We start from the raw sequence: 54,353 nt of genomic DNA, 5'->3' as shown, positions 1-54,353 counted from the left end.
TCTTGCCACGCTGCATGGGACATCCTCCTTGATGGATGGTGTGGTCGCGGGCCAGCGGGGGCCCTGCCACGGCTATCTGGTGTTGGTGAGAGGGCTTCGCCACCCTCACACTCCCCCGTGGGGGAGTCGTTCTAGTCGACGACCGTCAGGCCCATCGACCGGGCGGTGCCGGCGATGATGCGGTCGGCCATGTCGAGGTCCACGGCGTTGAGGTCGGGGAGCTTGCGCTCGCTGATCTCGCGGACCTGCGCCTTGGTGACGGTGCCCACCTTGACGCGGTGCGGCTCGCCCGAGCCCTTGTCGACGCCGGCGGCCTTCAGCAGCAGCTTCGCCGCGGGCGGAGTCTTCAGCACGAAGCTGAACGACCGGTCCTCGAACACGCTGATCTCAGCGGGGACGATCTCGCCCCGGGAGGCCTCGGTCGCGGCGTTGTACGCCTTGCAGAACTCCATGATGTTCACGCCGTGCTGACCCAGCGCGGGGCCGACCGGCGGAGCCGGGGTGGCCTGACCGGCGGTCAGTTCCAGCTTGAACGTCGTGACGAGCTTCTTCTTGGGAGGCATTGCTCTTCTTCCTAACCGGGCCACTCCGACAGCGCTCGCTGCCATGACCCGCGACGGGTTGTTACTTGGATGACCCCCGGCCGAAGCCGGGGGACGACTGTGAAGACCGGCTCGCGGCCGGTCTGCTAGATCTTGCTGACCTGGTTGAAGTTCAGCTCGACCGGGGTTTCCCGCCCGAAGATCGACACCAGCACCTTCAGCTTCTGCTGATCGATGTTGATCTCGTTGATCGTGGCGGGCAGCGACGCGAAGGCGCCGTCGGTGACCGTGACGGAGTCGCCGACCTCGAAGTCGAGGACCTTGATCTCGGTCGCGCGCGAGCCGCCGCCCTCGGACTTGCCCTCGTCGACGGTCGGCGCGAGCCACTTGAGCACCTCTTCGAGGGTCAGCGGGGTCGGCCGGTCGACGCGGTCCGTGGCGCCGACGAACCCGGTGACACCGGGCGTGTTGCGCACACAGGAGTACGACTCGGGAGTGAGGTCCATGCGGACGAGGATGTAGCCGGGGAAGACCTTGGCCTGCACGTGGGAGCGCTTGCCGTTCTTGATCTCCACGACCTGCTGGGTCGGGACCTCGACCTGGAAGATCTCCTCCTCCATGTCGAGGGAGGTGATCCGGCTCTCCAGGTTGGTCTTGACCTTGTTCTCGTAGCCCGCGTAGGAGTGCACGACGTACCAGTCGCCGGGAGCGAAGCGAAGCGCCTGCCGAAGCTCCTCGACCGCGTCGTGAGTCTCCTCAGCGGCGGGTTCGGGGGTCTCGTCGACCTCCTCGGCCTCGACCGCGACAACGTCGGTCAGGACCTCTTCGGTCTCGTTGTTCTCAGGCACTCTGTGCTCTCTCTTCCACGGTTTATTGACCAGCGTCGCTGTTACCGAAGGTCAGCGAGATCAGCTTGGTGAAACCGATGTCCAGCCCGGAGATCAGCGCCATCATCACGCTGACGAAGACCAGCACCACGGCCGTGTAGGTAAGGAGCTCCTTGCGGCTCGGCCGGATGACCTTGCGCAGCTGCTCGATGACCTCGCGGACGAAGCGCAAGGGCCCCCGCCCGTGACCGCCTTCACCCTCGCCGGCCTTCTTGGTCGGCTCGGCCTTCCTGTCGGTCTTCGCCGAGCTGTCGGACTTGGAGGAGGAAGCCGCTTCTTTCTTGGCGTCCTTCTTCTCCTTGGCCGAACCTGCGTCCTTCTTGCCCGAGTCCTCGACGGACTCGGTCTTGTCAGCCTCGTCGTCACCCCGGCGATCTTTGTCGGCCACGTCGCGTCCTTAAGCTCGCAGTCGTCCGGCGATGCCGGTGTGCCTTCGGCAGCAGGGGCGACAGGACTCGAACCTGCAACCTGCGGTTTTGGAGACCGCTGCGCTACCAATTGCGCCACACCCCTAGGTGTTACCGGTGAAACCTACCGCATTACCCGCGTGTCTGCGCACGCCAGTAGAGCAGGGGGGTTTCTCCGACGGCCCAGTGTACGTGGAGGCCCCGCATGGAGCAACCGCGGGGAGGCCCCATGGCGCACGAGAGGGTGTTTCCCCTCACCAGACGGGCCGCGGCGGAAACTCCTGGCGCCCGCCGGTGTGATCACCGATACTTCGACGGCGCCGGAGGCCCGTCCGGCGAAGAACGCCGGCCGCCCGCCCGGCGGAGAAAGAGAAGGGCCTCGCCGGAGGTGTAACTGCATTGCCCTTGCAACCTCCGGCGAGGCCGCCACGACTAGACGCAGCATGCCCATGCCGGTCACTGACGCCGTGGCCAATGTGTCTCCGCGTGCCCGTTGCGGAAACAATTCGAGCCTACTCGCCCCCGACCAGCCCTTGCATCCGCGCCCGGACCTTCTACCCACAAGTAACCCTTCGGCACCCTGAGTGGTCAAATGCGGCCGAATCCCCCGGCTGTTCACCATCGCCCCGACGGCACGCGGCCCGGGCCCGAAGGGACCGGACCGCGGCGGTCGGTGAGGTTCTAGTCGGCGGGCGCGGGTGCGGGCGCCGCGGCGGGCATCAGCCCGCCGTCGTCGTCGGCGACAGGGTTGACGACCGGTTCCGCGGCGGCGGCCGGCGCGGCGTTCGCGGCGGCCACGGGCGGCGGTGCGGCCTGCGGGGTCGGCGGGCCGACGGCAACGGCGCTCGGCGAGTTCTGTGCGCCGATCTCACTGCTGGCGATGCTCGTCAGGAGCGAGGCGACCACGGCGAGCGCGACGACGCTGCCGATCGACTTCCAGTCGACGTCGAGGATGCCGAGTCCGGCGACCCCGAGTAGTGCCGCCCCCACTTGTGCGGCGGTTTTGATGGCGCGTTCGAGCGCCTGCTTCCAGAATGTCCAGGTCCACATTGGGCTCCCCCTTCGAGCCTGCTGCGACCGGCCGGGCCGACTGGCCGCAGGCCAATCTTGGCAACTGATTCCATAATGCGCTTTCCCTTGCGGGATGACCAAAAGGCTTTAGCGGGTGCCCATAGGGGACGGTGCGTTCATGATCGGTTTTCGGGGGTTTACCTGACGGATGGTCGTGCAGGGGGCGGGCGGTGTGCAGAATCCGTCGCCGGGGCCGTGGCGGACGGTCGGGTTGGGGATGGTCGGGCTGAGCCCGTTCGCGCTCGCGGGATCGGTGTTGACGCCGGTGATCCGGGAGTATCCGCTGTGGGCCGTGGCGGTGATCGTGGTGACGGTGTGGCCGGTCGGGTTCGTGATGCGGGTGGCGGGCGAGCTGGTGAACCGGTGGGTGCCGAGGGTCGCCGATCGGGTCGAGAGGGTGCTCGGCCGGCATCGGAAGGGCTATCTGGCGCGTTTGCAGGAGCATGTGCGGCATCTGGAGGTTCTGGGGGTCGCGACGCAGGGCGAGTTCACGTTGCGGCTCGGGGACGTGTACGTGGAAGTGGGACTGTCGCCCAAATCCGCCGCCGATTCGCCGACCGGGTCACTCGGCCGCCAGACGCTTTCGGAGGCGATCGCGCGCAGTGACTCGGCGGTCGTCGCGGTGATCGGCGGTCCCGGGTCGGGTAAGACGACTCTGCTGCGGCATGAGGCTCTTTCGGCGTGTCTTCGAAAGCGCGCCGGGATTCCCATTCTGTTGGAGATCCGGCAGCACTCCGCCGCGATCGTCGCCGATCCCGCGCCGACGTTGGCGACGCTGGCGGTCTCGGTGGACTGGCAGGCCGGGCGGACACCGGCGGAGTGGCTGGAGGAGCGGCTGCGCGACGGCGGTTGTCTGGTGCTGCTCGACGGTCTCGACGAGGTGGCCGGCGAGGACGACCGCCGGTCGGTGGTGCGCTGGCGGCGCGGGCGAAGGAGGCCGCCGAGACCCTTCTCGACCGGGTCCGGGAGCACGGGCCGTTGCTGGCGTTCGCGTCCAACCCGCTGCTGCTCACCATGGTGGCCTTGGTGCACCGGTACCGGGGAGCTCTGCCCGGGACCAGGGCGCGGCTGTACGAGGAGATGTGCGCGGTGCTGCTGCACCGCCGGCGTGACGCCAAGGGGCTGTCGAGGCCGCGGGCGGAACTGAGCGGGGAGCAGAAGGAGCATGTGGCGCGGGTTCTGGCCCGGCACATGATGGAGCACGCCGTCCGGGACATCGACGCGGGCGAGGCCCGTGCCCTGCTCGCGCCGGTGCTGTGCCGGATGACTCCGGCGGAGTCGGCGGCCGACTTCCTACGCGACACGCTCCACTGTGGACTGCTGGTGGAACCCAGGGAGGGCTCTTTCGCCTTCGCGCACCTGACTTTGCAGGAGTACCTGGCCGGCGACTTCCTGTTCGCCCGGGTCGACGATCCGTGGTGGCGGGAGACGACGCTGCTGTGGGCCTCGGGGTCGGATGTGACGGCACTCGTGGAGCGCTGCCTCGCCAATGGCGCCTCCAAGGCGGTGGAACTCGCCTTGACGCCGTGGAGGTGGGGCGCGAGATCGCGACGGAGACACTGCGGAAGCTGCATGAGGACGCCGATCGCCGCGTGGACACCTACTTCTCGCACCGGCCGTTTCGAACGTGGCTCGACGACACCACGGCGCTCTCCACCGGTGTCCGGCTCACCCGTCCATTGCGCCGGGAGCACGTCGGCGGCCTCTTCTTCGTCCCCGATCCCCTGGCGGTGGGGACCCGGGTCCCGGCGGACGTCGCGAGACTCCATGTGGCGAGCTCCGGGTATCGGCTGCCCCGGCCCGAGGAACTCGAAGATCCCGCCGCGCCCGACTTCGGCCCGCACTGCGTCTGGGTGGACCACGGCGGGCTCGCACTCTGGCGCCCGCCCGGCGTACGGGATCCCTTCGCGCCCAGCGAGGCCGAGCCGACCGACGACGGCTCGGGCCGGGAAACGCCCTTCGACCTGGCCGCGCTGCTTCTCCCCCTGGCGGCGATCGGCCGGCTGCTGGGGAGCGACCTCATGGCCGCCGTGCGGTTGGCACGGGAGGGGCCGGTGCGGCACAGGGCTCGGGCCTTTGAGAACGCGCGGCGCGTGGCGGCCGAGTGGCTCGGACTCGCCGGCGAGGACACCGACCCGGCACTGCGCGATTTCCTGCGGCTGGTGGACAGCACCCTCGCCGTCCACGAACTGCGCGCCAACGGCACCATCGCGCCCAACGAGATCCTCGTGCTGGCGCGGGACTGATCGCGGCTCCGCCGCAACCCCCGTGCGGTCACGAAGATAATCTCCGCCCCCCTTCCCCGCCGCGAAGCCCGGTGCCAAGATGATCTCGCCCACCACATCAAGGCCCTCTGGAGAGTTCCCATGTCCGACCGCCACATCCTTGCCCGGCGCGCGCTTCTCACCGGCGCGGCCGGTCTCGCCGCCGCCGCGGCGATCCCGCTGTCCGCGACCGCCGCGTCGGCGAAGCCGAACAAGCCGAAGGAGCCCAAGAAGCCGCGCATCTACTCCTGTGAGGAGTGGGGCGCGCGTCAGCCGGTGGATCCTCCGACGATCCTGCAGAACCGTCCCAACAAGATCGTCGTCCATCACACGGCCTACCCGAACACGCTGGACTTCTCCCTGGACTACGCGTTCCAGAACTCGCGCGACATCCAGGACCTGCACATGGACAACAACGGCTGGAACGACTCCGGCCAGCACTTCACCAACAGTCGCGGCGGTTTCCTCACCGAGGGCCGCCGGGGGAGCCTCGACGCGCTGCTCGGCGGCACGACGATGGTCCAGAGCGCCCACACCGTCGGCCAGAACACGCAGTCGATCGGCATCGAGAACGACGGCTCCTACCACCTCGGCGAACTGCCGACCCACAAGCAGTGGAAGAGCCTGATCGGTTTCTGCGCCTACATCTGCTGGCAGTACGAGATCGCGCCGACCGAGATCTACGGCCACCAGGACTTCAACGCCACGCTGTGCCCGGGCGGCATCCAGGACCGCCTGCCGTGGCTGCGCGAGCAGGTCGCCAAGAAGCTGCACATCGCCATCTAGGGCGTGTCCTAGGGCGACGACGACCGGCGTGTCCCAAGTGGACACGCCGGTCTCGCTTATCCTGCGAGCGAGGCCAGCACCTTCGCGACGACTTCGCGCGCCGGCGTCGGGGCGCGGCCCAGGAGACGGGGGAGGTCGCTGTCGCCGCGGTCGATGAGGCCGGCGGAGACGGTCGCGAAGATCGAGACCGTGTGCGCCGTCTGGAACGCGGGTGCATCACCGGCCGCTTCGCGCAGGGCGGCAAGGGATCCGCCGTCGGCGACGTCGGGGCGGCCGGCGTCGGCGAGCAGTTCCCTCAGGTCCGCAAGGCCCAGATCCTCGACACCGTCGAGTTCGTAGGTCCGTCCATGGTGGACGTCGGTGGGTTCGGCGGCGACGCGGGCAGCGACCTCGGCGAGGTCGTGGCGGGCGGCGACGGGAACGCGGCCGTCGCGGACGGGGCCGGGGAGGGCGCCGGTGATCAGGGCGGGCGCGGCGAGCATGAATGCGGCGAGTTCGGCGTAGAGGGCGTTGCGGAGGACGGTCACGGCGAAGGGGGCTTCGGCGAGGACGCGTTCGGTGTAGCGGTGGGCGAGGGCGATGCTCAGGCGGTCGGCGGTGCCGGTGAGGCTGGTGTAGACGACGTGCCGCACGCCGGCCGTCGCGGCCGCGTCGACGACGGCGCGGTGGCGGGCGTGGACGACGTCGTCCTCGGCGAAGCCGGCGGAGATGAAGACGAGGGTGTCGACGCCGTCGAAGGCGGGCGCGAGGGTGGCGGGGTCGTCGAAGTCGACGCGTCGGACGGGGATGTCGGGGCCGTTCCAGGCGCCGGGGTCGCGGGTGCCGGCGGTCACGGTGACGCCGGGGAGGGCGGCGAGGTGTTCGGTGACGAGTCGTCCGAGGGCGCCGGAGGCGCCGGTGACCAGGATCATCGGGGTGGGCCTTTCTTTCCGTTCGGGGGTGACGTGGTCCAGGATTGGTCCTCGAAGCCCACGGCGTAAGGAGGCACTCGCATGTCAGTCGCGCACACCGGGGTAACCGTCGAGGCCGCGGCGGCCGCGCATCCCGGCCCCTGTGGCGAAGACGACTGCGGCATCCGTGACGTCCTCGACCGCATCGGCGACAAGTGGACCGTGCTGGTCATCGTCGAGCTGTCGAAGGGGACGCGCCGTTTCCGCGAGCTCCAGCGGGCGATTCCGGGCATTTCCCAGCGAATGCTGACCGTCACGACCCGCCGCCTCACCCGCGACGGGCTGATCTCGCGGACGCCGTATCCGACGATTCCGCCGCAGGTCGACTACGACCTGACGTCGATCGGCCGCAGTCTCGCGGCGGCGGTCTTCGCCCTGTCGGACTGGTCGCGGGAGCACAAGGACGCCATCGCGTCGGCTCGCGCGGAGTGGGACGAGCAGAACTCCGCCATATAACGCTTGCCGATATATGCTCGTGTCCGATACATTGCCGACATGAGCACACCGCTGCGGGAACCCACGTTCCTGATCCTGACCGCACTCGCCCGCGAGCCGCTGCACGGCTACGGCGTCATCACCGAGGTCGCCGAACTCTCCGGCGGCCGCGTGACCCTGCGGCCCGGCACCCTCTACGGCGCCCTCGACCGCCTCACCGAGGACGGGCTGATCGACGTCGACCGCGAGGAGGTCGTCGACGGGCGCCTGCGCCGCTACTACCGGCTCAGCGAGCAGGGCGAGAACCTGCTGGCCGCCGAGACCGAGCGGATGCGCCGCAACGTCGAGGCGGCCGGCACGAGGCTCAAGGCCAGGGGCGTGGCCTTCGGGCCCCTGGCGACCGGAGGTGGCGCGTGAAGCGGGAGACGATGCTCGAATACCGCTACCGCAGGCTCCTGCGCCTCTACCCTCGCGCCTGGCGCGCCAGGCGCGAGGACGAGATGGTCGCGACGTACCTCGACACCGGACCGGACACGCGCGGCCGTCCATCCATGATGGACACCGTCGATGTGGCGCGCGGTGCCACCCGTCACCGCATCACCGCCGCCGACGCCGGACTGCGGACCGGAAGCGCCTTCGCCGCCGAGGTCTCGCTCCTGGCAGCCTCGGTGCTGTCGGCACTGTGGTTCTGCCTGTTCGAACTGGCCGGGCTGCCCGAGGACCACCTGCTCACGACCTTCGGGTCCGCGCAGTCGCTCGGGGCTGTCGCCTGGATCGCCTGGGCGTTCGTGCCCCTCGCCGGGCTGTTCCTCAGTGGACGGTGGATGCGGGCGGCGGTGGCGGCGGCGCTGGTCCTGACCGTCCTGCTCATTCCGGCGGCGCCCCTGACCGGGTTCTTCCGGCCGCCCCTGACGCTCCTGGCGGCCCAGATCGCCCTCGGCCTGGTCGCACTGTTCCTCCCCGACCGGCGCCGCCCGTTCGTCCGCGCCCTGCCCGCCGCCGCGACCCTCGCCGCGGCCGGGATCGCACTGGCCGCAAGGCCGTGGGAGACCGTGATGACCTATCGCCTCACCGGCCTCGACCGCCGGATCCTCGCGATCGCGGCGATCGCCCTGTTCACCGCCGCCACCGTGTACATCGCGGTCACGATCGCGCGCAAGCGCCAGGGCGGCCTGTGGGCCTTCCTCGTCCTGCTCGCGCCCGTCATGGTGCTCGTGCAGGAGTGGATTCCCGGACCGCTCAACCCGATCGGCCGGGACTACACGCCCACCGACGTGGTCGTGACCGGCGGTCTCCTGGCGATCGGGGCGGTGGCCGTCACGATCTCGGCCGCGGCCGCCTGGATCCGCCGCGGCGACTCCGTCGGCATCCCTCCGTCGGCCGGAGGCGGGACGTGACGGGGATCGAGCCGCGCTACCGCGCCTTACTGCGCCTGTATCCGCGCGCATGGCGCGACGGGCGTGAGGAGGAGATGGTCGCGACCTACCTCGACTCCACACCGCCGGAGCGGACCCGTCCGTCCATGAGGGACGGTCTCGACGTGGCCGGCGGGGCGCTGCGGACCTGGCTGCGGACGACACCGCCCGGCCTGCCGGGCGGCGCACGGATCGCGGGGATCATCGGGCTCAGCGCGATGGGACTGCTCGCCGCGATGCTGTTCTTCGGCGTGGAGACCTCAGCGGAGAACGTCTCCGACGCGTACCGGCCTTGGGGGCCGTTTCACAGCCCGGCGGCGCTGTGCTGGCTGCTCTGGATGGCGGTCTCGGTGGCCGGCCCGTTCCTGCCCGGGACCTGGAGCCGCCGCGTCGCCGTGCTGCCCGCAATCTTGACGAGCCTGCTGATCCTCAACGACACCGTGCTGATCAGTCTCCCGCGAGGCACCCTCGAACGTCCCCAACGCATCATCCTGCTCGCCGCCGTAACACTCGGCGCGACCGCACTGCTCCACCGGAGCGGCGGAGTGCTCGGCCGCCTGCTGCCGCCGATGTCGACAGTGGCCGGTGCGGCGATCGGAATCGCGTCGCGGATGCCCGGTCAAGGCGCCGGCTACCACCAGGTCATCCACCCATGGGAGTGGCTGCGCAACCTCGGTGTCGCCGTCGCGGCGGCCGCGGTGCTGACTTTGATCGTCGCGGCACTGCTCCGCCGAGCCGAAGGCGCCTGGGCCTTCCTGCTCCTCGGACCGACCGTGCTCACCCTGACCAACAGTGAGGTGACCGGCTACCTAGGGTTCCCGCTCTTCCCCGACTTCGCGGCCTACGACCTCTACCTCCTCGGCGTCGGCGTGGCCGCCGCCGTGATCGCCGCCGTGCGCATCGCGTCGCGCCTGAATCACGGCAGACCGCTCAGCGGCAAGCCGAACAGAACCCTTCCACCGGGCCCCGGATCACCCGCGTAGTCGCGGGGCCACTCGGTCAGCGAGTAGACCATCCCGGTCGAGACCCAGTGCGTCAGCGCCTCCGAATGCAGCGACCAGCACATGTTCGACGACGCACCACCGACAGAGCAGCTCCGCACGGCACCGCCGGTGGAGCTGCTCTTCGGCGTGAAGCGCCACAACTGTCCTGAGTAGATCTCCGAGCTGTGCGCGACGTACCAGCGTCCGGCGTACGACAGCACGCCCTGCTGGTTGCCGACCGCACTCGCGTACGCCTCCGAGGCCGCCGCGCTGTCCGGCGGACGGTAGTCGGGTCCCATCGGGTAGCGGATCAGCCGGCCGCGCAGAGCCGGATCGGTGAAGTACTCCGCCGTGACGAGGCTGTCGGGGCTGGTGCTGCGATCCAGCGACAGCGTCGAGAAGCACGGCACGCCCTGGTCGCCGCCCATCGAGCAGAACCCGGAAGTGTAGGTGTAGTAGCCGATCTGGGGCATGACGAACCCGTAGGCGTGCGCCGCCCACCCGTCGGCGACCCTCCCCATCGCACCGGCCTCGGAGGTGGTGCGCAGGATGTGGTCCATGCTGAAGACCCGCAGCGCCACCGATCCGTTCCCGACGGCGTTGACGATCAGCTTGTCGCCGTACCAGACCATCCCGCCGATGTGGGTCTTGGCGGCGGTGAAGTCGGTGCCGTCGGCGTTGGGATCGACCAGGTAGACCCACCGGTACCTCGGCGCCCCCTTGCCGTTCATGTCGATGAAGCCGACCCGCGCGTCGTTGTAGCGCCCACTCGACTCATCGTGGTTCCAGCCCGTCAACAACGCTTTCCGCGCACCCCAGGCACCGTCGTCGTCGGCGTCACCGCTGCTCGTCACGCCCTGCGGGGACCAGCTCGGCGTGGTGGCGTCCTCGGTGTCGAAGCACATCGCCCAGGTCGCGACCGGCGCCAGCGGCTTGGCCGCGTTCTCCTCGGCGCCGCAGTCGGCCATCGTCCGGTCCGACTCGTCGAGAACCGTTGCCACACCGACGTTCGGCAGCGCCGTGTCCAGCGCGTCGAGCGCCTTCGGCGACTCCGCGTGCCAGGTCAGACCGAGGTTCGCGCGCGAAACGGCCGTCAGCGGTTCGGCGAAGGCCGCCCCGGCCGGCTCCGGCGCGGCCGCCGACAGACCCGCCGCCACGACCACGGCACCGACAACGGCGGATGCGAAACGACGGCGGCGCGACGAGTGGGGCGCAGGCATGGGCGTGCCTTTCGACTCGGTTCGCCTCGACGGTACTGCAATCCTCAGGCGTCGTAGTCGACCGTGAGCCCGTCGGTCGTCGGACTCGCCTGGCAGGTCAGCACATAACCGGCGTCCAGATCGGCGTCGGTGAGCGCGTAGTTGCGCGCCAGGGTGACCTCGCCGTCGACGACCTTGGCCTGACAGGTCGCGCAGACCCCGCCCTTGCAGGCGAAGGGGAGCTCCGGGCGGACCTTGAGCGCGGCGTCGAGGACCCGCTCGTCGCGGCGCATGGTGAAAGTCGAGGCGCGCCCGTCCAGCAGGACCGTGACCTCCGTGCTGCCCTCGGGCCGCTCGGCGCCGTGCTCGGGCTCGGGGATCTCCTCGGCGAAGAACAGCTCGTGGTGCACCATCGTGTCGGCGTAGCCCCGCTCGGCCAGCAGCTTCTGCGCGCCGGTCACCAGACCGTAAGGGCCGCAGAGGAACCACTCGTCGACGCTGCGCTCCGGCGCGAAGGCGTCGAGCAGGCGCGGCAGACGCTCACCGTCCATGCGGCCCGACAGCAGCTCGGCGCTCTGCGGCTCGCGGGACAGCACGTGCACCAGCTGGAGCCGCCGCGGGAAGCGGTCCTTGAGGTCGGCGAGCTCGTCGGCGAACATGACCGTGCCGGCGCTGCGGTTGCCGAACATGACCAGGAAGGTGCTGTCGGGTTCGGTTTCGAGCGCGGAGGCGACCAGGGAGAGCGCGGGTGTGATGCCCGAGCCGGCGATGATCGCGCCGTAGCGGCGGGTGCGGGCCGGGTCGAGGTCGGTGGTGAAGTGGCCCAGCGGCGGGAGGACCTCGACGGTGTGGTCGGCGCGGAGTTCGGCGTTGGCGTATGAGGAGAACAGGCCGTTGGGGACTCCCTTGACGCCGATGCGCAGCAGGCCCTCCTCGCCGAGTGTGGACGGTGTGGAGCAGATGGAGTAGGAGCGGCGGACGTCCTGCTCGGTGCCGGGGAGTTTGAGGGTGAGGTGCTGTCCGGGCTTGAAGGCGAAGGCGGCGCGCAGCTTCGGCGGGACGGCGAAGGTGACGCGGACGGCCTCGTCGGTGAGCCGCAGGACCTCGGTGACCAGCAGGCGGTGGAAGCCGGGTCGGCGTTTCACCGGGGTGGACAGCGAGATCTTGGCAGTCGCGGGCATCACAGCACCTTCACGTGGTCGAAGGGTTCGGCGCAGCCCCGGCAGCGCCACAGGGATTTGCAGGCGGTGGAACCGAAGCGGCTGATCTCCTCGACGCGCTCCGACCCGCAGTGCGGGCAGACGGGTTTGCGGGGGAGCATCGGCAGGCTCCGCGCGGGCGGCGGCGGGGCGGTGCCCGCGCCGGCGAGTTTCGCGCGGCCCTCCTCGCTGATCCAGTCGGTCGTCCAGGGCGGGGCCAGGACGGTGCGGATCTCGACCTCGGGGTAGCCCTCGGCGGCCAGTTCGCGGACGATGTCGGCGCGGATGGCGTCCATGGCCGGGCATCCGGAGTACGTCGGGGTGATGGTGACGTGGACGGTGCCCTCGTCGTCGACGTCGACCTCGCGCAGGATGCCGAGGTCGGCGATCGTGACGACCCGCAGTTCCGGGTCGACGACCCTGGCCGCCGCGGCGAAGGCGGTGGTCACCAGGAGGCCCCGGGGTGGGCGCGGTGGAGGACCTGCATCTCGGCGAGCAGGTAGCTCAGGTGCTCGGTGTGGACGCCGGAGCGGCCGCCGGTGGGGCGAAAGCGCGCGTCCTCGTCGGCGGGGCGGGTGAGGGTCGCCTCGGCGAGCACACCGTCGACTGTGGACAACCAGGCCTCGCGCGGGACCTCGCCTTCGAAGAGTTCGAAGGTGTAGGGCCACAGGCGGTCGACGGCCTCCTGCGCGCGGCGGTGGGACTCGGGCGTGCCGTCGCCGAGCCGCAGTGTCCACAGTGCGGCGTGGTCGACGTGGTAGGCGACCTCCTTGGCGGCCTTCCCGGCGATCTCGGCCAGGCGGGCGTCGGGGCCGATGAGCAGCCGGTCGTAGAGCTCGCGCTGGTAGACGGCGAAGAACAGCATCCGCACGATCGCGTCGGCGAAGTCGCCGCGCGGGAGTTCGGTCAGCTGGACGTTGCGGAACTCCCGGTCGGTGCGCAGGTAGGCCAGGGCGTCCTCGTCGCGGCCGGCGCCTTCGAGCTCGCCGGCGTAGGTGAGCAGCATGCGGGCCTGGCCGAGCAGGTCGAGGGCGATGTTGGCCAGCGCGATGTCCTCTTCGAGTTCGGGCGCGTTGGTGGTCCACTCGGCGAGGCGCTGGGCGGCGATGAGCGCGTCGTCGCCGAGACCGAGGACTTCGTCGACGGTGCTCATATGTGCTCGGCTCCCTCGGGGACCTCGTAGAACGTCGGGTGCCGGTAGATCTTGTCGCCGGCGGGGTCGAAGAAGGCGTCGCGCTCCTCGGGGCTCGACGCGGTGATCGCGGCGGCCGGGACGACCCAGATCGACACGCCCTCCTCGCGGCGGGTGTAGAGGTCGCGCGCGTTGCGCAGCGCCATGGTCTCGTCGGGCGCGTGCAGCGAGCCCACGTGCTGGTGGGACAGGCCGCGGCGGGGCCGCACGAAGACTTCCCAGAGCGGGACGCTGCTCACGTGGTCACCTTGTCCTTCTGCTTGCCGGCGTAGGCCGCGGCGGCTTCGCGGACCCAGGCTCCGTCGTCCCAGGCCGCTCGGCGGTGCGCCATGCGCTCGCGGTTGCAGGGCCCGTCGCCCTTGATGACGCGGAACAGCTCGTCGTAGTCGGGCTGGGTGTAGCTCCAGTGCCCGGTCCGTGCGTCGAGGCGCAGGTCCGGGTCGGGCAGGTCGAGGCCGAGGACGGAGGCCTGCTGGACGGTCATGTCGACGAACTTCTGGCGCAGCTCGTCGTTGCTGAAGCGCTTGATCTTCCAGGCCATCGACTGCTCCGAGTGCGTGGAGTCGGTGTCGGGCGGGCCGAACATCGCCAGCGACGGGTACCACCAGCGGTCGACGGCGTCCTGGGCCATCGCGCGCTGCTCGGGGGTACCGGTGCTCAGGGTGTAGAGGATCTCGTAGCCCTGGCGCTGGTGGAAGGACTCCTCCTTGCAGACACGGATCATCGCCCGCGCGTAAGGCCCGTAGGAGCAGCGGCACAAGGGGACCTGGTTGACGATCGCGGCGCCGTCGACGAGCCATCCGACCGCGCCGACGTCGGCCCACGTGAGGGTCGGGTAGTTGAAGATCGAGCTGTACTTCTGCCTGCCCTCCAGCAGCAGCCGGTAGAGCTCGGCGCGGTCGACGCCGAGGGTCTCGGCGGCGGCGTAGAGGTAGAGCCCGTGACCGGCCTCGTCTTGCACCTTCGCCAGGAGGATCGCCTTGCGCTTGAGGGTGGGGGCGCGGCTGATCCAGTTGCCCTCGGGCTGCATGCCGATGATCTCGGAGTGCGCGTGCTGCGCGATCTGCCGGATCAGGCCCTTGCGGTAGGCCTCCGGCATCTCGTCGCGGGGCTCGATCTTGCCGTCGGCGGCGATGACGGCGTCGAAGTAGTCGGCGGCTTGCGAGGCATGGGCCCGCCCGGCGATGTCGCGCTCTGCGGCGGCGACCTCGTCGAGGAGGCTCGCGGTCCCGGGCTGATCGGGAATGTCATTGCCGTACACGGCTCAAGTCTTACAGGCTCGCGCACGATGGGCAAGTAGGTGTCACAAACGACGCACCGACAAAAAAGGGGACCCGGCGCGGGTGGGCGCGCAGGGTCCCCCAAGGGGTTCGGGCAAGGTCAGTCGCGATCGCCCCGGCGGCCGCGGGTGCGCAGGTAGAACGTGACGCCGCCGGCGGCGAGCCCGATCCCCGCCGCGATCAGGACGTTGAGCCCGGTCGACGGCGAGGCCAGCGCGACCGGCTCGGGCGACGGGCTCTCCGCCGCGTGTCCCGGCAGCTCCGCGGCGAGCAGGACGACCACGAAGGCGAAGACGGAAAGCGCCGTCCTCGCCAGGACCTTCACCAGCGTGCCGGAACCGTGCGGGGCGGCGAACCGCATGCGCTCTCCTCGGATGTCGGGGGCCGAACCTGCTGGTTCGGGGCGTTCCACTAGGAAGACGCTGTTTGGGCGCAAAGGGATGCGTATGTCCGCCGAGCTTTACCGGATCGTGACGTCCCGGGCATGGCTAAGGCGTCCCCCGTGGGCGGTGAACGCAAGCCACTGGGGGACGCCTATGGGAAGATCACGCGCCGCCCGGGACGACGGATGCACCGCCGGCCCGGATGTGGCCCGATCGTGATCTTGGACCTCAGCCCTCGGCGGTCAGCGCCCGGCGGCGGCGCGTCAGCACGAACAGGCTGACGCCGGCCAGCACGGCGAGCACGCCGCCGACGAGCATCAGCCGCAGGCCCGTGCCGGTCACCGCGAGGTCGCCGCCGATGGTGGCGCCGGCTCCCCCGCCGACGCCGGTCGGCGCGGGCGTGGCCTCCTCGACCGGGTTGAGCTCGATCGTGGCGATGTCGTTGGAGGCGTCGCGGTCGTCGGCGAAGGCGTCGCCGACGGTCACGGTGCCCTCGGCGGCCGCGGCCTCGTCGATGCGGACCTTGAAGGTCCACTCGTGGCGCTGCGCGGGAGCCGAGACGGTCTCGACGCCGCACTCGTAGGACTGGTCGCCGGTGCGCTCACAGTCGCCGGGCGCCTCCACGAAGGACAGCTGCGCCGGCAGGGTCACGGTGATCACGACGCTGGGCTCCTCGACGGCACCGGGAACCTCGACGCCGCTGTCGTTGCGCGCGCCGACGGTCAGGTCCCCGACCGTGCCGGACCCGCCGCGCACGGTCGCGCCGACGGCGGCGAAGTCGACCGGGTTCTCGCCCTCGACGAGCACGTCGACGGTGCCGGAGTCGTTCTGCCAGTTCGGGTCGTGCTCGGGCGCCGACTTGGTACCCGGCAGCTCGTCGAGCGTGGCGGCCGGACCGGTGCCCGCCCGCAGGTCACCGGGCAGGCCGGGGACGACGTCGGCGTCGTAGGTGTCCAGCGTGTACCAGCTGTAGGCGAAGTCCTGGCGGCTTGGCGCCTCGGCTGTCTCGCGGACGGTGAAGGCGATCTCGCCCGACAGGCCGTAGCGCTCGCCGGGCGTGAGCGCGCGCTCGAAGCGGCACACGAGGTTCGAGGCGTTGAAGCGGCAGTTGGAGAAGGTGTCGTCGAAGCGCAGACCCGCGCCGACGGCCACGACCAGCGCGGCGCCCTCGGCCTGGGTGTCGCCGACGTTGGCGACCGAGACCGGCACCGAGGCCGACTCGCCGAGACCGACGCTCAGCTCGCGCGCCGGGTCGTCGCCGACGGCCAGGTCGACCGACTCGGCCTTGGTGACCGCGACCGAACCGCCGACCTCGGCGAAGTTCGCCGTCGTCACCGTCACCGGCAGGTCCACCGTGGTGCCCGGCTCGGCGCCGTCGACGCCGTCGAGGCGGAACAGCTCGATGTCGAGCTCGCCGCCGTGGACGTCGAAGTCCTCGCCCTCACCGAAGCAGGTGACCGTCTGCGCCTCCTGGCGGCACGGCTCACCCCAGCTGTCGGAGTGAACGGTGGCCACGCCGGCCAGTTCGGTGATGTCGAGGACGACGGCCACGTCCTGAAGAGTCGCCAACTCGGGCGGCGTGGTCAGCGTGAACACACCGCCGACCGTGCCGCGCTCGCCCTCGGCGAGGACGAGGGCACCGCTGAGTTCGAGGCCCAGTGCCGGTGGATCCTCCGCCCACACGGCGCTCGGCGCCGCGGCGGTGAGCATGGTCGCCGCTGCCGCCAGGAGTACGGCCCGGCCGGCAATGGGTACGCGCATGTGACCCTCGCTTCGAAAAGGACGTCGGTGTCCATAGATCGCTTCCTATGGACAGTCCACGCGGAGCGGGCGGGCCCGGTTGCACCATTTGCCCCCGGGAAACCCCTCGCTACCTGCGATTACCTTGCAGTGACGGTCCGACCGGAAATGTCGCCGACGCGCATGGCGGCCACGACGGACGGTGACTAGCGTCCGAAGAACTCCGGGCCCTGTTCGGGCAGCGCCGGTGCGGCGCCGAGCCCTGCGGCGCGGGCGGCCCACTCGCGCAGCCCGGCGACCTGCCGCTTCCCCAGCGAGAAGTCCAGCGCGCGGAAGTAGCCGGCCAGGGTCGCCGCGTCGAAGGGCTCCCAGCGCGCGGCGGACTCGGCGACCTCGTCGAGTTCGGCGAGGCACAGCTCGCGCGAGCGCAGGAAGGCCTCGTGGACGCCCTTGACCAGGCCGGGGTGGGTCACGGCGAAGTCGCGGCGGACGGCCCACACGGCGAAGACCATGGGCAGGCCGGTCCACTCGCGCCAGGCGGCGCCGAGGTCGGTGACGGTCAGGCCCTGCGCCGGGGCCTCGTACATGGCGCGCAGGGCGACGTCGCCGATGAGGACGGCGGCGTCGGCCTCGGCGAGCATCGCGTCGAGGTCGGGGGCACGGCGCACGAAGTTCGGCTGCACGCCGTACTTCTCCGACAGCAGCATGCGGGCCAGCATCACGCCGGTGCGGGAGGTCGAGCCGAGGGCGACGGTGGCGCCGTCGAGCTCTTCGAGCGGGGCCCGGTGGACGATGTTGACCGACAGGACCGGCCCGTCGCTGCCGACGGCGAGGTCGGGCAGCAGGAGCAGGTTCTCGTGGTTGCGGAGATACTCCAGCAGGCTGATCGGGCCGATGTCGAGATCCCCGCGGACCAGCGCGTCGTTGAGCGCGTCCGGGTCGGCCTTGGTGAGCTCCACGTCGAGCAGCGCACCCGACCGCATCAGTCCCCAGTAGATGGGAAGGCAGTTCAGGAACTGGATGTGCCCGACTCTGGGCCGACGGGGAACGCTCATGAAGGCAGACGTTACGCCGGACTGCCAGGTCACAGGCGGCCCGGGGGTGCGGATTCACCCGTCGGCGGTCACGATTGGGCATCGACCGGCATCTCAGCGCAACCGTCCGGTTGGCAAGCGCGTGCCATTGATCCACGGGCCGGCGGCCCGTGGAGGCCCGACGCACGAAACGCGTGCCCGAATCCGCGTGCCCTTCGCGCGGCCGCCGTGCTTCGGCGCGGCGGCCGAGGGCATTTCGGTCACCATGATCGTTAAACCCGTCGCTGGTAACGATCCGATAACTCCCCGGCGGGTGTGCAACCGCTCCCACCGCCACGACGTGAGATCCGTGTACGCGCTGTGCCCAACAGAGGCGTACTGCCGAACCACCGCCTGCGCGGGTCAGCTCGTCGGTTTGCCCACCGACGCGGAAATGGCTTGACCGGACCCCTGCCGCGGCGAGTCGGTGAGGTGGGGAGGGCCGCGGTAGTCCCACGCCGCGGCCCGAAGCACCGCCTCCCGCCCGGTCTTGCGGCCGCGAGCGACACTCACACGGTGACCAACGCCTTCGACATCCTCGCCCAGACCCACCAGGACCTCCGCACGGTCGTATCGGCCGTGCCCGCCGGCTCCTGGGACCTCCCGACCCCGTGCTCGCAGTGGAGCGTCACCCAGGTGACGCGTCACGCGATCCTCGACCAGCTGCTCTTCGCCGTCGCCCTCGGCAAGGCCGAGCAGCCCGCCGAGGACGCCTTCCAGCCCTCCCCCGAGCACATCGCCGACCCCGCCGCCTTCGTCGGGCACGCTCTCGACGTGGCCGCCGCGGCTTGGGCGAGCGTCGATCGCGCCGACGAGGCCGTGACCACCCCCGTCCCGCCGCACAAACTCCCGGCCCCGCAGGCGGCACTGGCCGCCGCCCTCGACGCGGGCGTGCACGCGTGGGACATCGCCGTGGCCACCGGACAGCCGTCGCCGCTCACCCCGGAGGTCGCCGTCGAACTGCACGGGCTGGCCCTGCACCTCGTCGACCCGCTGCGCCCGTGGGGCGCCTACGCCGAAGCCCTCGACGACGACGGCTCCGACCCGGTCGCGACGCTGCTGCGCTACCTCGGCCGCGAGCCGGGCCGGCCTAACGCAGGCTGAAGACCTGCCCCGGGTAGCTCACCGACAGGGCGTCGGGAGTCGCGTGGAGACTCGCCGAGCGGCACCACGTCGCGTCGGTGATGGCTCCCGCGTCGGAGTTCTCCGTCTCGATCCGCTGCACCTTCCCCGACGTGGCCAGATACAACCCGCAGGCCGGCGCGGACACGTCGTTGGACGCGTCGGTCATGATCGCCACGCGCCCGTCGGGGAAGGCCGCGAACCATCCCGACGGGTCGGCCTCCTCGCCGGGGGTGAACCCCAGCGGCGCGCTGGCCTTCCACACGGTCTTGCCGTCGGCGAGGTCGTAGAGCGACACGTCGAAGGTCGCCTGCGCGCCGGCGGTCGCGTGGTGGCACTCGCCGAGAACCGCGACGCCCTCGGCGACCTGCAAGGTGCCCGCGCACGACGTCGCGTAGGTGCTGCCCAGCTCCAGGCCCTCCCGGCGCCAGACCGACGAGCCGTCGGCGGCGTTGAGGGCCGACAGGTCGTGCCGGAAGAGGCGCGCGGCGAACAGGCCCTCGCTGCTGGACACGTCGCGGCGGACGTCGACGACGATGCGGTCGCCGGAGACGATCAGCGAGCCCGGCGCGATCCCGCCGATCACCGGCGCGCGCCACGCCCACGTCTGCGCTCCGGACACCGCGTCGAGGGCGACGAGTGCGGGGGCGTCGGCGGAGATGTCGTCGGCCGCGCAGTCCATGCCCGCCACCAGCCGCGAGCCCGCCTGCCGCGCGACGCCGATCAGGCAGCGCTCGGGCGCCTCGTAGGTCCACAGTTCGCGCCCCGAGTAGCCGTAGGCGACCAGCCGCCTCGGAAACTTGGCCGGCTGGAAGAGCAGGGCCTGCGAGGTCACCGCCAGGATCCGGCCGTCCTCCCGCGACAGGCGGTGGTCGGCGAAGGTCTCGCCGGTGAGCGTGTCGAGCACGATCACCGAGGTGCCCTGCGGGGCGTCGCGGCGGTCGCCGACCAGGGCGATGACGCGACCGTCGGCCGACAGCACCGGCGGCTGCGCGAAGGTGCGGTTCTGCCGGATGTGGCGCCACCGCTCGGCGCCCGCGTCGGCGCCGGCGTCGTAGGCCCGCACGGCGAGCGTCTCGGGCGCGGTCACCAGCAGCCCGAAGGGCGTGCCGAGCGCGCCTCCGCCGCCGGGGTAGGGCGGGTTCATGTGCTCGAAGGTCGCCGGGGAGTGCGAGCCGGTCGTCGACTGGTTCGCCGCGCGCTCGGGCGCGGCGGTCGTCTCGTCGGTGTTGGCGACCTCGACCAGGTCGTGCGCGGCGCCCGTGCCCGCGGCGGCGAAGACCACGACGAACGCCACGGTCAGCACTCCCGAGCGCACCACCAGCCCGCGCGGGGCGGTCGCGCCGGCCCCGTTGCGGACGATGTACTCGGCGAGCACGAGCATCCCGCCGCCGAGTGCGGTGAGCAGAAAGGACAGGGCGCCGAGGGCCTGCCGGTGCGAGATCCACTCGCCGTCGGCGGTGCTGGGCATGGTCACGATCGTGGCGACGAGCGCCGCCACCGACAGGCCCGCCAGCACGATCGCCGAGATCATCGCCGGACGGCCCGGATGGGTCACGGTCACCGAGACCGCGACGCCGATGAGCAGGTACTGGACGACCAGCGCGACGGCGAGCCAGGTCGCCGAGGTCTCGCTGCCCCCGGGTTCGCCGAACACCGCGAAGCCGAGCACGGCGGCCCCCGCCAGCAGGGCGGTGAAACCGCCGAACAGGGCGACGGCCCGCGTCAGGGATCGTGTCCAGTCGACGTCGGTCTCAGCCACGGCGGGCTCGGAATCGGTGGTGGCGATCTTGGAAGTCTCCACTCCTATCTTTTACCGGATATATCGATGCATTTCAGCTTGAAGCCGTTCCTGGGGTGCAAAAAAAGCGCCCCCGGGATCCACAGTGGATTCCCGGGGACGCCTCGCGTTCAGCGGCGGCGGGCGGTCAGCGCCCGCCTCCCGCCCGGCTCAGGACTGGCCGTAGCGGGCCCAGACCTTGTTCAGGTGGGCCTGGTAGTAGATCATGTGCCAGCCGCCGAGAATGGCGAGCAGGAAGCCGAGGCCGCCCGAGACGCGCTCCTGGAGCTGCGCGGCCTCCTCGGCCTTGGCGATGCGGCCGCCGGTGTTGATCAGCGTCATGATGACGGGGATACCGGCGAGGCATCCACCGAAGAGGAGCGCGGCGACGGCTCCACCCGGGGACACCTCGACGCGCGCGTAGTTCTTCACCTCTTCGTTGATCTTGTAGTGCCAGACGATCCCGTAGATGCCGAGTGTGACCATCGAAAGCAGCCACACGACGCCCGGGCTACGGGTCTTGCCGAGCACGACGCCCTGCTGACCGGGGTTGCTCTGAGGGGCGTAGGTCCCCGGGTTGCTCTGGGGCGGGTGGGTCATGGAGGGGTTCCTCTCGAAGGGCATGTAAAGAAAGTGGGCTGGCACACCCTAGTAGCACGAGGCAAGCGTGATCACCGGGCTTTTGTGTCACAGACCGCGAATCGCCTCATTTGGGCGGATGATTCGCCCTTTCGGGTGCCGAATGTGGACGTTCGGTGGTCAGCGCTGACGGCCACGGATCGGGACTATCACAGGGATCCCGTCGACCTCGACCACTCGCACGCGCGCCCGGTAGTGCTCGGCGAGATTGGCCTCGGTGAGCACCTCGCGCGGGAGCCCGTCGGCGACCAGGCGACCCTCGGCGAGCAGGATGAGCCGGTCGGCGTACTCCCCCGCGATCGACAGGTCGTGCATCGTCGACAGCACCGTGAGCCCGCCCGTGGCACGCAGGCCGTCGACGAGGTCGAGGACCTCCTGCTGGTGCCCGATGTCGAGCGCGGTGGTCGGCTCGTCGAGCAGGAGCAGCTCGGCGCCCTGCGCGAGCGCGCGGGCGAGGAAGACGCGCTGGCGCTCGCCGCCGGAGAGGGTCTCCAGACGCCGTTGGGCGAAGACGTGCAGGTCGAGGGTGGACAGCACGCTGTCGACGGCCGCGTGGTCGGCGGCGCCCTCGCGGCCCAGCGGCGGGATGTGCGGGGTGCGGCCGAGCAGGACGTAGTCGGCGACGCTCATGCCGGGCGGGACGACGGGCTGCTGGTGGACCATCGCGACGCGGCGGGCGCGCTCGCGGGGGCGCATGTCGGCCAGGGTCCGCCCGCCGACGGTGATGTCGCCGTCGTGGGCGACGAGCCCGGCGACGGCCCGCAGTAGCGTCGACTTCCCGGCGCCGTTGGGGCCGATGACGGTGACCCACTCGCCGGGGGCGGCGGTCAGCGCGACCTTGTCGACGACCGTCCGGCCGCCGAGTTCGACGCTGACCTCGCGCACGTCGAGCACTAGACGGCCTCCTGCCGGGTCGTGCGCATGACGAGGATGAAGAAGGGCGCGCCGGCGAAGGCGGTGACCACGCCGATGGGCAGTTCGCCGGGGGCGACGGCGGTGCGGGCGACGAGGTCGGCCAGGACGAGGAAGGTGCCGCCGAACAGCACCGACAGGGGCAGGATGCTCCGGTAGGAGGGGCCGGCGAGCAGGCGCACGATGTGCGGGACGACGATGCCGACGAAGCCGATGAGCCCGGCGACCGAGACGGCCGCGGCGGTGCCGAGCGAGGCGGCGGCGAGCAGGATGTAGCGGGAGCGCTGGGGGTGCAGGCCGAGGCCGGCGGCCTCGTCGTCGCCGACGGTGAGCACGTCGAGTTCGCGGCGCATGACCAGGACGACGGCGGTGGTGACCGCGACGTAGGGCAGGACGGTGAGGACCTCCTCCCAGCCGGAGACCGACAGGCGGCCGAGGAGCCAGGAGTAGACCTGGCGGATGGCGTCGGCGTTGCGCTGCTGGACGTAGGTCTGGACGGCCGACAGCAGGCTCGTCACGGCGACACCGGCGAGGATCAGGCGGGTGGGGTTGCGGCCGCCGCTCTTGACGCCGCCGATGAGGTAGGTCAGCATCAGCGCGCCGACGGCCCCGGCGAAGGCGGCGATGGGCAGCACGCCCTGCGCGGCGGGCATGCCGGCGGCGCGGGCGGTGATGAACAGGGTCGCGCCCAGGCCCGCGCCGGAGGCGACGCCGAGCAGCATCGGGTCGGCCAGGGGGTTGCGGAACACGCCCTGGTAGCAGCCGCCGGCCAGGGCGAGCATGGCCCCGACGAGCAGGGCGAGGACGACGCGCGGGAGTCGCACGAGCCACACGATGTTGGCCTCGGTCGGGGTGAGGCCGGAGTCGATGTCGACGAAGGGGATGTGGTCGAGGAGTTCGGCGGCCACGCGCAGCGGTGGCAGCGAGATCGGGCCGACGGCGACGCCGAGGACGAGCGACGCGCCGACGGCGAGCAGCCCGGCCGCGATCCATCGCGGCCGGGCCGAGCTTCGTGCGCCGGTGCTCACTAGCTCGCGGGAATGGCCGCGACGACGGTGCGCAGGAGGTCCACCACGCGCGGGCCCCAGCGGGAGGCGATGTCGTCGTCGAGGGCGACGACCTTGCCGTTCTTGACGGCGGCGAGGTCGTCCCAGCCGGGACGCTTCGCGACGGTCTCGGCGTTCTGGCCGCAGCACTTGGTGTCGGCGAGCAGGATCATGGCGGGGTCGCTGGCCAGGATGTGCTCCACCGACAGCTGCGGGTACCCGAACGACTTGCCCTCGGGGTCGGCGGCGTCGGCGATGTTCTCCATGCCCACCTGCTTGAGCAGCGAACCGACGAAGGTCGTCGAGGTGAGGGAGTAGTAGGTGTCGTCGGACTCCCAGTAGTACGTCACGGGTGCGACGGTCTTGGGCGCCGAGGCGACGATCTCGGTGATGTCGGTCTTCATCTGCGCCACGACGGTCTCGGCCTGGTCGGCGTGCCCGGTGAGTTTCCCGAGGTCCGACAGCTGCGTGTAGGAGTCGTCGATGGTGGTCGCGGCGGGCGTGAGGTAGACGGGGATGTCGAGGGCTTTGAGGCCCTCGGCGACGCTGCCCGGGTCGAAGAAGAGGACGACGAGGTCGGGTGCGAAGGACGCGACGGACTCCGCGGTGGCGTCCATGGCGGTCAGTTCGGGCTTGACGGGCGCCTCGGCCGGGAAGTTCGAGGTGGAGTCGACGGCGGCGACCTGCGCGCCGGCGCCGATCGCGTAGAGCATCTCGGTGCCGGTGGCCGACAGGGAGACGATCTTGGTGGGCTGGGCGTCGAGGGTGATGTCGCCGACGGTGACGGGGTACTGGGCGCCGGGGGCCGACGACGGGGTCTCCGCGGGCGTCTCGCCGCCGCCGCAGGCCGCGAGACCTGTCGCGAGGGCGGTCAGCGCGGCGGTCGTCAGCGCGAGGCGGCCGAGGAGGTGGCGGCGTTGCATGGGGTGCCTTTCGAGGGGGTGCCGACAGAGCCCTCGAAGGCTTGATAAACGGCTCCCGCATCGCGGCGCGAGACGTCCCTGACCTCGAGGACGTGGTTCGCGACCGGCGCAGGCGGCCTGGCTCGGCCCGCGAGCACCTTCAGGTGCCGTGCGGGGCCTCACAGTTGCGGGACAGCGCCGGATTCACACCGGCTTCGCTGCGGTCGGTCGATGAGACCGTAGCAGTGGGGCGTGGGCCGTGCCGGTGGCGCCCGACTGCGGGTGGGGTGGGTGACAGGGCGTCAGCCCTCGTCGTCACCGGCGAGGGCGGCGCGCAGGCGCTCCTTCTCGGCGCGGCGCTTCTCGGCGCCGTGCGCGATGGCGTCGGAGGTCTGGTCGCGCCACTTCTTGAGCAGGAAGTAGCTCGCGGCCATCGACACCAGCAGCGCGATCATGAGCGTCAGCAGCGGGTCGAGCCGCAGCGGCCACAGGGTGGCCGCGACGATGACGAAGATCGCCACGCGTCCCAGCGTGTACTTCACTCCCGGGTGCACGTCTAGTCCTCCCTGCCGATGAGCCTGATGCCGGTGAACCACAGCACGACGTAGATGATCACCGTCGCGAGGCCCGCGAGGCCTCCGGCGAGCAGCGGCAGCCACTCGTCCGGGAGCGCCGCGTTGACGCCGAGACCGGTCACGGTGGCCAGCAGGACCGCCGCGATGAAGACGGGCACCCGAAAGCGTGTGCCGGCCCATGCCTTGAAGTCGTCGACGAAGAGGAAGGCCGCCAGGACCACGCACATCCAGCCGTTGATCGAGCCGAACTCGTCGGTGCTGAAACCGGCGAAGAGCAGGTCGATGCCGGCCAGCAGCACGAAGGTGAAGACCGTCGCGATGATCGCCGCCCCGAGGAACTCGATCATCGACTCGACGCGGCCCTCGGCGTCGCGCGTGGGGAACTTGGGTTTGACCGCAGCCTCTTCTTTCATCACCGTCGATGGTCTCACGCTGCGCCGACGGGCCCGCCCGCGCCCGCCGCGGCGACGGTGTGCCGCAGGAGCAGGGCGGTCGTCACCGGTCCGACGCCGCCGGGGACGGGAGTGAGGGCGCCGGCGTGGCCCTCGACGTCGCCGACGTCGCCGACGAGGCCGCCCTCGGGGGTGGGGTTGGTGCCGACGTCGATGACGGTGGCGCCGCGAGCGACGTGGGCGGCGGTGATGAGTCCGGGACGGCCGACGGCGGCGACGAGGACGTCGGCGGTGGCGGTCACCGCGGCCAGGTCCTTGGTCCGCGAGTGGCAGATCGTGACCGTCGCGTTGCGGTCGAGCAGCAGGTGGGCGGCGGGTTTCCCGACCACGTTGGAGCGGCCGACGACGGCGACCGCACGCCCTTCGAGCGGCACGGCGTGGTGGTCGAGGAGCGCCACGACCGCTTCGGCGGTGGCCGGGGCGAAGGCGGGCAGCCCGGAGGCGAGGCGGCCCAGCGAGACGGGGTTGGCGCCGTCGACGTCCTTCTCGTGGGCGATGGCGGTGGCCAGGTCTTCGAGGCGCGCGCCCTCGGGCAGCGGCGTCTGGAGCATCAGGCCGTGCACCGAGGAGTCGGCGCTGAGGCGCGTGAGGGTCTCCCTGATCTCGCCGGCGGTGGCCGCCGCGCCCAGGTCGACGATGTCGCAGGCGATGCCGGCCTTGGCGGCGGCCGAGGCGATCGAGCGCACGTACCAGGCGCTCGACTCGTCGTCGGTGGCCACGACCACGGCCAGCTTCGGGGTCGTGCCCGCGACGGTGAGCGCCTCGGCGATCTCGCGGGTTTCCCGCCTGATCGCGGCGGCGAGCTCCTTGCCGGACAGGACGGCGGTGGTGGTCGCGCCACCGATGACGTCGCGGACGGCACGCGTGACCGCGCCGGCGCGGGCGGTCAGGTCGTCGACGAGGTCGGCGGTGTCGAGGAGCGCGGCACGGGCGGCCGGGTCCTTGACGCCGCCGAGGTTGATCTCGATGTTGACGCGCGCGGTCGTCGCGGCGGCGATCGCGGCCTCGGTGGCGGCGGCGACGTCGCTGATGACGTTGCGGTTGCCGATGGGCAGCAGTTCCTCGGCGGCCTCGACGATCGCCGCGACGGTGGTGACGAGGTCGGCGGGCGGCTTCGCCGCGCCGGTAACGGCGGCGGTGATCGCCGCCGAGCGGGCCTTCTTCTCCTCGTCGGTGGCCTTGGGGAGCTTGTAGGCGTCGGTGACGCCGGTGAACGCGGCGGCGTCGGCCTCGGCGAGCGCCAGGGAGCGGTGGCGCAGGTCGTCGGTGGCGGTCGTCAGGCGCGCGACGGTCTCGGCGTGTTCCTCCGCCCGGGTGTATCGGGCGACCATGCCCAGCAGGGCCGCGGCCTGCGCAGCGTGCAGGGCGGCGCTGGCTCCCCCGCCGGGGGCGGGGACGCGGTCGGCGAGCTTTTCGAGGAAGGCGTGGATCGTGTCGTCGCGCATGACCTCTTATTCTGCGGGCAGCGTCAGGCGGGCGATGACCGGGTCGTGGTCGGCGCCGGGCAGGTCACCGTAGGAGACGCCGAGGACGGCGACGCGCTCGTCGACGAGGACGTGGTCGAGGGCGACTTTCGGGGGTGTGATCCCGAAGAGGCTGAGCTTGCTGTGGGGGCGCGGCTGCCAGGTGCCGGTGAGTCCCTGGCCCACCTCTTCGGCGGCGTCGCGGTAGCCGCGGTCGAGAACGTCGCGCAGGGCGGCGTGGTCGAGGGTGGAGTTGAGGTCTCCGGCGATGACGCGCACGGCGCCGTCGGGGGTGGCGGGCGGGAGCTGGGCGAGGTCGGCGAGCCAGAAGTCGACCTGGCTGGGCGCCCAGGGCGCGCCGGGGTGCGCGCCGAGCAGTTCCAGGGGCGCCGCGCCGGGGACCTCGACGGTCACGCCGACCATCGCGAAGGTCGCCTCGAACTCCAGGGCGGGGTTGCGGGTGAGCGGGAAACGCGAGTAGACGCCGGACGCCTCGGCGCCGACGGCGCCGTCGACGCGGCCGAGTTCGCGGTAGGGCAGGCGCTCGGCGAGGCCGGCGGCGTCGAGACCGTTGACGGCGGCCTGGGTGAGCTCCTGGACGGAGAGGATGTCGACGGCGTGTTCGTCGACGAGGGCGACGAGCGCGGCCGGGTCGCCTTCGCCGAAGTACATGTTCGCGGTGGCGACGGTGATCTCCGGGCCGCCCGGTGTGGGTTGCTCGTCGGCGAGGAAACGCGGGGCGAGCAACGTCGCCAGGCTCAGCGGCACGGCGATGGCCACGGCGGCGAGCTTGGGCCGCCGCAGCAGGGCCGCGGCGATCGGCGGCAGGAGCGCGGCGGCCGTCAGGTACGGCGTGTACGACACGAGGGTCCGCAGCGGCCAGGTGACCTCCATGCCGAGGACGCGCATGCCGGTGTACAGCAGCCCGACGACCGTGGCTGCGTAGGTGAGCACGACGGCGGTGCGCAGGGCGACGCGCTGGACGGGCCGGCGCGGCTTCTCCTCGACGGCGGGCGGAGTGTCGGGGGCGGTTTCGGGCGTGACGGTCACCGGCGGGCTCCTCGGGTCAGGTACCCAGGATGACGCGCCGGGGCAAGGCCCGGGTTCAGCCGCCGACGCGGAGAGCCTGGCGGACCAGGGCGGCGTTGCCGGGGACGTTCACGCCACCGGGGCCTGAGATGGTGTCCTCAAGGCCGATGCGCGTGGGAAGGCCCAGGCGGGCGGCCATCTCGACCATCGGCCAGGTCGCGGCCTCCTCGCCGTGCAGGAGGCGCGGGGTCGCGACACCGAGCTCGTCGAGGCGCGCGAGGATCCGTTCGGCGAGCGCGGGGGCGAGGTCGGCGGGGACGCCGATGATCTCGACGAGGACGCGCAGGCAGCGCGGGGCGAGGCCGGTCTCGGCGAGGTGTTCGGCGTCGTCGGGTGACCACACGCCGGCCTCGACGGCGACGCCGCTTTCGAGGAGCAGCTCGGTGAGGGCGGCGAAGCCGGGTTCGCCGACGTTGGCGGAGGCGAAGTCCGGGCGGGCCTCGGGCGGCAGCGAGCCCCACTGCCCGACGATGTGCCGGCGCGCGTCGGGGTCACCGTCGCTGATCCACAGGCCGGTGGACACGCCGACGGGCGTGCCCGGGCACGCGGCGCGCACGGCGGCGACCGCCGCGCCGACGTCCTCGGGCGCCAGACTCTCGGCGCCGGACGCGTCGCGGGGATGCATGTGGACGGCGGCGGCGCCCGCCGCGACCGAGGCGGCGGCGTCGGCGGCGAGTTCCGCAGGAGTGATGGGCACCGCGGGGTGGTCGCGCCGCAACCGTCCGCCGTTGAGGCACACCTTGATCAGCACCCAGCGATCATTCCACCGCGCGGGCGGGAAAACCACCGCGCGTTTCGGCCTTGGGGGCACTAACCTGCCGCCTGTGACGGATGTCAAGCGGGACGCGGCGCTGGCCACGGCGGCCGGCCTGCTCGGGACGGGCCTGTCCGACCCGGTCGACCTGGGCGGCAGTTCGCGCAGCGCGGTCATGCGGGCGCGGCGGGCCGACGGGGGCACGGTCGTCGTGCGGGCCCACGATCTCGACCAGCCCGAGGCGTTGCGGCGGTTCGCCGCCGAGGCCGCCGGGCTGGCCTTCTCGCCGCGGGGTCCGCGGCTGCTGGCCGCCGACCGCGGGAGCGCGGTGACCGTCATGTCCGACCTTGGCTCGTGGCCGAACCTGGCCGACGTCCTCCTCGGCGACGATCCGGCCGCCGCGACCACCGCCCTGCTGGCCTGGGCCCGCGCGTACGGTGGCATCGCGCGGGAGTCCCTGGAACGCGGCGCCGAGCTCGACGCGCTGCTGGACCGCTACGGCGGCGGGGATCCGTCGTGGAACGACTCGCCGTGGATCGCCGAGCGCCTGCCCGGGTTCGCGGTCGAACTCGCCGCACTGGGCATCCCCGTCCCCCCGGGCCTTCACGACGACCTCGCCGCGATCGGCGCGCTCACCCGCGTCGGCCCGCGCGTGTTCTCCCCCGGCGACATCTGCCCCGACAACAACCTGCTCACCGACGCCGGCCTGCGCGTCGTCGACTTCGAGGGCGCCGGCTACCACTCCGCCTACCTCGACTCGGCCTACGTGACGATGCCCTTCGCGACGTGCTGGTGCGCCTTCGGCATGCCCGGCGAGGTCGCCGCCGAGGTCGAGAGCGCCTACTGGACCGAGCTCACCGGCGCCGGCCCCACCGAGGCCGACCGCGCCGGGATCCGCCTGGCGGTGGCGGCCTGGACTCTCGACCTCACGCGCTTCCTGCTGCCGAAGGCCGCCGCGGCCGACGGCCCGATGCACCCGGCACGACGGCCGATCGGCACGAAGCGGCAGGTGCTGCGGCACCGGTGGCGGCTGGCCGGTGAGCTGCTGTCGGCGGCGGGCGAGCTGCCGGCGGTGGCCGAGGCGTGCGGGGCGCTGCTGCGGTTCAGCGAAGGGTGGGGGACTTCGGAGCTGGGGGTGTACCCGGCGTTCGCGGGAGGTCCGTTTTCGACAAGACCCGCCACCCCCGCCTGCGTAGCGTGAAGGCCATGGAACCCGTACTCGACATGATCGGCATCGTCGTCGACGACATGGCCGCCTCGCTCGCCTTCTACCGCCGCCTCGGCTTCGACATCCCCGAGGGAGCCGAGACGCAACCGCACGTCGAGGTCACCCTGCGCGGCGGCATCCGCGTCGCCTGGGACTCCGCGGAGATGGTCGAGCAGTTCCACCCCGGGTTCGAGCCCGTGAAGGGCGCCGGCCGCATCGGCCTGTCCTTCCTCGTCGACTCCCCCGCCGAGGTGGATCGCCGGTACGACGAGCTCATGGCGACCGGCTACGAGAGCGAGCTCAAGCCCTGGGACGCGTTCTGGGGGCAGCGCTACGCCGTCGTCAAGGACCCCGACGGCAACGGCGTCGACCTCTTCGCGCCGCTGCCCGCCTGACGCCATGCCGCCGACGGCCGGGGAGCGCGCGCTGCGGCACGTCGCCGGGCTGGCGTACGGGCCGCCGCTCGACCCGGCCCTGCGCGTGACCGTCAACTTCCATCCCGACCGCCGCGCGGGCGGGAAACCCGTCCTCGACGCGCTCGCCGAGGACGGGTTCTACCTGTCCCAGTTCGTGACCGGGACGAGCAACGGCGGCCTCACCGCGCACCCCGGCGGGGACCGGTGGCGGTGGGAGAGCCGCATCTTCGCCGGCGCCTACGACGACGCCCCCGCACACGAGCGGCCCGTGTACGGCGCCCTCGACTTTCGCCGCGACCCTTACGGCGCCGCCCGCCGCTTCGGGTCGGCGCACTTCCGCCTGGCCGAAGACACCCTGGCGCGCGCCACCTTCTGTCACCCCGACAGCGTCTTCGAGCCCACCGACTTCGGCGTGGCCGGCCGCGCCGGCCTCGTCGCCAGAGCCGAGGCCGCCGGGGCCGACGCGCTCGACGACTACGTCGAGGCGCAGGTGCACGGGCCGGTCTCGCTCGCGCGCGACATCGAGGCGCTGGTGCTGGACCCGTCGTTTCGCGGGACCGGCGTCGAGGACGCGGCGGCGCGACTGCCCTGCCGGGTGGAGTGGCACGGCGGCTTCCGGCTGACCGTCGCCGACCTGGCGCGGCATCCCGACTACCGGGGGCCGGAGTACGTGGAGCTGGGGGCATCGATCGCCGTCGACGGGGTCCTCGACCCGCGCGTGATCGGACAGGCGGCCGACTCCGGTGACCACGACCCGCAGGCGCTCAAGCGCGTGTGGCACTGCCTCGCGCGCTTCGGCGCGCCTACGCCAGCACGACCCCGAGGGGCGCGCCCGCCAGGGCCTTGACCTCGCGCGAGAGGTGCGCCTGGTCGGTGTAGCCGGTGGCCGCGGCGACCTGCGCGTACGGGACACCGTCGCGGGCCAGGTCGAGGGCGCGGCCGAGGCGCAGGATCCGGCCGAGGACCTTGGGGCCGTAGCCGAAGGCGGCCAGCGAGCGGCGGCGCAGGTGGCGTTCGCCCAGGTTGACCGCCCGGGCGGTGCCGGCGACGGAGTCTCCCGCGCTCAGGCGGGCGGCGACGGCGCGCATGAGCGGGTCGGGGCCCTCGCCTCGCCGGAGGTGCTCGGCGGCGAGTTCCTCGATGACCGCGCCGGGCTCGGCGCCATCGTGGATGCGCTCGACGGCCTCACGGACGCGGGCTGGCCGCCACAGCTCGGCCAGGTCGACGCGGCGGTCGGTGAGTTCGAAGGCTGGCAGGCCGAGCACCGCCGGCCCGACGCCGGAGGCGAAGCGCAGACCCGTGAAGCTCCCGGGGGTGGTCCGCCCGACGCGCGCGACGGTGTCGGGCCCGGCGACGAAGAGGGAGCCCGCGGTCCAGATGATGTCGAGGCAGCCGTCGGGCAGGATCCGGGAGAGCCCGCCGGCGTCGAGCACGGTGCGGCGCCAGACGACGGCCCCTGGGACGAGGCGTGCGGGTACTTCGCTGTGCATCGCTCCCAGCCTAGGTCGGGCGGAGGCGAGCGGGGAGGGGTCGGCGGGCACCGCGTCCCGCCGAGGCTCTCGCGCGGCCCCACAAGGACACGCTCGAAACGGCGGGGCGCGAACAGACCCCTCGGATCCCCACTCGCCATCCGTGGAAGCACTGTCGCATCGGGGTACGACAGTTTCCCGCAGGGCGGGCCCTAACGCTCGTCGACGAGTTCGATCTCCTCGACGGTGATGGCCGAGCGGTCGGTGACGAGCGCGAAGGCGTGGGCGGCCTCGGGCCCCGGGGCGGCGCGGACGGCGGCCAGGTGCTCGGCCGACTCCCAGCGCCAGACGCCGACCCAGTTGGCGTCGTCGATCCGCCCGAGCCCGGCGTTGGTGAGGCCGGTGCCCCGCTGGGCCTCGACGAGGGCGGCGTGGCGGGTGACGAGTTCGCCGGCGTCGGCGGGGTCGATGGCGAACCTGGTGAGGACGATGAGGGACATGGCGGATCCTCTCGGTCGATGACGGGACTGACTAGAGTCCGACTCCAGTCGTGAAACTAAAGTAGCACTCTAGTGATGAACTCCAGTGAAGGACCCGCACCGCTGACGCGGCACTCTAGCGTTAGCCTCCAGTCATGACCGCCGCCAAGAAGCCCGATCGCCGCGCCATCCGCGCCGCCGAGACGCGCAAGCGCATGCGCGACGCCGCCGCCGAGCTGTTCGTCGCCGGTGGCTACGGCGCCACGTCACTGCAGGACGTCGCCGACAAGGCGGGGGTCGCCGTCCAGACCGTCTACTTCACCTTCGGCAACAAGCGCGCTCTGCTCAAGGAACTCGTCGACGTGACCATCGCCGGCGACGACGCGCCGGTGGCCACCCTCGACCGGGTGTGGTTCCGCGACGCCGTCGACGCGCCCGGAGCCGTCGAGAGCCTGCGCCTGCACGTCGAGGGCACCGCGAAGGTCCTCGCGCGGGTCTCGTCGATCATGAAGATGCTCGACGCCGCCGCGACCAGCGATCCCGAGATCGGCGAACTGTGGCCGCGCACCGAGGACCCGCGCTACACCGTCCAGTCGGCCTTCGCGCGCTCCTTCGCGGCCAAGCCCGGCGCCGCCGAGGGCCTGGAATGGAGCGAGGCCGCCGACGTCCTCTACGGCGTGCTCAGCCCCGAGCTGTACCTGCTGCTGGTCGGCGACCGCTCCTGGAGCGCACGGAAATGGGAGCGGTGGGCCTTGACGACCCTCCGCTCCCAGCTCTGCGAAGACTAGGCGCCTACGACCAGACGTCCTGCGGGACCGCGCGGCGCTCGGCGAGCGAGACCGGCGGGTCGTACTCGCGCACGATCTCGTACTTCGTGTTCCGCTCGACGGGCTGGAAGCCGGCGTCGCGGATGAGTTCGAGCAGGTCCTCGCGGCCCATCTTGTCGGGCGTGCCGTAGGAGTCGGCGTCGTGGGTGATCTTGTACTCGACCACCGAGCCGTCGAGGTCGTCGACGCCGAAGTTCAGCGACAGCTGCGCGACCTCAAGGCCGTGCATGACCCAGAAGCACTTGACGTGGTCGAAGTTGTCCAGCAGCAGACGGGAGACCGCGAAGGTCTTCAGCGACTCCGCCGGCGAGGCCATCGTCGTGCGAGCCTGGAGCTTGTTGCGGATCTTGCCGTCCTTGGCGTCGACGAAGTCGTGCTGGTAGCGCAGCGGGATGAACACCGCGAAGCCGTTCGTCTCGTCCTGGAGCTCGCGCAGGCGCAGCACGTGGTCGACGCGGTGGCGGGGCTCCTCGATGTGGCCGTAGAGCATCGTCGCCGGGGTGCGCAGGCCCTTCTCGTGGGCGAGGCGGTGGATGCGCGACCAGTCCTCCCAGTGGCAGTCGTGGTCGACGATGTGCTGGCGGATCTCCCAGTCGAAGATCTCGGCGCCGCCGCCGGTCAGCGACTCGAGGCCGGCGTCGATGAGCTGGTCGAGGATCTCACTGGCGCCCAGCCCGGAGATCTTCTCGAACCACTGGACCTCGGTGGCGGTGAAGGCCTTGAGGTTGACCGTCGGGAGCGCCTTCTTCAGCTCGCTGAGCACGCGCGGGTAGTACTTCCACGGCAGCGTGGGGTGGAGGCCGTTGACGATGTGCAGCTCGGTGAGCTGGTCGCCTTCCATCTGCTTGGCCAGCTCGACGGCCTGCTCGACGCGCATCGTGTACGCGTCCTTCTCGCCGGGTTTGCGCTGGAAGGAGCAGTAGGCGCAGGAGGCCGAGCAGACGTTGGTGAGGTTCAGGTGCCGGTTGACGTTGAACATCACCCGCTCGCCGTTCTTGCGCACCCGCACCTGGTGGGCGAGGCCACCGAGCCAGGACAGGTCGTCGCACTCGTAGAGCGCCACGCCGTCTTCACGGGTCAGCCGCTCACCGGCGGCCACCTTTTCCTCGATGCTTGCCCGAAAGGACTTGTCCGTCATCGCTGCCGCCTCGCATCATTACCGCGTCGCCGTATACGTATGGGAGCGAGACTACTGCCGACCGTGGAATCTTGATCGCGGGAGCCCCAAGTGGACGCCCGATATGCGTACAAGATTCACACAGTTTTGCCCGCGGGTGGTGTGATCTGGCTATCCCTTAGTACGGTGGCAACGCGCACGGTGCCGCCCGAATTCTTACTTCGTGACGATCGGCGGCCACACGAGGGAGACGGCAGCATGCGACCACTGTGGACCAAGGCCCGGAAACTCGGCCGAGTCCTCTTCATGTTCACCACCGCGGCGGTCATGCTCGCCGCCATGCCGGCGACGGTCGCCCTCGCCGACCCGCCAGGGGTGACGGCACCGCCGGCGGGCGGATCACGCCCCGACGGCAGCGTTCCCGCGCCGGTCGTGCCCGGAACCGGGCTCGGCACCGGCACCGGACTGCCCCCGACCGGGACGGCCATCCCCGGAATCGGCCCGCTCGCCACGCAGATCCAGACCAAGAACGTCGAGTTGGCCAAGCTCGCCGAGCAGAGCAAGGCCGCCGGCATCGACCTGGCCAACCGCAACCAGCTCGTCACCGCGACCACCGGGCAGCTCGCCGGCGCCCAGTCCATCGTGGACGCGCTGGAGACGGCCGTCTCCGACCTGGCCGCCAAGCAGTACACCGACGCCCAGTCGACGCCCCTCGACCTGACCGGCCTGACCGGCGGCTCGACGGACTCCGGCGCCGACCTCACCGAGCAGCTCGCCGACGCGCGCGTCGACCTCGACGAGGCCCAGGCCGCCCACGACGCCGCGATCGCCGCGCAGGAGCGCGCCGCCGAACGCGACGAGACGCTGCGCACGTCCTACGAGAAGCTCAACAAAGAGGTCACCAAGCTCGTCAAGGACAACCAGAACGCGATCGTCGAGGCCGAGAAGGCCCGCACCGAGTTCTCCAAGGGCTACTCGGGCAAGTTCGGCGAGAAGGTCAAGGGCTACTCGGCCGGACCGAAGGCGATCAAGGCCGCCCAGTGGGCCCTCAAGCAGCTCGGCAAGCCCTACCAGTGGAGCGAGGAGGGGCCGAACTCCTTCGACTGCTCCGGCCTGATGTGGGCCTCGTACCGCTCGGTGGGGATCTCCCTGCCGCGCATCGCCAACGACCAGTACCACCAGACCTCCGACGAGCCGATCGGCGTGGAGTACCTCCTGCCCGGCGACCTCATCTTCTACGGCGACCGGCCCGGCGACTGGACCTCGGTCTACCACGTCGGCATGTACATCGGCGACGGCAAGATGGTCCACGCGCCCACCGCCGGTGACGTCGTGAAGGTCTCGCCGGTGTGGTTCGACGACTACTTCGGCGCCACGCGCGTCGTGAAGGCCGTCAAGGGCGACGGCGACGACATCACGCCGCCCCCCACGACGCCCTCGCCGACCCCGACGCCGTCGACCTCCCCGTCGACTTCGCCGTCGACGTCTCCCTCCACCTCCCCCAGTCAGGAACCGGGTGGCGGCTCGGGCTCCCCATCGCCCTCCGACTCCGGTTCGGGTTCGAGCTCGCCGGCGCCCTCCGACTCGGCCGGCGAGTCGGCGTCGTCTTCACCTTCGGGCATCGAACCGGCCCCCGATCCGGGTGATTCCGGAGCGGCCTCGTCGGACAGCAGCTCCGCATAGAGTGGGATACGGGCCGAACGTACGGCAGGACTCGATTACAGAACGTGATCAGCGATGCTTGACGAACGACTGAGCCCCTCACCGGACTTGCGGTGGTGTGGCACGGTGGGATGTACCTGGCGAAAGCCTCGGCCTGGAGGGCTCTGATGGGTAACCGAACCTGTGCCGCTTGCGGAGCGCAGGTACACGCCGCCGCGGAGCGTTGCCCGCAGTGCGGTCTGTACGTCAACCCGCCGATGGGGAGTGCGCCGCCGTACGCGAGTCCGCCCGCGGACCCCCACACCGACACAGGCTGGCACGCCGACCAGCGCGAAGGCGGCGGCTGGCCGCCCGCCGGCGGTGGTCCCGAGCCGATGAACCCGTGGAACACCGAACAGCCCGCACCCCCTCCCGCCGGTGGCGGCCAGCAGTGGCCCCCCGCGGGAGCACCGACCTCCGGGCCGCCCTCCTCGCAGGGATCCGGCCAGGGCGCGTGGACTCCGCCGGGTGCGCCCGCGTCGGGGCCGCCGGCAGGTGAACATTGGGGTGCGCCGCCTCCGCCGCCGCAGGGCGGCGGGCAGTGGGCGACGCCTCCGGGAGCGCCCGCGTCGGGTCCCCCCGCGAACGAACACTGGGGAACGCCTCCGGGAGCTCCGGCCTCCGGGCCGCCGGCGAACGACCACTTCGGCACGCCTCCGGCCTCCGGGCCGCCCGCCGGTGAGCACTTCGGGACGCCCCCGGGTGCGCCCGCGTCGGGTCCTCCGGCTCAGCAGTGGGGTGCGCCCCCGCCGCCTCCTGGGGCTCCCTCCAACGACCAGTGGGGCGCGCCGCCGCCCCCTCACGGTGCGCCGGCCTCCGGCCCGCCCGCCAACGACCAGTGGGGCGCGCCGCCTCCGCCGCAAGGTGGCGGGCAGTGGGCGACGCCTCCGGGAGCGCCCGCGTCGGGACCGCCCGCCGGCGAGCAGCAGTGGGGCGCACCGCCTCCTCCGCCGCCCGTCTCCGGCCCCCCGGCCAACGACCAGTGGGGCACGCCTCCCGGCGCGCCCGCCTCCGGCCCGCCCGGACAGCCGGGTGGCTGGCAGCCTCCCCCTCCCCCGGGAGCACCCATCTCGGGTCCGCCGGCTCAGCAGTGGGGCGCACCGCCGCCTCCGCCGCCTCCCCCGGGTGGCGGCCGGCCGTGGGGAACGCCTCCGGGCGCCCCGGCCTCCGGCCCGCCCGCCAATGACCAGTGGGGAACCCCGCCCGGCGCACCCGCCTCGGGTCCGCCGGCCAATGACCAGTGGGGCACGCCGCCGGGTGCGCCCGCCTCGGGTCCGCCGGCCCAGCAGTGGGGCGCACCGCCGCCTCCTCCGCCGCCGCCCGCCTCGGGTCCGCCCGCGAACGACCAGTGGGGAACCCCGCCGAGCGCGCCCGCTTCCGGCCCGCCCGCCGGCGGCCAGTGGAGCACGCCGCCGGGAGCACCCGCCTCGGGTCCGCCCGCGAACGACCAGTGGGGAACCCCGCCTAGCGCGCCCGCTTCCGGCCCGCCCGCCGGCGGCCAGTGGAGCACGCCGCCAGGCGCACCCGCATCGGGTCCGCCCGCGAACGACCAGTGGGGAACCCCGCCTAGCGCGCCCGCCTCGGGTCCCCCCGCCCAGCAGTGGAACGCGCCGCCGCCTCCCCCGCCCGGCGCACCGACCTCGGGCCCTCCCGCTCAGCAGTGGGGCGCACCGCCGCCTCCCCCGCCGCCCCCGGGCGGTGGCCAGCCGTGGGGACCGGCTCCCGGCGCACCCGGGTCGCCTCCCCCCGCCGGCGACCAGTGGGGAACCCCGCCCGGCGCGCCCGGGTCGGCCCCGCCCGCCAATGACCAGTGGGGCACGCCTCCCGGCGCGCCCGGACAGCAGGGCGGCTGGCAGCCGCCCCCACCTCACGGCGCCGACCAGCCATGGGGCGCACCGCCGCCCCCTCCCGGTGGCGAGCAGCAGTCGTGGCAGCCGCCCGGCATGCCACCGGCCCCTCCCGCCGACGGTCCCTCCGGCCCGCCTCCCGGCGGCGCCTGGGACGGACCGCCGAGCTCGCCCCCGCCCGGCGGAGAGCGTGACGAGAGCGCACCGTGGGCCGCGTCGCCGACGTCGGCTCCGCCCGCGCCCGCCGAGAACTCCGCGTGGCCCGCTCCTCCCGCCGCTTCCGAGCCGCCGGCCTTCTCCATGCCCGGCGACAACAAGGGCGACGGCTACTCCGCACCCGGCTCGCACCCCGCCGACATGCAGCAGCCGCCCATCGACGACCCGGACCTGCCGCCGCTCCCCGAGCTGCCGCCGGTCGAGAAGGACCTGACCGACAACGACGAGGACTGGGAGCTCCCGCCGCTGCCCGAGCCGCCGCCGATCGGCGAGAAGCTCGACGTGCCGCAGGACCTTCCCGCCGCCGCGTCCGGCCCGGACGTCGACCCCGACGTTCCGCCACCGCCCCCGCCTCCCGAGGGCGGCGCCATCTGGGAAGGCGCGGCGCCCGCCCCGGCACCCGCCGAGCCGCAGATCTCGGCCGAAGAGCAGGCCATGCTCGACGCCATCGGCTCCGACGCCGGCCTGACCGACACGGCCGCCGACGCATCCGGTGACGGCGCCCCGACGAGCGGCGCGCCCCTCGGCGCCGACTCCCCCGCCGACGCGCCGTCCTTCGGCGTGCCGAGCGCCGAAGGCGGAGACCGCTTCTCCCCGGAACCCGCCCAGCCCGAGGCCACGTCCTTCGGGGTCCCGAGCAGCGAGAGCGGCGATCGCTTCTCCCCCGAGCCCTCACAGCCCGAGACGCCCTCCTTCGGCGTGCCGAGCGCTGAAGGCGGAGACCGCTTCGAGCCCTCGCAGCCCGAGACGCCCTCCTTCGGCGTCCCCAGCAGCGAGAGCGGCGACCGCTTCTCCCCCGAGCCGGCCTCCTCCGGCGCGCACAGCGTCCCGCCGCCGCCGTCAGGCGAGGCGGCGCCGTCCTTCGGCGTGCCGAGCGCTGAAGGCGGAGACCGCTTCGAGCCCTCGCAGCCCGAGACGCCCTCCTTCGGCGTCCCGAGCAGCGAGAGCGGCGACCGCTTCTCGCCGGAGCCCTCGAACGAGCACGGCGGCTTCGCGCCGCCCGCCGAACCCGCGCCCGCCTTCGGCGTTCCCAGCGCGGAGGGCGGGGACCGCTTCGATCCCCCGCAGCCTGAGACCCCGTCCTTCGGGGTCCCGAGCAGCGAGAGCGGCGACCGCTTCACCCCCGAGCCCGGCAGCGGCAGCCACTTCGACCTCTCGCAACCCGAGGAGTCCCCCTCCTTCGGCGTGCCGAGCAGCGAGAGCGGCGACCGCTTCGACCCCGCGCCCTCCAGCGAGCACGGCGGCTTCGCGCCGCCGCCCGCCGAGGCCGCGCCGTCCTTCGGGGTCCCCAGTTCCGAGCCGACGCCCGCCGGCGAGAGCCACTACCCGCCCGCCGACGCTCCCCTCGCGGAGTCGGCACCGGCGAACCAGTACACGCCGCCGCCGGCGCCGGTCGACACGCCCGACATCTCCGAGTGGAAGACGCCGGGCGAGCAGCCGCAGGCGGGCAACGCGTGGGCCTCGCTCGCCGAGCCCTTCGCGGCTCAGCAGGCCGAGGCGCAGCCCGCCCCGGCCGCCGACCCGCAGCAGCCCGAGCCGGCGGGGAGCAACGGCGCCGGATCGTCGTCGTGGTTCGCCGACGGTGCCGACCCGAACGCACCCGGAGCACCCGGAGCACCCGCAGCGCCCAGTGCACCAGGCACGCCCGGCGACGCCGCCCGCGGTGTCGCGACGGTCCCCGAGGCGAACCGCCTCGCGGCCGACGAGCTGCCCGCCCGCTTGCCGATGGCGACGCCCCGCACCTATGGACGTCCGCCGGAGCCGGAGCTGCCGTGGCCTCCCATGCCGGGTGGCGGCGATGGCGGGCCCAGGACTTAGCGGCCCCCAGGCCGGGGGGCCGACAGAGCAACCGGGAGGGGATCCCGGTGGAAACGCACCACCGTCGGCTGCCGCGAGGTCGCGGCAGCCGGCGAAGGGTCGCGTATACCGCGCGACCGGCTGGTACGACGAGCCGCCAACGCTGCCGACCGGCTTCACTCCGCAGCCGCCGCGGCCCGTCCTGCCGAACACGAAGGGACCGTGGGCCATGACGCACCTGACGACCTCGCTTACCGGAGAAATTCTCGGCAATCACCGGCAGGGACCGGGCCCGGCGAAGCCCGCAGAGCGCGAAAAGCTCGGCCGGATCATCGTCGGCATGACGATCGCCGTTCTCGCGCTGACGGGACTCAGCCTCGTCGGCGCCCGGCTGCTGGGCCTCATCTGAAACGAAGTCCGGCCCCGGGGCACCCCGGGGCCGGACTTCTCTCGTCTTCGGTCCGCGCGCTACGAGGTGTTCTCCACCTCGGCCTCCTCGTCCTCGGCCTCGCGGCCGGGAGTCGGCAGGTCCAGCTTCGTGATCACCGTGTAGAAGATCAGGAAGTACCCCACGAAGTAGATCAGCCCGATCAGCAGCAACAGCAGTGGCCGGTGCGTGTTCGACTTGCCGAAGTTGAGCAGGTAGTCGATGAGCCCGGCGGAGAAGCCGAAGCCGATCTTGATGTCGAGGGCCGTCACGATCACCATCGACAGGCCGCTGAGCAGGATGTGCAGCCCGAACAGCAGCGGCGCGACGAAGATGAACGAGTACTCGATCGGCTCGGTGATGCCGCAGACGAAGGCGGTCAGCGCGCCGGAGAACATCAGGCCGCCGACGACGGCCCGGTTGGCCGGACGCGCCGCCCGCCAGACGGCCAGCGCGGCGCCGGGGATGCCGAACATCAGCACCGGGAACCAGCCGGCCATGAAGGTGCCGGCGCCGTCCTGTCCGGCGAAGTAGCAGTTGAGGTCGCCGTGCGCGACCACGCCGTTGACGTCGCAGGTGGGGATGGTGAACCACACGATCGAGTTGACGATGTGGTGCAGGCCCATCGGCAGCAGGAGACGGTTGATGACGCCGTAGACGCCCGCGCCGGCCACACCGTTCTCGGCGACCCAGTCGCCGAAGGTCGCGATCCACTCGCCGACGACCGGCCAGACCCAGCCGAACACGACACCGAGGAGCAGCGCGGCGACGGCGGTGACGATCGGCACGAAGCGCCGACCGCCGAAGAAGGACAGCCACTGCGGGAGCTTGATGCGGTGGTACTTCTGCCACAGCAGCCCGGCGACGATGCCGATCATGATGCCGCCGAGCACGCCGGTCGGGTTCATCATGCCGAGGTCGATCTTCGCCTCGACCACGCCGCCGGGGCCGACCACGTTCTGCATGACCTGGTCGGCGATCCGCGACTCGGAGAACATCGCCTTGGTGACGCGGTCGAAGACGAGGTAGCCGACGACGGCGGCCAGCGCCGTCGATCCGTCTGCCTTGCGGGCCATGCCCAGCGAGACACCGACGGCGAACAGCAGCGGGAGGTTGTCGAAGAGGACCTGCCCGGCGGCGGCGAAGACCTTCGCGACCGGCAGCAGCCACTCCCAGTGCGCGCCCAGGCCGTCCTCGCCGAGCATGTCGGGCTGCCCGAAACGCAGCAACAGAGCCGCGGCGGGCAGGACGGCGATGGGCAGCATGAGACTGCGCCCGAACTTCTGGAGGAAGCCGAAGACCCCCGACCTCCCCTTGGAGCTGTCTCCCGTGGCCGCTGTCGCGCTCATGGACGCCCCCCGTCACCTAGCCGACATTGACGCGATCATAAGCAGACAGCCCGACAACCCGGGCATTTCCGCGTTAAATAGACCAAGGTGGGCGTCAGAGCGCCCGACAGTGAGGGAGTCCGACATGGACAAGGCGGAGGCCATCATCGCCGCGCTCGGCGGCGCGGCGAACATCGAGGACCTGGAGCCCTGCGCGACGCGCCTGCGCACCGAGGTCAAGGACGAGTCCCTGGTCGACGAGGCGGCGCTCAAGGCCGCCGGTGCCTACGGGGTCATGAAGGCGGGAAGGAACGTCCAGGTCGTCGTCGGGACCGACGCCGACAACATCGCCAGCGACATCGAAGAACTGATGGAGGGCTGACCATGACCTCGATCGTGGCCCCGGTCGCGGGGAAGGTCGTCGGCCTCGCGGGCGTGCCCGACCCGGTCTTCGCCGAGGGGATGGTCGGCCCCGGCTCGGCCATCGACCCGGTGCGCGGTCCCGGCGTGGCCGTCGCGCCCATCTCCGGGGTGGTGCGGAAACTGCACCCGCACGCCTACGTGATCGTCGACGCCGAAGGTCGCGGTGTCCTGGTGCACCTCGGCATCGACACCGTGAAGCTCGACGGAGAAGGCTTCCAGTTGCTCGTCGAGGAAGGCGCTCGCGTGGCCGCCGGCGCCGAGATCGTTCGCTGGGACGCCGGTTCGATCGAGGAGGGCGGCCGCTCGCCGATCTGCCCGGTGATCGCGCTCGACGCCGACCCCGCACGCGTCACGGTCACCGCCGGGGACGAAGTCCACACCGCCGACCCGCTGTTCACCTGGAAGTAGAGGAGACAACCGTGGCAGAGCGCCAGGTCAAGGTCGCCACCGATGTCGGGCTGCACGCGCGCCCGGCAGCGGTGTTCGTGCAGACGGCGGCGGTGTCGGAGAACGAGGTCGGACTCACCAAGGACGGCCGCCGCGTCAACGCCAAGAGCATCCTCGCCGTCCTCGGGCTCGACGTCCGCAACGGCGAGGAGATCACCATCGACAGCGACGACGAGACCGTCGTCAACAGGCTCGCCGGCCTGGTCACCGACACCGGCGAGACCGGTGCCCCGCGGAATCCGCGTTGACCGTGACCGGTGACCGCACCGCCGACATCACCGGCGTCGGGGTCAGCCCCGGCGTCGGTGCCGGTCCGGTCCGCGCGATGGTCGCCCGCGTCCCCGAGCCGCCCGCCGGGCAGCGCCTCGACGGCGACGCCGAGGCCGCCAAGCGCGCCGCGGCCGAGGCCTTCGAAGCCGTCGGCGCCGACCTCGACGCGCGCGCGGCGAGCGCCGTCGAGCGTGACCGCGCCGAGGCCGCCGAGGTCTTGTCGGCGCAGGCCATGATGGCCCGCGACCCGGGTCTGGCGGAGGTGACCGCGCGCAAGATCGACGAGGGCACCGGCACGGCCAGGGCCGTTCACGAGGCCTTCGGGACCTTCCGGGAACTCATCGCGGGAGCCGGTGGCTACATGGCGGGGCGGGTCGCCGACCTCGACGACATCCGCGACCGCGTGCTGGCGGTGCTCACCGGCGCGCCGATGCCCGGTGTCCCGAACTCTGACGAGCCGTTCATCCTGGTCGCGCGGGATCTCGCGCCGGCCGACACCGCGCTCATCGACCCGGCGAAGATCCTCGCCTTCGTGACCGCCGAGGGCGGTCCCACCAGCCACAGCGCGATCCTCGCGCGAACGATGGGCCTGCCCGCCGTGGTCGCCGCGCCCGGCGCGCTCGAGATTCCCGACGGGACGCGCGTGCTCGTCGACGGCGCCACCGGGGTCGTCACCGTCGATCCCGGGGAGGCCGCCGTCCAGCGGGCCGAGCAGGCTGCCAACGCGCTCGCCGGCGCACTGTCGGCGGCGTCCGGGCCCGGCCGGACCGCCGACGGCAAGCCGGTGCCGCTGCTGGCCAACATCGGCGGTCCCGGTGACGTGCCGGGGGCCCTGTCGCACGGCGCGGAGGGCGTTGGCCTGTTCCGCACGGAGTTCTTGTTCCTCGACGCCGCCACCGCGCCCACGATGGAGGCGCAGGTGGAGACCTACCGCGCGGTGCTGTCGGCCTTCGGGAACGGGCGCGTGGTGGTCCGGACCCTCGACGCCGGCGCCGACAAGCCGCTGGCCTTCCTGCCCGCCGGGGAGGAGCCGAACCCGGCTCTCGGCGAGCGGGCGCTGCGGATGATGCGCCATCACCCGGACATGCTCGACACGCAGTTGCGTGCCCTGGCGGAGGCCGCGCGGGGGACGTCGGCGCAGTTGTGGGTGATGGCGCCGATGGTGGCCGACGCCGACGACGCGGCCTACTTCGTGGAGGCGGCGCGGGCGGCGGGGCTGAGCGAGGACGTGGCGAAGGTCGGGGTGATGGTGGAGATCCCGGCGGCGGCACTGCGGGCCCGCGACATCGCCGGGGAGGTCGACTTCTTCAGCATCGGGACCAACGACCTGGCGCAGTACACCTTCGCCGCCGACCGCCAGCTGGGGTCGCTGGCGCGGTTCCAGGACCCGTGGCAGCCCGCCCTGCTCGACTTGATCCACGAGGCGGCCGAGGCGGCCAACCGGGCGGGGAAGTCGTGCGGGGTGTGCGGTGAGGCGGCGGCCGATCCGGCGCTGGCGTGCGTGCTGGTCGGGTTGGGCGTGTCGGGCCTTTCCATGAGCGCTCCGGCGTTGCCCCTGGTCAGGGCGGTTCTGGGGGCGCACACGGTGTCGCAGTGCATGAAGGCGGCCGACGCGGCCAGGCGGGGCACGTCGGCGGACACGGCGCGGGAGCTGGCGCGGTCGGCGTTGCCGAGGCTGTCGGCGCTGGGTCTGTGACGCCGCCCTCCCGCGCGGTCGCGGGAGAGGGCTTTCGGGCACGCTTGAGGCATGCGCAAACCCTGGGTCGTCGGCATCTCCGGCGCGTCCGGCACGCCTTACGCGAAGGCGGTGCTGAACGCGCTGCTCGACGCCGGGCACGCCGTCGACCTCGTCGTGTCGAAGGCCGCCCGGCTCACGCTCGTCGACGAGACGGGCGGGACGATCCGCGACGCTCGGTGGAAGGACGACCTGGCCGGGTGGCTGGGGCGCGACCTGTCCGCCGACGACGTCGCCTACTGGCCGGCCGGGGACTTCGCGGCCGGGCCGTCCTCGGGTTCGTACCCGGTGCACGGCATGATCGTCGTCCCGGCGTCGACGGCGGCGTGCGCGGGCATCGCGCTGGGCCTGTCGAAGGACCTGCTCCAGCGTGCGGCCGACGTGAACCTCAAGGAGCACCGGCCGGTGATCGTGGTGCCGCGCGAGACGCCGGCCTCGCGCAGCCACCTGGTGCACCTGCTGGCCCTGCACGACGCGGGCGCCACGGTGCTGCCTGCCTCCCCGGCGTTCTACGCGGGGGCGAGCGACGTGCAGCAGCTGGTCGACTTCGTCGCGGGGCGCGTGCTCGACTCGGCGGGCGTGGCGCACACGCTGTACCAGCGGTGGCGCGGCGAGCTGGGCGCGGCCCGGCTGGACAGTCCCTGACGCTGCCTACACCCCGAACACCGCCTCGGCGAGCTCGTCGAGGGTGCCGATGTCGTCGAGGCCGGGCAGGCCGGGGATCAGGTAGAAGTTGTCGAAGCCGCCGCCGTGCTGGCCGACGCCGACGGCCTGCCGGACCAGTGCCATGGCCATGGCCCGGCGCGCGAAGTCCTTCCCGGCCGGCCAGTTCGAGCCGTCGAGGAAGGCGCGCAGGAGGTCCTTGTCGCAGCGGAAGGTCGACAGGTGGATCTTGGCGAGCTCGTTGTGGCGGTCGATGACCAGCGCGTCCCCCCAGTCGATGAGGCCGGTGACGCGGCCGTGGTCGACGAGGATGTTGCCTTCGAAGAGGTCGCCGTTGCCGAAGGCCGGGTCATCGGGGCCGACCGCGGTCACGAACTCGGCCGCCTGCGCGACGAAGCGTTTCGGGAGGGCCGAGCGGGCGTGCGCGGGGGTGAAGTCGAGCGCGGGGAGGTCGGTGACGCGTGCGATGTCGGGGCCGGGGCGCAGCGCGTGCACACGGGCGATGTGGGCGCCGAGGTCGGTCGCGGCGGCGCGCAGCAGGTCGGGCGGCATCTTCGCCTCGGCCCAGGTGCGTCCGGTGACGCGGGAGATCACCAGGTAGGCCCAGTCGTCGCCCAGGCCGCCCGAGGCGAGCAGTCGCGGGGCGGCGATGGCCGGGTCGGTGGCGAGCAGGGCGTAGGCGCGCAGTTCGGTGGCGTGCGCCTGTCGCCACTGGCCGGCGTGGCCGTAGAACTTCACGACCAGGTCGCCGGCGAGGATCGTCGGGTACGAGCCGCCCCCGGCCGCGCTCGGCGGGCCGTCGGCGTGCAGGCCGTGCCGGTCGAGCACGGCTTCGGCGTGCGGCCACCACGCGTCGAGATCGCCGACGTGCCGCTGGTAGTCCTCGTGAGTGGAGAAGGTGATCACCGCGTGAGTATTCAGCGGCGGTCGCGGGCCCTCGTCTTGAGGGCACGCGCCGGCCCAGCGTATTGATCAACTTCAATACGCTGCGCCGGCGGCGTCAATTCACGGCTGCTCCGGCGGTGGTCCGCCGCGCTCCCCGAACAGCAGTTTCTTGACCTCCGACTCGCGGAACCTGCGATGGCCACCGGGAGTGCGGATGCTGCTGATCCGGCCGGCCGCGGCCCAGCGGGTCACCGTCTTGGGATCAACACGAAAGAGCGCCGCCACTTCGCCCGGTGTCAACAAGCGGTCTTCACTGTCCATTGACGTGCCCCCCTGCCCCATGCGCCCCTTCAGGCGGAGTCCACCCCCATTAGAGCACCAAGCTAATGAATATGCACCAAACCGGCAGGATCAGGCGTCTTGGTGGTCGATCCGCTGCGTCCACTAGGGTCGGGCCATGGACGACATCGACCGCCGCCTGCTGGAGATGCTGCGAGTGGACGGGCGCCGCTCGTACGCCGAGTTGGCGCGACAGGTGGGGCTGTCGGCGCCCGCCGTGCACGACCGCATGGGCCGCCTGGAGCGCAACGGCGTCATCACCGGTTACCGCGCCGACGTGAACCCCGAGGCCGTCGGTCTGGGCGTCACGGCCCTCATCGGCATCCAGGAGCACACCGACACCGAGTACTCGGTGGTCACCGACGCCCTTGAGCAGATCCCCGAGGTCGAGTCCTGCTACTTCCTGGCCGGGGAGGAGTCGTTCCTGATCAAGGTGCGAGTCGGTGCGATCGGGGAGCTTGAGCAGCTCGTCACGCGCCTCAACCGGCTCCCCGGGGTCGCCCGGACGCGCACGGCGATCGCGCTGTCGACGAAGTGGGAGAGCAGGCCGCAGCCCCTGGGCGGCATCACGCCGGAGTGACGTGGCCCAGTCCACCTCCTCGCCGATCGGCCCAGGCGGGGCGCCCACGCGGCGGGTAGGTTGTCGGCAGCAGCCGCGATCATGACTCGGGGAGCCCCATGAACACCGTCGACCGATGTTGCGACAAGACCCGAGGCTGGGTCAACGAGGCGATCGCGAAGGTGCACGCCGACGCCAACCGCAGCGCCGACACGCACCTGCTGACCTTCCCGCTGCCGCCCGGCTGGGGCGTCGACCTGTACCTCAAGGACGAGTCGGTGCACCCGACCGGCAGCCTCAAGCACCGGCTGGCGCGCTCGCTGTTCCTCTACGCGCTGTGCAACGGGTGGATCACCGAGGGGACGCCGGTGATCGAGGCGTCGAGCGGGTCGACGGCGGTCAGCGAGGCCTACTTCGCGCGGATGCTGGGGCTGCCGTTCGTCGCGGTGATGCCCCGGACCACCAGCGAGGAGAAGATCAACCTCATCGAGTTCATGGGCGGCACCTGCCACCTGGTCGAGGACGCCGGAACGGTCGTCGACGAGGCGCGGCGGCTGGCCGGTGAGCGCGACGGGCACTTCATGGACCAGTTCACCTACGCCGAGCGGGCCACCGACTGGCGGGGCAACAACAACATCGCCGAGTCGGTGTTCCAGCAGCTGAGCGAGGAGCGCCACCCGCTGCCGGCGTGGGTCGTCGTCGGCGCGGGCACGGGCGGGACCTCGGCGACCATCGGACGCTACGTCCGCTACCAGGGGCACCCGACGAAGGTGTGCGTCGCCGACCCGGAGAACTCGGCCTTCTTCGCCGGGTGGAGCGAGCAGAACCCCGCCGCGACGGTGCGCGGCGGGTCACGGATCGAGGGGATCGGGCGGCCCCGCGTGGAGCCGTCGTTCATCCCCTCGGTCGTCGACCGGATGGTGCAGGTCCCCGACGCCGCCTCGGTCGCCGCGCTGCGAGTGGCCTCGAAGCTCCTGGGCCGCCGGGTGGGCGGCTCGACCGGCACGAACCTCTGGGCGGCCTTCGCGCTGATCGGGGAGATGCGCGCGGCGGGCGTCGCGGGCAGCGTCGTGACGCTGTTGTGCGACTCCGGCGAGCGCTACGGGCACAGCTACTTCGACGACGGCTGGGTCGCCGCGCAGGGCATGGACCTGGCACCGCACGAGAACGCGATCGGCGAGTTCCTGCGCACGGGGGTCTGGGCCGGTTCGTGAGGCGTGTTGACGCCCCGCATCGGTAGACCTCCCCCAGATCCACCGATGCGAGGCGGCCACACCCCCGTGTACTCGCCTCGTGCACATCGATTGGGCACGCCGCGGCCGCTCGGCGTCGACCCGCCCGGACGTTCCCGTACGTTCCCGTACGACGGTTCGCTACCATCGCAAGCCCCGGCACGGCAGGAGGCACCGGCGAGAAGGAGCTTGGTCGTGACGCCGAACAACCCCTCGGACCGTCCCGATCCCGTGCGGGCCGGCTCCTCGGCGGATCTCGCGCGGGAGTTGCGTTTACTCAAGATGTGGGCCGGCGACCCTTCTCTTCGGACGCTGGCGAAACGGACCGGGATTCCCGCCTCGACCTTGAGCGACGCCCTCAACGGGAGTCGTCCGCTGCCCCGCCTTCCGGTGCTGCGCGGACTCGTCGACGACCTGGATCCGGCTTCCCGCATGGCTTGGGAGGCCGCATGGCGGCGGGCACGGGCGGCCGACCTGGGTGCGCGCGAGCGGCAGGCGGCCGAGCCGGGTGTGCCGGCGCCGAGGCAGCTTCCCTTCGACGTGCGGGGTTTCGTCGGGCGCGAGTCGCTGCTGCGGGAGCTCGACGACCTGCTCGACCCGGCGGGACGCCCCCCGGCGGCGGTGCTGTCGGCGCTGACCGGCAGTGGGGGTGTCGGCAAGACGGCCCTGGCCGTCCACTGGGGACACAGGGTGGCCGGCCGCTTCACCGACGGCCAGTTGTACGTGGACCTCGCGGGTTTCGGTCCCGGCCGGCCGCGCACGGCCACCGAGGTGCACGGGCTCTTCCTGCGCGGCCTCGGGGTGGCCGCCGCGAGCGTCCCGGTCAACCCCGACGAGCGGCTGGCGCTGTACCGCAGCCTCACCGCAGACCGCTCACTGCTGGTCGTCCTCGACAACGCCGCCACGCCCGAGCAGGTGCGCCCACTACTGCCGAGCAGTCCCGACTCCTTCACCGTGGTGACCACCCGCCACGCCTTCACCGGACTGCGCGCCCGCGACGGCGCCGTGCGCCTGTACGTCGACCGGCTCACGCCCCCGGAAGCCTTGGAACTGCTGGCGTCCCTGATCGGCGAACGCGTCGCGGCCGAACCCGAGGCGGCGCTGTCCTTTGTGGAGCGCTGTTCGCGCCTTCCGCTGACGCTGCGGGTCGCCGCCCGGCACGCCGCCGACCGTCCCGAGGCGAGCCTCGCGCAGTTGGTCGCGGACCTGTCCTCGCGCGAGCTGGACTTCTTCGCCGACCCCGGCGACCCCTACAGCGACGCCCGCGCGGTGTTCTCCTGGTCGCTGGACGAACTCGACGCCGACGCGGCGCGACTCTTCCGGCTCCTCGGCCTGCATCCCGGCCGCCACGTCGACGCCCACTCGGCCGCGGCCCTCGCCGACATCCCCTACGAGGACGCCGAACAACAGCTCGGCACCCTGTTGCACGCGCACCTGATCGACGAGATGGACGCGCCCGAGAGTTACGGCACCCACGACCTGCTGCGCGCCTACGCCGTGGAACTGTCGTCCACACTGGACAGCGCCACCGTCGAGGCCGCACGCGAGCGCCTCGCCGACTACTACGTCCACACCGTCGCAGGCGCCCGCGACGCCGAACACCCCTGGGATCCCTGCGACCACAGCGTTCTGCCCGGCTCGGACCGCCACGCCCGGCGCTTCGACGACTCCGTCGACGGCGCCGCCTGGCTCGACTCCGAGCTGGAGGACATCGTCGCCGTCGCCGCCCAGACCGCCGCCCACCGCCGGCCCGAGCACACCCGGCAGCTGTCGGCGCTGCTCTGGCGGCGCCTGCACCTGCGGTCCCTCCACGACCAGGGCATGGCCCTCCACCGGCACGCCTTCGACGTCGCCGAGACCTACGGCGACGACGTGCACGCCGGAGCCGCCGCCTTCCGCATCGGCGACGTCTGGTGGCGCATCGGCGGCTACACCGAGGCCCTCGCGTGGTTCGAGCGCGCCCGCGAGCACAAGCGCCGCGCCGACGACAAGCGCGGCCTCGGCCACGTCCTCAGTGGACTCGGCACCGTCCACCTGCTCACCGGCGACCTCGACGCCGCCCTTGAGTGCTACCGCGAATGCCGCGAACTCGCCGCCGCCGTCGGCGCCCCCGACTCCGAGTGCGTCGCCATGCACAACCTCGCCGAAGTCCACGCCAGGCGCGGCGAGCACCGTCTCGCCCGCGACCTCTTCGCCGAGGTCGTGGAACTCGCCGAACGCCACAACCTCCGTGACTGTCTCACCACCGGCCTGATCGGCCGGGCCACCGAACACGTCCGCCTCGACGAGCCCGAGGCCGCCGACGCCGACCTCCGCAGAGCCGCCGACCTCGCCCGCGAACTGGACTCGGCGGACCTGCACGCCCAGATCCTGCTCGTCACGGGGATCGCGCTCGCCGCGCGCGGCCGAAGACCCGAGGCGGAGGGGCATCTGCGAAGGTCGCTGCGGATGTTCACCGAGCTGGGCAACGCCGCCGGGAAAAGCGAGGCGGCCGCGGAGCTGGCGAAGGTCGAGTGACGTTCACCGGCTGTTCCCCTCGGCTCGCAGCGATGGAGGCGCGGGGGCGCCACCACCCCCGCGTCCTCAGCCCGCCACCGGGTCGAAGTCGTAGAGCCATCCGGTGGCCTTCTCGTAGAAGCGCGGGATGAACAGCCGCATCATGGCCTCGTTCAGCCGCCGCTTCACCGGTCCCGCCGTCTTGGCGTCGACGTTGTCGCCGGCCGCCTTCAACACCTTCGCGACCCTTCCCCGTCGCCGCGCGGTGAAGTCGGCCAGCGCGGCGGGAAGGCCGTCGCGCGGGGCGCCGGCCAGGACGCGCGACAGGACCACCGCGTCCTCGACCGCCATCGAGGCGCCCTGCCCCGCTCCCACGGGATGCGCGGCGTCGCCGACGAGGACGGTGCGGTCGTCGTGCCAGCGCTCGACCTCCGCGAGGGTGTGGTGCGGGATCGGCCGGCTCACCTCCGTGGCCGTCGCCAGAACCTTTGCGACCACGGGGTTGTCGGCGTACCAGGTCGCGAGCCGGTCGACGCCGACGTCACCCGCGGGCGCCGACCCGCAGACCTGTGCGGCCCACCAGATCCGGCCGTCGGGAGCGCCCACGTGGATGAACGCTCCGGGGACGCCGAAGGTGAGGTTGAAGACGCCGGGGTCGGTGCCGCCGGCACTGAAGCCGGAGACGGTGTAGAGCCCGGCGTATCGCGGTCGGGCGAGCGAGGGGTCGAGGGCGGTCCGGGTCGCCGACCAGATGCCGTCCGCGCCGACCACGAGGTCGGCGTCCACATCGGAGGGTCGGTCGACGCGTCGGCCGGTCTCGATGCGGACGCCTGCCGCGGTAGCTGTCTCCCGCAGCGTCTCGACGAGGGCGCCGCGCATGAGGGTCACGCTGAGCAGGTCGTCGGCGGACCGGCGGCCGCGGGCGACCTCCCCGAGCAGGTGGCCGCGGGCGCCCCACATGCGTTGCAGGGGGACGTCGAATCCGGCGGCCCGGATCTGGTCGGCGCAGCCGAGGTCGGCTAGACCCCGCAGGCCGTTCGCGGCGAGGCTGAGGAAGGAGCCGACGGTTCCCGCCGGCTCGGGGTGGGCCTCGACGACGGAGATCTCCGCGTGCGTGGTGCGGCGGAGGGCGAGGGCGGTGGTCGTTCCGGCGACGCCGGCGCCGATGACGGTGATCTTCATGAGATCTCCTTTCGCTGAATCTAGATTCGGTGAATGTTGATTCAGTATCCTCGTTGGTAGGGTCCGCGTCAACAAAGGAGGTGGACGTGACCGGCGTACGCAAGCAGAAGGCCGCCCAGACCGAGGCGGCCCTCAAGGAGGCGGCCCGTCGGCTGTTCGTCGAGCGCGGCTACCTCAACACGAAGATCACCGACATCACCAAGGCGGCGGGGCGGTCGACCGGGTCGTTCTACGAGCACTTCGCCGACAAGGACGAGCTGCTGGCCGGCCTGCTGGCGGACATGCGGGGGCAGGCGAGTGAGCAGATCGTCGCCGAGCATCCGCGGGAGCACGACCTGACCGACCGGGAAGTGCTGAAGGCGCATCTGGGGATGGCGTGGGGGGTGTTCCGGGAGCATCTGCCGGTGGTGGTGGCGTTGTTCCAGTCGATGGTGGCCGACGAGCCGGGGTCGGGGAGGGCGTGGCGGGACTTGACCGCCGATACCGAGATGCTGCGGGAGCACCTGGAGTGGCTGGAGGAGCGGGGGCACCGGTTGCCGGGGGCGCCGGGGATTCTCGCGCCGGCGATCGGGGCGATGCTGGCGATGCTGGCGTACGCGGTGATGACCGCCGCCGACGGTGGGCCGGAGATGGCGGACGAGGAGATCGTGGAGGCGCTGACGGGGTTGGTGTCGGGGGGGTTGGGGGCTTTCGGGGCCTCGCGGATGCCGGGCTGACGACTTCCCGGCGTGAGTTCCTGGGGCGCTGCCCCAGACCCCGGGCCTCGCTCTGGAAACGGTGGGGTGCTTCGGGTTTCTGGTTGGCGCCCCACTGGCGCTTCACCCTGCAGAAGGCTGGGGGTTGGGTGTGTGGGGTGTTTCCGTCTTTCGGCCTGTTCAAGGGCACCTGGGGAACCTGCCGGGGTCAAGGGAAAACCCGCCCTTGACCCCGACAGAACCCCCAGGTAGGTCCAATCACCGGCCGACCGACGGAAACACACCTCCAGGTCTGGTTTCTGCCGTGCTTCGCACGGCTCGCGGACGCCGAAGACGGGGGCGACAGCCGCGCACGAGATGGTTCGAGTGGCAGCGGCGCACGAGATGGTTCGGGCGGCAGCCGCGCGCGAGATGGTCTAGCTGCCGGTCGCGCAGCCCTCGCCCCTACCGCAGCTCCCACCGCGCGCCGTCATCCCCAGCGCGAGAGCGACCGTCCCCAGCAGCACCAACGCCGCCACTGCCGTTCCCATCGGCAAGGCCTGCGCCATCACACTCCCCAGCGCCCCCAACGCCGCCCCGACCATCCCGCGACGTCCCAGCCCGAACTTCGCCATCGCCACCATCGCCGCCACCATCGCCGTTGCCACCATCCCCACGCCCGCCGCCCTTGACGCCGAGCGGGCGGCGCCCCTGAAGCCACCGCCCGCTGCCACGAACCCCGCTTCCGCGATCCGCGCTACCTTGCCGTACGAGCCCCACGCGCCTCACGAGCCCCACCCGTCGCAATACCGCGCACCGCGCCGGACCCGCCTTCCCCGCGACTCGGCCTCCCGCTACCCGGCCCCGCCCTGCGGCGGCCCCGTGTCGGCGCCATCACCTCACCGCGACTGCGGCCTGCGACCCGCGGCCTGCGACCCAAGCGCCCGGCCCTTCGGCGGACGCGGCTATGCGCGCTCCACCGGAATCCACAACTCGGCCTCCGCGTGAGCCCCGACCCCGGCGGCACCGGTTCCCTCGCCCAGAACCTGCACTCGCAGGATCTCCGGGCCGGGTCGGCTGCGGTATGGGTTGGACGGGAACCACTGGGTGAACACGTCTCGCCACAGCCCTTGCAGGGCCACCGGGAGGGTTCCGGCGTTCTCGAACACCGCCCAGGTTCCGGCCGGCACCGCGAGGGAGTCCACCCCCTCCAGTCCCTGCGGCCCTTCCGCCGAGGTCACCACGGCGTGGTGGTAATCCAGCTCCGTTCCTTCGGCGCGGCTGTCGGCGAGGTTGTCGCTCACGCCCACGATTCCTCGCGGCTCTTGGTCGGACAGCTCTTCGAGCCGCGCGATCAGCCCCTTGTCGATGCCCTTGATGAACTCGACAATGTGGGGGTTCATCCCCTCGTGGACCAGGGGGACCCGGGCCTTCTTTCCGACGACGCGGAACGCTTCCTTCTCCACGATCTTGTATCGCATGCTGCTGCTTCCTTCGACGATGAGTCGAAAGGACATCCGGGGCTGGGACTGGAGCCTGGCGCCGTTGCGCCTGGCCTCACCCGGGCCGACGCCGTGTACGGCGCGGAATGCCCGGGCGAAGGCCTCTCCGGAGGTGTAGCCGTAGCGAACGGCGATCTCCAGCAGTGTCCGCTCGCCGGCGAGCACCTCGGCGCCGGCGACGGTCAGTCGCCTGCGCCTGATGTACTCGGCGAGCGGAATCCCGGCGAGAGCCGAGAACATCCGCCGGAAGTGGTACTCCGACGTCCATGCGATTCGTGCCAGGTCATGGATCTCGATGCGCCGATCGAGGTGTTCCTCGATGTGTTCCATCGCCTGGTTGAGTCGCCCCAGCATTCTCCGGTGTCCTTCCTGGTTCCTCACCCACGTTAGGAAGGGACGCCCGGCCGGACCCGACTTCCTGTGCCCGGTCCGGTCGGGTGCGAAGCGCCCCAGGACACGCCCTAGGGTGTGTCCTGGTGATCTTGTGGGTGCGAGGCGGGGCTCGTTTTTCTTCTGGCAAGCCGTTCTTTCGCCCTGGTACCGGTGTTGTACCTGGGCGAAAGAACGGTGCCGCC

At 72.0% G+C, this 54,353-nt stretch carries 57 protein-coding genes, 1 tRNA gene and 1 riboswitch (1 of these 59 running past the window's edge); of the genes, 24 read left to right on the top strand and 34 right to left on the bottom strand.

The features are described 5' to 3' along the window. From rplA to AB0I28_RS14705, 6 genes are all read right to left on the bottom strand, one after another. On the bottom strand, positions 1-16 hold the 5' portion of the coding sequence (gene rplA / locus AB0I28_RS14730; RefSeq protein ID WP_357493366.1) for a 50S ribosomal protein L1. The gene continues 689 nt to the left of window position 1, outside the view; 16 of the gene's 705 nt are visible here — the first part of the coding sequence; the start codon lies at positions 14-16; its stop codon lies beyond the left edge, outside the window. A gap of 115 nt (positions 17-131) precedes the next feature. Then, positions 132-563, bottom strand: coding sequence for a 50S ribosomal protein L11 (gene rplK / locus AB0I28_RS14725; protein ID WP_357493365.1), 432 nt, complete (start codon positions 561-563; stop codon positions 132-134). A gap of 125 nt (positions 564-688) precedes the next feature. Then, entirely contained in the window at positions 689-1,360 is a 672-nt protein-coding gene (nusG, locus tag AB0I28_RS14720) for a transcription termination/antitermination protein NusG (protein WP_357494268.1), read from the bottom strand. A 52-nt stretch (positions 1,361-1,412) separates the two neighbouring features. Then, positions 1,413-1,817, bottom strand: a complete 405-nt coding sequence (gene secE / locus AB0I28_RS14715) for a preprotein translocase subunit SecE (protein ID WP_357493363.1) — start codon at positions 1,815-1,817, stop codon at positions 1,413-1,415. Between the two features lie 52 nt (positions 1,818-1,869). Beyond that, positions 1,870-1,942, bottom strand: a tRNA-Trp gene (locus AB0I28_RS14710). A 575-nt stretch (positions 1,943-2,517) separates the two neighbouring features. Continuing rightward, positions 2,518-2,886, bottom strand: a complete 369-nt coding sequence (locus AB0I28_RS14705; protein ID WP_357493362.1) for a holin — start codon at positions 2,884-2,886, stop codon at positions 2,518-2,520. A 169-nt stretch (positions 2,887-3,055) separates the two neighbouring features. Here AB0I28_RS14705 and AB0I28_RS14700 point away from each other — a divergent pair, with 169 nt between their 5' ends. From AB0I28_RS14700 to AB0I28_RS14690, 3 genes are all read left to right on the top strand, one after another. After that, positions 3,056-4,054, top strand: a complete 999-nt coding sequence (locus tag AB0I28_RS14700) for a hypothetical protein (RefSeq protein ID WP_357493360.1) — start codon at positions 3,056-3,058, stop codon at positions 4,052-4,054. A 379-nt stretch (positions 4,055-4,433) separates the two neighbouring features. Next, the gene (locus AB0I28_RS14695) at positions 4,434-5,153 is read left to right on the top strand and encodes a hypothetical protein (RefSeq protein WP_357493359.1); all 720 of its coding nucleotides are present in this window, start codon (positions 4,434-4,436) and stop codon (positions 5,151-5,153) included. 120 nt (positions 5,154-5,273) lie between these two features. After that, positions 5,274-5,957 carry a peptidoglycan recognition family protein gene (locus AB0I28_RS14690; RefSeq protein ID WP_357493357.1) on the top strand — a complete coding sequence of 228 codons (684 nt, stop codon included), beginning with the start codon at positions 5,274-5,276 and terminating at the stop codon, positions 5,955-5,957. 56 nt (positions 5,958-6,013) lie between these two features. Here AB0I28_RS14690 and AB0I28_RS14685 read toward each other — a convergent pair whose 3' ends face one another. Further along, on the bottom strand, positions 6,014-6,868 hold the full coding sequence (locus tag AB0I28_RS14685; protein WP_357493356.1) for an NAD(P)H-binding protein: 855 nt from the start codon (positions 6,866-6,868) through the stop codon (positions 6,014-6,016). A gap of 81 nt (positions 6,869-6,949) precedes the next feature. Between AB0I28_RS14685 and AB0I28_RS14680 the strand changes: the two genes are divergently transcribed. Genes AB0I28_RS14680 through AB0I28_RS14665 form a run of 4 tightly spaced genes read left to right on the top strand, consistent with a single transcriptional unit; the run spans position 6,950 to position 9,740 of the window. Further along, complete coding sequence (locus tag AB0I28_RS14680) at positions 6,950-7,363, top strand: helix-turn-helix domain-containing protein (RefSeq protein ID WP_357493355.1); 414 nt, start codon at positions 6,950-6,952, stop codon at positions 7,361-7,363. 39 nt (positions 7,364-7,402) lie between these two features. Further along, positions 7,403-7,759 carry a helix-turn-helix transcriptional regulator gene (locus AB0I28_RS14675; protein ID WP_357493353.1) on the top strand — a complete coding sequence of 119 codons (357 nt, stop codon included), beginning with the start codon at positions 7,403-7,405 and terminating at the stop codon, positions 7,757-7,759. After that, positions 7,756-8,739 carry a hypothetical protein gene (locus AB0I28_RS14670; RefSeq protein ID WP_357493351.1) on the top strand — a complete coding sequence of 328 codons (984 nt, stop codon included), beginning with the start codon at positions 7,756-7,758 and terminating at the stop codon, positions 8,737-8,739. The genes AB0I28_RS14675 and AB0I28_RS14670 overlap by 4 nt, the downstream gene beginning before the upstream one ends. Continuing rightward, positions 8,736-9,740, top strand: a complete 1,005-nt coding sequence (locus tag AB0I28_RS14665; RefSeq protein WP_357493349.1) for a hypothetical protein — start codon at positions 8,736-8,738, stop codon at positions 9,738-9,740. Before AB0I28_RS14670 ends, AB0I28_RS14665 begins: the two co-directional genes overlap by 4 nt. On the opposite strand, the gene AB0I28_RS14660 is transcribed toward AB0I28_RS14665, so the two are convergent. The 9 genes from AB0I28_RS14660 to AB0I28_RS14620 form a co-directional block, all read right to left on the bottom strand. Beyond that, positions 9,674-10,960: a hypothetical protein gene (locus AB0I28_RS14660; protein WP_357493347.1), complete on the bottom strand. Its 1,287-nt coding sequence runs from the start codon at positions 10,958-10,960 to the stop codon at positions 9,674-9,676. The genes AB0I28_RS14665 and AB0I28_RS14660 overlap by 67 nt on opposite strands. Before the next feature lie 44 nt (positions 10,961-11,004). Further along, positions 11,005-12,120, bottom strand: a complete 1,116-nt coding sequence (paaE, locus tag AB0I28_RS14655) for a 1,2-phenylacetyl-CoA epoxidase subunit PaaE (protein ID WP_357493346.1) — start codon at positions 12,118-12,120, stop codon at positions 11,005-11,007. Continuing rightward, positions 12,120-12,587, bottom strand: a complete 468-nt coding sequence (paaD, locus tag AB0I28_RS14650) for a 1,2-phenylacetyl-CoA epoxidase subunit PaaD (protein WP_357493344.1) — start codon at positions 12,585-12,587, stop codon at positions 12,120-12,122. Before paaD ends, paaE begins: the two co-directional genes overlap by 1 nt. Then, positions 12,584-13,291, bottom strand: a complete 708-nt coding sequence (paaC, locus tag AB0I28_RS14645; protein ID WP_357493342.1) for a 1,2-phenylacetyl-CoA epoxidase subunit PaaC — start codon at positions 13,289-13,291, stop codon at positions 12,584-12,586. Before paaC ends, paaD begins: the two co-directional genes overlap by 4 nt. Next, positions 13,288-13,569, bottom strand: coding sequence for a 1,2-phenylacetyl-CoA epoxidase subunit PaaB (paaB, locus tag AB0I28_RS14640; protein ID WP_357493340.1), 282 nt, complete (start codon positions 13,567-13,569; stop codon positions 13,288-13,290). Before paaB ends, paaC begins: the two co-directional genes overlap by 4 nt. Continuing rightward, a complete protein-coding gene (gene paaA / locus AB0I28_RS14635) occupies positions 13,566-14,591 on the bottom strand; it encodes a 1,2-phenylacetyl-CoA epoxidase subunit PaaA (RefSeq protein ID WP_357493338.1) in 1,026 nt (341 codons plus the stop codon). Before paaA ends, paaB begins: the two co-directional genes overlap by 4 nt. Positions 14,592-14,710: 119 nt before the next feature. After that, positions 14,711-14,971, bottom strand: coding sequence for a hypothetical protein (locus AB0I28_RS14630; protein ID WP_357493336.1), 261 nt, complete (start codon positions 14,969-14,971; stop codon positions 14,711-14,713). Positions 14,972-15,221: 250 nt separating this feature from the next. After that, positions 15,222-16,754 (bottom strand): hypothetical protein, encoded by a 1,533-nt coding sequence (locus AB0I28_RS14625; RefSeq protein ID WP_357493334.1) that lies wholly within the window; start codon positions 16,752-16,754, stop codon positions 15,222-15,224. Between the two features lie 185 nt (positions 16,755-16,939). Then, complete coding sequence (locus AB0I28_RS14620) at positions 16,940-17,788, bottom strand: menaquinone biosynthesis protein (RefSeq protein WP_357493332.1); 849 nt, start codon at positions 17,786-17,788, stop codon at positions 16,940-16,942. A gap of 534 nt (positions 17,789-18,322) precedes the next feature. On the opposite strand from AB0I28_RS14620, the gene AB0I28_RS14615 reads away from it, so the two are divergent. Then, entirely contained in the window at positions 18,323-18,910 is a 588-nt protein-coding gene (locus AB0I28_RS14615) for a TIGR03086 family metal-binding protein (protein ID WP_357493331.1), read from the top strand. Here the strand turns inward: AB0I28_RS14615 and AB0I28_RS14610 are convergent. The 10 genes from AB0I28_RS14610 to AB0I28_RS14565 all read right to left on the bottom strand — a co-directional run bounded on the left by AB0I28_RS14610 (position 18,897) and on the right by AB0I28_RS14565 (position 28,537). Further along, entirely contained in the window at positions 18,897-20,732 is a 1,836-nt protein-coding gene (locus AB0I28_RS14610; RefSeq protein ID WP_357493329.1) for a PQQ-binding-like beta-propeller repeat protein, read from the bottom strand. The genes AB0I28_RS14615 and AB0I28_RS14610 overlap by 14 nt on opposite strands. A 147-nt stretch (positions 20,733-20,879) precedes the next feature. Further along, complete coding sequence (locus AB0I28_RS14605) at positions 20,880-21,308, bottom strand: DUF4234 domain-containing protein (protein WP_357493327.1); 429 nt, start codon at positions 21,306-21,308, stop codon at positions 20,880-20,882. A 159-nt stretch (positions 21,309-21,467) separates the two neighbouring features. Continuing rightward, positions 21,468-22,241, bottom strand: coding sequence for an ABC transporter ATP-binding protein (locus tag AB0I28_RS14600; protein ID WP_357493326.1), 774 nt, complete (start codon positions 22,239-22,241; stop codon positions 21,468-21,470). Continuing rightward, positions 22,241-23,287: an iron ABC transporter permease gene (locus AB0I28_RS14595; RefSeq protein WP_357493324.1), complete on the bottom strand. Its 1,047-nt coding sequence runs from the start codon at positions 23,285-23,287 to the stop codon at positions 22,241-22,243. Before AB0I28_RS14595 ends, AB0I28_RS14600 begins: the two co-directional genes overlap by 1 nt. After that, positions 23,287-24,228 (bottom strand): ABC transporter substrate-binding protein, encoded by a 942-nt coding sequence (locus AB0I28_RS14590; protein WP_357493322.1) that lies wholly within the window; start codon positions 24,226-24,228, stop codon positions 23,287-23,289. The genes AB0I28_RS14595 and AB0I28_RS14590 overlap by 1 nt, the downstream gene beginning before the upstream one ends. Before the next feature lie 116 nt (positions 24,229-24,344). Then, a riboswitch (cobalamin riboswitch) is annotated at positions 24,345-24,421 on the bottom strand. A gap of 88 nt (positions 24,422-24,509) precedes the next feature. After that, positions 24,510-24,761 (bottom strand): DUF4229 domain-containing protein, encoded by a 252-nt coding sequence (locus AB0I28_RS14585; protein ID WP_357493320.1) that lies wholly within the window; start codon positions 24,759-24,761, stop codon positions 24,510-24,512. 2 nt (positions 24,762-24,763) lie between these two features. After that, positions 24,764-25,195, bottom strand: a complete 432-nt coding sequence (locus tag AB0I28_RS14580; RefSeq protein ID WP_357493319.1) for a hypothetical protein — start codon at positions 25,193-25,195, stop codon at positions 24,764-24,766. A 14-nt stretch (positions 25,196-25,209) separates the two neighbouring features. Next, on the bottom strand, positions 25,210-26,679 hold the full coding sequence (locus tag AB0I28_RS14575; protein ID WP_357493317.1) for a cyclodeaminase/cyclohydrolase family protein: 1,470 nt from the start codon (positions 26,677-26,679) through the stop codon (positions 25,210-25,212). Between the two features lie 6 nt (positions 26,680-26,685). After that, complete coding sequence (locus AB0I28_RS14570) at positions 26,686-27,747, bottom strand: endonuclease/exonuclease/phosphatase family protein (protein WP_357493315.1); 1,062 nt, start codon at positions 27,745-27,747, stop codon at positions 26,686-26,688. 55 nt (positions 27,748-27,802) lie between these two features. Beyond that, a complete protein-coding gene (locus AB0I28_RS14565) occupies positions 27,803-28,537 on the bottom strand; it encodes a 3-keto-5-aminohexanoate cleavage protein (protein WP_357493313.1) in 735 nt (244 codons plus the stop codon). Between the two features lie 73 nt (positions 28,538-28,610). Between AB0I28_RS14565 and AB0I28_RS14560 the strand changes: the two genes are divergently transcribed. Genes AB0I28_RS14560 through AB0I28_RS14550 form a run of 3 tightly spaced genes read left to right on the top strand, consistent with a single transcriptional unit; the run spans position 28,611 to position 31,010 of the window. Beyond that, positions 28,611-29,741 carry a hypothetical protein gene (locus tag AB0I28_RS14560; protein WP_357493312.1) on the top strand — a complete coding sequence of 377 codons (1,131 nt, stop codon included), beginning with the start codon at positions 28,611-28,613 and terminating at the stop codon, positions 29,739-29,741. Between the two features lie 5 nt (positions 29,742-29,746). Beyond that, positions 29,747-30,142 (top strand): VOC family protein, encoded by a 396-nt coding sequence (locus AB0I28_RS14555; RefSeq protein WP_357493310.1) that lies wholly within the window; start codon positions 29,747-29,749, stop codon positions 30,140-30,142. A 4-nt stretch (positions 30,143-30,146) separates the two neighbouring features. Then, complete coding sequence (locus AB0I28_RS14550; RefSeq protein ID WP_357493308.1) at positions 30,147-31,010, top strand: DUF3626 domain-containing protein; 864 nt, start codon at positions 30,147-30,149, stop codon at positions 31,008-31,010. Here AB0I28_RS14550 and AB0I28_RS14545 read toward each other — a convergent pair. Together AB0I28_RS14545 and AB0I28_RS14540 are read right to left on the bottom strand one after the other, a co-directional pair. Beyond that, on the bottom strand, positions 30,967-31,653 hold the full coding sequence (locus AB0I28_RS14545) for an AraC family transcriptional regulator (protein WP_357493306.1): 687 nt from the start codon (positions 31,651-31,653) through the stop codon (positions 30,967-30,969). The genes AB0I28_RS14550 and AB0I28_RS14545 overlap by 44 nt on opposite strands. A gap of 191 nt (positions 31,654-31,844) precedes the next feature. Further along, the gene (locus AB0I28_RS14540; RefSeq protein ID WP_357493304.1) at positions 31,845-32,132 is read right to left on the bottom strand and encodes a hypothetical protein; all 288 of its coding nucleotides are present in this window, start codon (positions 32,130-32,132) and stop codon (positions 31,845-31,847) included. A gap of 134 nt (positions 32,133-32,266) precedes the next feature. Between AB0I28_RS14540 and AB0I28_RS14535 the strand changes: the two genes are divergently transcribed. Continuing rightward, a complete protein-coding gene (locus AB0I28_RS14535; RefSeq protein WP_357493303.1) occupies positions 32,267-32,899 on the top strand; it encodes a helix-turn-helix domain-containing protein in 633 nt (210 codons plus the stop codon). A gap of 4 nt (positions 32,900-32,903) precedes the next feature. Here the strand turns inward: AB0I28_RS14535 and mqnE are convergent, their stop codons facing one another. Further along, positions 32,904-34,076 (bottom strand): aminofutalosine synthase MqnE, encoded by a 1,173-nt coding sequence (gene mqnE / locus AB0I28_RS14530; RefSeq protein ID WP_357493301.1) that lies wholly within the window; start codon positions 34,074-34,076, stop codon positions 32,904-32,906. 237 nt (positions 34,077-34,313) lie between these two features. Between mqnE and AB0I28_RS14525 the strand changes: the two genes are divergently transcribed. The 3 genes from AB0I28_RS14525 (at position 34,314) to AB0I28_RS14515 (ending at position 40,025) form a co-directional block, all read left to right on the top strand. Then, positions 34,314-35,738 (top strand): C40 family peptidase, encoded by a 1,425-nt coding sequence (locus tag AB0I28_RS14525; protein WP_357493299.1) that lies wholly within the window; start codon positions 34,314-34,316, stop codon positions 35,736-35,738. A gap of 1,961 nt (positions 35,739-37,699) precedes the next feature. Next, positions 37,700-39,637 carry a hypothetical protein gene (locus AB0I28_RS14520; RefSeq protein ID WP_357493297.1) on the top strand — a complete coding sequence of 646 codons (1,938 nt, stop codon included), beginning with the start codon at positions 37,700-37,702 and terminating at the stop codon, positions 39,635-39,637. A 208-nt stretch (positions 39,638-39,845) separates the two neighbouring features. Beyond that, on the top strand, positions 39,846-40,025 hold the full coding sequence (locus AB0I28_RS14515; protein ID WP_357493295.1) for a hypothetical protein: 180 nt from the start codon (positions 39,846-39,848) through the stop codon (positions 40,023-40,025). A 59-nt stretch (positions 40,026-40,084) separates the two neighbouring features. Here the strand turns inward: AB0I28_RS14515 and AB0I28_RS14510 are convergent, their stop codons facing one another. Further along, a complete protein-coding gene (locus AB0I28_RS14510; RefSeq protein ID WP_357493294.1) occupies positions 40,085-41,392 on the bottom strand; it encodes a PTS transporter subunit EIIC in 1,308 nt (435 codons plus the stop codon). A gap of 124 nt (positions 41,393-41,516) precedes the next feature. Here AB0I28_RS14510 and AB0I28_RS14505 point away from each other — a divergent pair, with 124 nt between their 5' ends. The 5 genes from AB0I28_RS14505 to AB0I28_RS14485 are packed head-to-tail and all read left to right on the top strand — an operon-like array spanning position 41,517 to position 44,891. Further along, complete coding sequence (locus AB0I28_RS14505; RefSeq protein ID WP_357493292.1) at positions 41,517-41,753, top strand: PTS glucose/sucrose transporter subunit IIB; 237 nt, start codon at positions 41,517-41,519, stop codon at positions 41,751-41,753. Between the two features lie 2 nt (positions 41,754-41,755). Further along, positions 41,756-42,202 (top strand): PTS glucose transporter subunit IIA, encoded by a 447-nt coding sequence (locus AB0I28_RS14500; RefSeq protein WP_357493291.1) that lies wholly within the window; start codon positions 41,756-41,758, stop codon positions 42,200-42,202. 11 nt (positions 42,203-42,213) lie between these two features. Continuing rightward, the gene (locus tag AB0I28_RS14495) at positions 42,214-42,489 is read left to right on the top strand and encodes an HPr family phosphocarrier protein (RefSeq protein ID WP_357493289.1); all 276 of its coding nucleotides are present in this window, start codon (positions 42,214-42,216) and stop codon (positions 42,487-42,489) included. A 2-nt stretch (positions 42,490-42,491) separates the two neighbouring features. After that, a complete protein-coding gene (gene ptsP / locus AB0I28_RS14490; protein WP_357494266.1) occupies positions 42,492-44,207 on the top strand; it encodes a phosphoenolpyruvate--protein phosphotransferase in 1,716 nt (571 codons plus the stop codon). A gap of 51 nt (positions 44,208-44,258) precedes the next feature. After that, positions 44,259-44,891 (top strand): UbiX family flavin prenyltransferase, encoded by a 633-nt coding sequence (locus tag AB0I28_RS14485; RefSeq protein ID WP_357493287.1) that lies wholly within the window; start codon positions 44,259-44,261, stop codon positions 44,889-44,891. A gap of 6 nt (positions 44,892-44,897) precedes the next feature. On the opposite strand, the gene AB0I28_RS14480 is transcribed toward AB0I28_RS14485, so the two are convergent. Further along, complete coding sequence (locus AB0I28_RS14480) at positions 44,898-45,815, bottom strand: aminoglycoside phosphotransferase family protein (RefSeq protein ID WP_357493286.1); 918 nt, start codon at positions 45,813-45,815, stop codon at positions 44,898-44,900. Positions 45,816-45,914: 99 nt separating this feature from the next. Continuing rightward, positions 45,915-46,115, bottom strand: coding sequence for a BldC family transcriptional regulator (locus AB0I28_RS14475; protein WP_184790293.1), 201 nt, complete (start codon positions 46,113-46,115; stop codon positions 45,915-45,917). 136 nt (positions 46,116-46,251) lie between these two features. Here AB0I28_RS14475 and AB0I28_RS14470 point away from each other — a divergent pair, with 136 nt between their 5' ends. From AB0I28_RS14470 to AB0I28_RS14460, 3 genes are all read left to right on the top strand, one after another. Continuing rightward, on the top strand, positions 46,252-46,713 hold the full coding sequence (locus AB0I28_RS14470; RefSeq protein ID WP_357493285.1) for an Lrp/AsnC family transcriptional regulator: 462 nt from the start codon (positions 46,252-46,254) through the stop codon (positions 46,711-46,713). A gap of 98 nt (positions 46,714-46,811) precedes the next feature. Next, positions 46,812-47,906 (top strand): PLP-dependent cysteine synthase family protein, encoded by a 1,095-nt coding sequence (locus AB0I28_RS14465; RefSeq protein WP_357493284.1) that lies wholly within the window; start codon positions 46,812-46,814, stop codon positions 47,904-47,906. 213 nt (positions 47,907-48,119) lie between these two features. Beyond that, positions 48,120-50,441: a tetratricopeptide repeat protein gene (locus AB0I28_RS14460; RefSeq protein WP_357493282.1), complete on the top strand. Its 2,322-nt coding sequence runs from the start codon at positions 48,120-48,122 to the stop codon at positions 50,439-50,441. 66 nt (positions 50,442-50,507) lie between these two features. Here AB0I28_RS14460 and AB0I28_RS14455 read toward each other — a convergent pair whose 3' ends face one another. Then, positions 50,508-51,602: an FAD-dependent monooxygenase gene (locus AB0I28_RS14455; RefSeq protein ID WP_357493280.1), complete on the bottom strand. Its 1,095-nt coding sequence runs from the start codon at positions 51,600-51,602 to the stop codon at positions 50,508-50,510. 86 nt (positions 51,603-51,688) lie between these two features. Between AB0I28_RS14455 and AB0I28_RS14450 the strand changes: the two genes are divergently transcribed. Next, positions 51,689-52,318: a TetR/AcrR family transcriptional regulator gene (locus tag AB0I28_RS14450; RefSeq protein ID WP_357493279.1), complete on the top strand. Its 630-nt coding sequence runs from the start codon at positions 51,689-51,691 to the stop codon at positions 52,316-52,318. A gap of 923 nt (positions 52,319-53,241) precedes the next feature. Here AB0I28_RS14450 and AB0I28_RS14445 read toward each other — a convergent pair. After that, on the bottom strand, positions 53,242-54,132 hold the full coding sequence (locus AB0I28_RS14445) for an AraC family transcriptional regulator (RefSeq protein WP_357493277.1): 891 nt from the start codon (positions 54,130-54,132) through the stop codon (positions 53,242-53,244). Between the last annotated feature and the right edge of the window lie 221 nt (positions 54,133-54,353).

The sequence above is a fragment of the Phytomonospora sp. NPDC050363 genome, from assembly GCF_040655735.1.
Classification (GTDB): Bacteria; Actinomycetota; Actinomycetes; order Mycobacteriales; family Micromonosporaceae; genus Phytomonospora.
This window is presented reverse-complemented; position numbering and strand designations above follow the sequence as displayed.

Excerpts from the sequence above, each read along its gene's own strand:
- rplK (WP_357493365.1), bottom strand. The coding sequence starts at position 563 with ATGCCTCCCAAGAAGAAGCTCGTCACGACGTTCAAGCTGGAACTGACC.
- AB0I28_RS14705 (WP_357493362.1), bottom strand. The coding sequence starts at position 2,886 with ATGTGGACCTGGACATTCTGGAAGCAGGCGCTCGAACGCGCCATCAAA.
- AB0I28_RS14700 (WP_357493360.1), top strand. The coding sequence starts at position 3,056 with ATGGTCGTGCAGGGGGCGGGCGGTGTGCAGAATCCGTCGCCGGGGCCG.
- AB0I28_RS14690 (WP_357493357.1), top strand. The coding sequence starts at position 5,274 with ATGTCCGACCGCCACATCCTTGCCCGGCGCGCGCTTCTCACCGGCGCG.
- AB0I28_RS14685 (WP_357493356.1), bottom strand. The coding sequence starts at position 6,868 with ATGATCCTGGTCACCGGCGCCTCCGGCGCCCTCGGACGACTCGTCACC.
- AB0I28_RS14680 (WP_357493355.1), top strand. The coding sequence starts at position 6,950 with ATGTCAGTCGCGCACACCGGGGTAACCGTCGAGGCCGCGGCGGCCGCG.
- AB0I28_RS14675 (WP_357493353.1), top strand. The coding sequence starts at position 7,403 with ATGAGCACACCGCTGCGGGAACCCACGTTCCTGATCCTGACCGCACTC.
- AB0I28_RS14660 (WP_357493347.1), bottom strand. The coding sequence starts at position 10,960 with ATGCCTGCGCCCCACTCGTCGCGCCGCCGTCGTTTCGCATCCGCCGTT.
- paaE (WP_357493346.1), bottom strand. The coding sequence starts at position 12,120 with ATGCCCGCGACTGCCAAGATCTCGCTGTCCACCCCGGTGAAACGCCGA.
- paaC (WP_357493342.1), bottom strand. The coding sequence starts at position 13,291 with ATGAGCACCGTCGACGAAGTCCTCGGTCTCGGCGACGACGCGCTCATC.
- AB0I28_RS14630 (WP_357493336.1), bottom strand. The coding sequence starts at position 14,971 with ATGCGGTTCGCCGCCCCGCACGGTTCCGGCACGCTGGTGAAGGTCCTG.
- AB0I28_RS14625 (WP_357493334.1), bottom strand. The coding sequence starts at position 16,754 with ATGCGCGTACCCATTGCCGGCCGGGCCGTACTCCTGGCGGCAGCGGCG.
- AB0I28_RS14620 (WP_357493332.1), bottom strand. The coding sequence starts at position 17,788 with ATGAGCGTTCCCCGTCGGCCCAGAGTCGGGCACATCCAGTTCCTGAAC.
- AB0I28_RS14605 (WP_357493327.1), bottom strand. The coding sequence starts at position 21,308 with ATGACCCACCCGCCCCAGAGCAACCCGGGGACCTACGCCCCTCAGAGC.
- AB0I28_RS14590 (WP_357493322.1), bottom strand. The coding sequence starts at position 24,228 with ATGCAACGCCGCCACCTCCTCGGCCGCCTCGCGCTGACGACCGCCGCG.
- AB0I28_RS14580 (WP_357493319.1), bottom strand. The coding sequence starts at position 25,195 with ATGAAAGAAGAGGCTGCGGTCAAACCCAAGTTCCCCACGCGCGACGCC.
- AB0I28_RS14575 (WP_357493317.1), bottom strand. The coding sequence starts at position 26,679 with ATGCGCGACGACACGATCCACGCCTTCCTCGAAAAGCTCGCCGACCGC.
- AB0I28_RS14555 (WP_357493310.1), top strand. The coding sequence starts at position 29,747 with ATGGAACCCGTACTCGACATGATCGGCATCGTCGTCGACGACATGGCC.
- AB0I28_RS14550 (WP_357493308.1), top strand. The coding sequence starts at position 30,147 with ATGCCGCCGACGGCCGGGGAGCGCGCGCTGCGGCACGTCGCCGGGCTG.
- AB0I28_RS14545 (WP_357493306.1), bottom strand. The coding sequence starts at position 31,653 with ATGCACAGCGAAGTACCCGCACGCCTCGTCCCAGGGGCCGTCGTCTGG.
- AB0I28_RS14540 (WP_357493304.1), bottom strand. The coding sequence starts at position 32,132 with ATGTCCCTCATCGTCCTCACCAGGTTCGCCATCGACCCCGCCGACGCC.
- AB0I28_RS14535 (WP_357493303.1), top strand. The coding sequence starts at position 32,267 with ATGACCGCCGCCAAGAAGCCCGATCGCCGCGCCATCCGCGCCGCCGAG.
- mqnE (WP_357493301.1), bottom strand. The coding sequence starts at position 34,076 with ATGACGGACAAGTCCTTTCGGGCAAGCATCGAGGAAAAGGTGGCCGCC.
- AB0I28_RS14525 (WP_357493299.1), top strand. The coding sequence starts at position 34,314 with ATGCGACCACTGTGGACCAAGGCCCGGAAACTCGGCCGAGTCCTCTTC.
- AB0I28_RS14520 (WP_357493297.1), top strand. The coding sequence starts at position 37,700 with ATGCCACCGGCCCCTCCCGCCGACGGTCCCTCCGGCCCGCCTCCCGGC.
- AB0I28_RS14515 (WP_357493295.1), top strand. The coding sequence starts at position 39,846 with ATGACGCACCTGACGACCTCGCTTACCGGAGAAATTCTCGGCAATCAC.
- AB0I28_RS14510 (WP_357493294.1), bottom strand. The coding sequence starts at position 41,392 with ATGAGCGCGACAGCGGCCACGGGAGACAGCTCCAAGGGGAGGTCGGGG.
- AB0I28_RS14505 (WP_357493292.1), top strand. The coding sequence starts at position 41,517 with ATGGACAAGGCGGAGGCCATCATCGCCGCGCTCGGCGGCGCGGCGAAC.
- AB0I28_RS14500 (WP_357493291.1), top strand. The coding sequence starts at position 41,756 with ATGACCTCGATCGTGGCCCCGGTCGCGGGGAAGGTCGTCGGCCTCGCG.
- AB0I28_RS14485 (WP_357493287.1), top strand. The coding sequence starts at position 44,259 with ATGCGCAAACCCTGGGTCGTCGGCATCTCCGGCGCGTCCGGCACGCCT.
- AB0I28_RS14475 (WP_184790293.1), bottom strand. The coding sequence starts at position 46,115 with ATGGACAGTGAAGACCGCTTGTTGACACCGGGCGAAGTGGCGGCGCTC.
- AB0I28_RS14470 (WP_357493285.1), top strand. The coding sequence starts at position 46,252 with ATGGACGACATCGACCGCCGCCTGCTGGAGATGCTGCGAGTGGACGGG.
- AB0I28_RS14465 (WP_357493284.1), top strand. The coding sequence starts at position 46,812 with ATGAACACCGTCGACCGATGTTGCGACAAGACCCGAGGCTGGGTCAAC.
- AB0I28_RS14455 (WP_357493280.1), bottom strand. The coding sequence starts at position 51,602 with ATGAAGATCACCGTCATCGGCGCCGGCGTCGCCGGAACGACCACCGCC.
- AB0I28_RS14445 (WP_357493277.1), bottom strand. The coding sequence starts at position 54,132 with ATGCTGGGGCGACTCAACCAGGCGATGGAACACATCGAGGAACACCTC.